Genomic DNA, 49,294 nt, shown 5'->3' on the forward strand with positions numbered 1-49,294 from the left:
ATCGACATGATCGAGTCGCCGCCCAGCTCGAAGAAGCTGTCCTCGACCCCGACCCGCTCCAGACCGAGCACGTCGGCGAACAGCCCGCACAGCGTCTCCTCTGCCCCGGACCGGGCCACCCGGTCCGACACCCGCCCCGCGAAGTCCGGCGCGGGCAGCGCCGCCCGGTCCACCTTGCCGTTCCGCGTCACCGGCAACCCGTCCAACACCAGGACGGCCGACGGCACCATGTACTCGGGCAGCACCCCCGCCACGTACGCGCGCACCGACGGGCCCGTCACCGGATGCCCGTCGGGAACCACATAGCCGATGAGCCGCCGCTCCCCCGATCCCGTCTCCGGCGCGGTGACGACCGCCTGAGTGACCCCCGGATGCCGTGCGAGCGCGCTCTCCACCTCGCCCAGTTCCACCCGGAACCCCCGGATCTTCACCTGCGCGTCCACACGACCGACAAAGACCAGCTCACCCTCGTCCGTCCACCGCACCAGGTCCCCGGTCCGATACATCCGCTCACCGGACACGAACGGGCAGGCCACGAACCGTTCCGCCGTCACACCCGGCTGCCCCCAGTACCCCCGCGCAAGCCCGGCACCCGCCAGATACAGCTCACCGCTCACACCGGGCGGCACCGGCTGGAGGTAGGCGTCCAGGACGTACGTCTGCCGTCCGGGCAGCGGGCGTCCCATGAGCAACGCCGAGTCCGGCACCGGCTCACCGGGCTCCCACGTACGCCAGGTCGCGCACAGCGTGGCCTCCGTCGGCCCGTACATGTGCCGTACGACCACGTCCGGGCAGGCCTCCCGCACCCGCGCCACCGACGCGGCGGGCACCACGTCGCCCCCGGTCAGCAGCTCACGCAACCCGGCGAAACACTCCGGCGACTCCCCCGCGAGCACCCGCAACGAACCCGCCGTCACATGCACCGCCGACACCCCACCGGCGACAAACTCCCGCACGCGCCCGGCATCCACGACTCCCGGCCCGGCAACCACCACCCGGGCACCCGACACCAACGGCACCCACACCTCGTACAGCGAAGCGTCAAAAGCATGCGGGGCATGCATCAGCACCGCGTCGCCCGCGCCCACCCGCCACGCACGCTCACCGACAAGGGCCGCCACACTCCCGTGCGGCACCGCCACCCCCTTCGGCACACCCGTCGAACCGGAGGTGTACATCACGTACGCCACATCACCCGAACCCACCCGCACCAGCGGCTCGGTCCCGTACGCGCCCAACTCCCCCACAACACCCGGCTCATCAAGCACCACGACACGACCGGACCCGTCCGGCACGGCAGCCCGCGTCGACTCCGTGCACAGCACCACTGCCGGGGCGCAGTCCCTGAGCACCGTTCCGACCCGCTCCTGCGGGGCGCTCGTCTCCACGGGTACGTAGGCGGCCCCCGCACGCCACACCGCGAGCAGCGCCACCACGACGTCCGCCGACCGCTCCATGACCACCGCTACACGGTCCCCACGACTCACACCCTGGTCCGAGAGATACGCCGCCAAGCGGCCCGAGTCCCGCCACAACTCGCCGTACGTCAGGGACCGTTCGTCGTCCGTCACCGCCACCGCGTCCGGGGCCGCCGCGACCCGTGCCGCGATCAGCTCCGGCACCGGTCCGGTGAGCGGCTCGCCCGCCGTGGCGCCCCAGCCGGTCAGGAGCGCCCGCCGCTCCGACGTGTCCAGGATGGCCACCCGCCCCACCGGCGCCGACGGGTCGGCGGCGAGCTGTTCCAGGACGTGGAACAGCCAGGTGAACACCGACTCGGCGGTGGGGCGGTCGAACAGGTCCGGGCGGTAGTCGAGCTTGCAGCGCATCCGGTCGCCGGGGGACACGACGAGCGTGAACGGGTAGTGCGCGGTCTCCTCGCCTGCGGCGACGCGGAGGGAGAAGGTGTCCGGGTCCTGCGGGTCGGCAGGGGTGCGCGGGTAGTTCTCGTAGACCAGGAGGGTGTCGAAGGAGGCGGCGGGGCCGGTGAGTTCCTTGATCTCCGGGAGGCTGAGGTGCTGGTGGGGCATCAGGGCCGTCCGGTGTTCCTGGAGTTCGGTGAGCAGGTGCGTCAGCGGCTTGTCCGCGTCCAGGCGTACGCGCACGGGGACGGTGTTGATGAACAGGCCGACCATCGACTCCACACCCGGCAGGTCGGCGGGGCGGCCCGCGACCGTCGCGCCGAACACCACGTCCGTGCGCCCGGCGAGGCGGGCCAGGACCAGGGCCCAGGCGCCCTGCACCACGGTGTTGACCGTGAGTGCGTGCCGACGGGCGAACTCGGTGACGGCTCGGGCCAGTTGTGGGGGTACGTCCCTGGTCAGGATCTCCGGGGCGGCGGGGGTCCTGCCCGGATCGGCCGGGGCGACCAGGGTCGGCTCGTCCGCTCCCGCCAGTTCGGCGCGCCACGCGGTCCGCGCGGACTCCTTGTCCTGGCGGCCGAGCCACACCAGGTAGTCGCGGTACGAGACCGGTGCGGGCAGGGCGCCCGGGTCGCCGTGGGCCGCGTACAGGGCCTTCAGCTCGCGCAGCAGCACCGGCAGGGACCAGCCGTCCATGAGGACGTGGTGGCTGGTGAGGACGAGGCGGTGCCGGGTCTCGCCGAGCCGGACGAGGAGCAGCCGCAGGAGGGGCGGGACCGCCGGGTCGAAGCGTTCCGACCGCTCGGCGTCGGCCAGCTTCGCCAGGGCGGCGGCCGCCTCGCCCTCCGGGAGGCCGGACAGATCGGCCTCGCGCCACGGCAGGGTGACGTCGCGCGCGACGACCTGCATCGCCTCGCCCGACCTGCGGCGCCGGAAGCCCGCCCGCAGTGCCGGGTGCCGGGCGAGCAGCGCCTGCCAGGACGCGCGCAGGCGGGGCGCGTCGACGGGCCCGGTCAGGTCGAGCAGCCGCTGCCCCTGGTAGAGGTCGGGTCCCCGGTCGTCGAAGGCGGCGTGGAACAGCAGGCCCTCCTGCAGCGGCGACAGCGGCCACACGTCCTCGACTAGGGATCGGGTCATCGCTTCTGTCTCCTCACGCCTCGCAGAGGGCGGGTCACGCTTCACGGAGGGTCGGGTGGGGCGGGTCAGGTGGTGCCGTCGGCGAAGTCGGCTTCCAGTTCGTCGACCTCGTCCTGTGCGAGGTCGACGAGCGGGAAGTCGGAGGTGGTGTGGCCCCCGGCGGCGGGGTCGGTGGTGGTGTGGGCGGCGAGGGCGGCGAGCAGGTCGAGCCAGGCCCGCCCGAGGTCGTGGGCCGTCCGCTCGTCCATGAGGTCGGCGGGCCAGGTCAGGGTGAGCCTCAGCTCGGGTTCCCCTGCGCGGTCCTGGACCATGGCGCCCGCTTCCAGGGTGTGCAGGGCGGGCGTGTCGGGGGCGGCCGAACCGCCGAGTTCGCCCGTCATCCGCCAGGCGGAGGGCTGGTTCCGGTGGGCGCTCGCGGTGAAGCGGCCGAGGTAGTTGAACCCGATCTGGGGGCGTGGGAGGGCCGCGAGGACGGGGGCCGTCTCGGGGTTGAGGTGGCGCAGGAGGCCATAGCCGAGGCCGTCGCCGCCCGGGACCGCGCGGGCCTGCTCCTTGACCGCCTTGACCAGCGCGCCGGCCGCCGGGCCGCCGGACAGGGCCTCGTCCAGGTCCACGCCCGTCAGGTCCAGGCGCACCGGGTGCGTGCTGGTGAACCACCCCACCGTGCGGGACAGTTCGACGCCCTCGACCGGCTCGCGGCCATGGCTCTCGACGTCGACCAGGACGCCCGGCACGGCCCCCTGCCGCCCGTGCGCCACCGCACCGGCGAGGCCCGCGAGCAGCACCTCGTGGACGCCGCAGTGGAAGACCGTCGGCGCCGTGCCCACGAGCGCCCGCGCCTGCTCCGGCGGCACCGTCCACGCCTGGTGGACCAGGCTCGCCACGGTGTCACGCCCCGGGTCGAACGCGCGCTTGCCCAGCGGTGGTTCCGGCGCCGCGAGCAGGTCCCGCCACGCGTCGAGCTCGGCCACGCGCCGCTCCGTGGCGGCCTGGTCGGACAGCAGCTCGGCCCAGCGCCGGAACGACATGCCCACCGGCTCCGTCTCGGGGCTGCGCACGGCCGCGACAGCTTCGCAGGCGGCTTGCAGGTCGGGGAGCAGGATGCGCCAGGACACGCCGTCCACCACCAAGTGGTGCGCTACGAGGACCAGTCGGCCCACGCGATCGGGGCCCGCGTCCACCCAGACGGCCTGGAACAGCACGCCCCCGGCGGGGTCGAGGCGCCGCACCGCATCCCGCGCGGCCCGGCCCGCGATCGCGTCCAGGTCGTCGTCCGATGTGGCGTCGACCCGCGTCACCAGCGCCCCCGCGTCCACCGCCCCGGCCCCGGCGACGACGAGCCTGAACCCCTCAGCGACCCGCGCCCGCAGCACGTCATGCGCGTCGAGCACCACCCCCACGCCCGCCGCGAGCACATCGCGCCCGAGCCCCGGCGGGGCGCCGGCCACCACCCACTGCGCGAACGCGGGATCCGCGGCCCACTGCCCGAGCGCCCGCATCACCGGTGTCCACGGCACCTCGCCGACGCCGTCGTCCGCCGAGGCGTCGGCGGGCGCGCCCGCCTCGGCGGCGAGGGCCGCGAGGCCGGCCGGGTTCTCGTGCTCGAAGACGTCCTGGGCCGTGAAGTCCAGGTCGAGACGGCGGGCCCGCGCGGCGAGCTGCATCGCCGTGATCGAGTCGCCGCCGAGCTCGAAGAAGCTGTCCTCGACCCCGACCCGCTCCAGACCCAGCACGTCGGCGAACAGCCCGCACAGCGTCTCCTCCGCCCCGGACCGGGCCACCCGGTCCGACGCCCGCCCCGCGAAGTCCGGCGCGGGCAACGCCACCCGGTCCACCTTGCCGTTCCGCGTCACCGGCAACTTGTCCAACACCAGGACGGCCGACGGCACCATGTACTCGGGCAGGGCTTCGGCCACGTACGCGCGGACCGCCTCCCCGTCCAGGCCCGGCTCACCGGGGACCGCGTAGCCGATGAGGCGGCGCTCTCCCGGGCCCGTCTCCGGTGCGGTGACGACCGCCTGGGCCACGCCCGGGTGCGCGGCGAGCGCGGCTTCGACCTCGCCCAGCTCCACGCGGAACCCCCGGATCTTCACCTGCGCGTCGGCGCGGCCCACGAACACCAGGGCGCCGTCGCCGGTCCACCGCACCAGGTCGCCCGTGCGGTACATGCGGCCGCCCGGAACGAACGGGCACGCCACGAACCGCTCCGCCGTCAGGCCCGGCCGCGCCCAGTAGCCCTGCGCGAGGCCCTCGCCCGCCACGTACAGCTCGCCCGTGACACCCGACGGCACCGGCAGCAGGAACGCGTCGAGGACGTACGCCTGCCGGCAGGGCAGGGGGCGGCCGATCGGGAGGACCGAGCTCACCGGCTCGCCCGGCCGCCAGGTCTGCCAGGTCGCGCACAGCGTCGTCTCCGTCGGCCCGTACAGATGGCGCACCGCCACGTCCGGGCAGGCCGTGCGCACCCGCGCCACCGAGTCGGCGGGCACCACGTCACCGCCGGTCAGCACCTCACGCAACCCGGCGAAGCACTCCGGCGACTCCCCCGCGAGCACCCGGAACGCCCCGGCCGTCAGATGCGCCGCCGTCACCCCTCGGGCCACGGACTCCCGCACCCGCCGGGCATCCACCGCGCCCGGCCCGGCGACGACCACCCGGCCGCCCGACACCAGCGGCACCCACACCTCGTACAAGGACACGTCGAAGGCGTGCGGCGCGTGCATCAGCACGGCGTCGTCCGGGGCCAGGTGCCATTCGCGCTCGCCGACCAGGGCCGCCACGCTGCCGTGCGGCACCGCCACCCCCTTCGGCACACCCGTCGAACCGGAGGTGTACATCACGTACGCCACATCGCCCGGACCCACACGCGCCGGCGACGCCCCGTCCCCGTGCGCGGCCGACCCGCGTGCCCCGTCCGGGTCGTCCAGGACCACGAGGCGCCAGGACCCGTCGGGCACCGTCGCCCGCGTCGCCGCCGTGCACAGGACCGCCGCCGGAGCGCAGTCCCGCAGCACGAACTCCATCCGCTCGGCGGGGGAGTTCGCGTCCACGGGCACGTACGCGGCCCCGGCGCGCCACACCGCGAGCAGTGTCACCACCACGTCGGCCGACCGCTCCATGGCCACGGCCACACGGTCCCCACGGCTCACACCCTGGTCCGAGAGATACGCGGCCAGGCGGCCCGACTCCTGCCACAACTCGCCGTACGTCAGCGTCCGTTCGTCGTCCGTGACCGCCACCGCGCCCGGGGCCGCCGCGACCCGTGCCGCGATCAGCTCCGGCACCGGTCCGGTCGGCGGCTCGCCCGCCGTGGCGCCCCAGCCCTCCAGGACCAGACCGCGCTCCGGGCCCGTGAGCACGCCGACGCGGCCCACCGGGGCCGACGGGTCGGCCGCCATCCGGTCGAGCACGCGGGCGACGATGCCGCCCAGGGCCTCGCCGATCTCCTCGTCGACCAGATCGGGGCGGTAGGTCACGTCGACGCGCAGGCGGTCGCCGGGGGCGATGCCGAGGGACAGCGGGTAGTGCGTCGCCTGGCGGGCTTCCACGGGAGTGAAGGTGAGGGCGTCGGGGGTGGGCGGGCGGCCGTGGGCGCGAGGGTAGTTCTCGTACACGAGGAGGGTGTCGAAGGACGCGCCCGGGCCCGCCGCCGCCTGGATGTCCGTGAGGCCGAGGTGCTGATGGGCCATCAGGGCCGTGTGGTGTTCCTGGAGTTCGGTGAGCAGGTGCGTCAGCGGCTTGTCCGCGTCCAGGCGTACGCGCACGGGGACGGTGTTGATGAACAGGCCGATCGCGGAGTCGGCGCCCGGCAGCTCAGGCGGGCGGCCCGCGACCGTCGCGCCGAACACCACGTCCGTGCGCCCGGCGAGGCGGGACAGGACCAGGGCCCAGGCGCCCTGTACGACCGTGCTCAGGGTGAGGCCGTGGGTGCGGGCGAGTCCGGCCAGGGCGGTGGAGGTCTCCGGAGAGAGGGACACGGACCTTCTGGTGGGGGTGGGGACGCCGCGCGAAGGAGCGCTGGGCGACGAGGCCGAAGAGGCGGATGAGGCTCCCGATGCCGCTCCCGCGACGAACGTGGGCTCCTCGGTTCCGGCGAGCTCCGCGCGCCACGCGGCCCGCGCGGCCTCCTTGTCCTGGCGGGCCAGCCACGACAGGTACGCGCGGTACGAGGTCGGGGGCGGCAGACACGACGCGTCGCCGCCCGCCGCGTACACGGTGGCGAGTTCGTCGAGCAGGACCGGCAGCGACCAGCCGTCGAGCAGGATGTGGTGGCTCGTCAGGACGAGCTGGTGGTGGCGGTCGCCGACGCGCACGAGGAGCAGGCGCAGGAGCGGTGCCACCGCCGGGTCGATACGGCGTGACCGCTCGTGCTCCGCGAGCCGGTCGAGCTCCGCCCGGGCGGCGGCCTCCGTGCGGTCCGAGAGGTCGGCCTCGGTCCACGGCAGCGCGACCTCGCGCAGGACGAGCTGCACCGCCGCGCCCGACGCGCGCCGGTGGAAGCCGGCCCGCAGCACCGCGTGCCGGGCGATCAGGGCCTGCCACGAGGTCCGCAGGCGGGCCGCGTCGAGGGGGCCCGCGACGGACAGGACGGACTGCACGGTGTACACGTCGGGGCCCTGGCCGTCGAAGTCGGCGTGGAACAGCAGGCCTTCCTGCAGCGGCGAGAGCGGCCAGACCTCGGCGAGGGCGGAGCCCGCGGCCGCGTGGGCCGCGGTTCCGTGTGGCGAGGTTCCGTGTGGCGAGGTTCCGTGTGGCGAGGTTTCGTGTGGCGGGGTTTCGTCCGGTGCGGTTCCGTGCGGTGCGGTTCCGTGCGGTGCGGTGCGGTGGGCCGCGGAACCGTGGGCCACGGGGCCCTTGGCGTCCGGTCCCTGGCCGGTGGTGGAAGCCTTCACAGCGACCGTCCCCCTTTGCGTCCTTCGCATCCTTCGAGTCCTTCAAGTCCGGCACACCGTCCCCGCCCGTCAAGCCCCTCGGACGGCTCGGCTGGTTCCGGCGGTCCGGAAAGACGGGCCGCGATGGCCTCGAACTCGTCGACCTCGTCCTGCGCGAGGTCGATCAGCGGGAAGTCCGACGGGGTGTGGCCGCCCGCGGCGGGGTCCGTCGTGTGGGTGGCCAGGGCGGCGAGCAGGCCGAGCCAGGTCCGGCCGACGCGTTCCGCCGCGGCTTCGTCAAGGACCTTCGAGGCCCGGCTCAGCATGAGGGTGAGCTCGGGCCCTTCGGGGGTGTCGCGGACGGCGGCCGCGGCCTCCACGACGTGGGCGACGGGCATCGACGGGGCGGCCGAGCCGCCGATCGCGGTCTCACCGGCCAGCTGCCAGGGCTCGACGGATCCGGCGGGGCGGCCGGTGGAGCCGTCGGCAGAAGTGCCGGTGGAGCCGTCGACGGAGCCGTCGGTGGCGAAGCGGCCCAGGTAGTTGAAGCCGATCTGGGGGCGCGGCAGGGCGGCGAGTATCGGCCCCGTCTCCTGGCCCAGGTGGCGCAGGAGCCCGTAGCCGAGGCCGTCGCCGGGCACCGCACGCGCCTGTTCCTTGACGGTCTTCAGGAGCGCGCCGACGGCCGGTCCGCCCGCGACGGCCTCGTCGATGTCGACGCGCGCGAGGTCGAGGCGGACCGGGTGCACGCTGGTGAACCAGCCCACGGTGCGCAGCAGATCGGCCCCGCCGAGCGGCCTGCGGCCATGGCCCTCGACGTCCACGAGGACGAGGCCGCCCGTGCGGCCCCCGCCGTTCTTGTCGGCGGCGTCGGCGTGCCGCCGCCCGTGCTCGACCGCGCCCGCGAGCGTCGACAGGAGCACCTCGTGCACCCCGCAGTGGAACAGCGCCGGGACGTTGCCCACCAGCGCCCGGGCGTGCCGCGCGGGCACCGTCCACGTGGTGCGGCGGACGGTCGCCGCGGTGTCGCGCTCCGGGTTCAACTCGCCGTTGCCCAGGGGTGGTTCGGCGTGGGCGACCACGGCCGCCCAGCTCTCCAGCTCGGCGGTGCGCTCCGGCGCGCTCGCCTGCCCGGCGAGCAGGCTGGCCCACCGCCGGAACGATGTCCCCACCGGCTCCAGGGCCGGTGTGCGGCCCGCGGCGGCGGCCTCGCAGGCGGCGCGCAGGTCGGGGAGGAGGATCCGCCAGGAGACGCCGTCGACCGCCAAGTGGTGTACGGCGAGGGCGAGTCGGCCGGTCCTGCGGGGTCCGGCGTCGAGCCACACCGCCTGGACGAGGACCCCTGCCGACGGGTCGAGCCGGTGCACCGCGGCACGCGCGGCCCGGGTCGCGGCGTCGTCCAGGCCCGCCTCGGTCACGTCGGCCGCATCGAGCCGGGTGACCAGGTCCGCGGCGGTCACCGAGGCCTGGTCGCGCACCACGAGGCGCGACTCGGGCCCGGATCCGACGGCCTGCGCGCGGAGCATGTCGTGGGTGGCGAGCAGCGCGCGTACGCCCGCCGTCAGGGTGTCGACGCCGAGGCCCGCGGGCGCGCCGACGATCACCCACTGCGCGAACTCGCCGCTGGTGACGCGCTCGCCGAGGGCCCGCATCACCGGCGTCCAGGGCACCTCGCCCACGCCGACGTCCCACGCGGGCTCCGCTCCCGTGCCGAGCCGCGCCACGGACGCGAGTCCGGCCGCGGTCGCGTGCTCGAAGACGTCCTGCGACGTGACGGAAACGCCTGCCCCGCGGGCGCGGCTGACCAGCCGCATCGACAGGATGGAGTCGCCGCCGAGCCGGAAGAAGTTGTCGTCGGCGCCGACCCGTTCGAGGCCGAGGACCTCCGCGAACAGTCGGCACAGGACGTCCTCCGCCGCGCTCTCCGGGGCCCGCCCGACGGCGCGCTCGGCGAAGTCGGGGGCGGGCAGGGCCGCCAGGTCGACCTTGCCGTTCGGGGTGGCGGGCAGCGCGTCGAGGACCACGACGGCGGCGGGCACCATGTACGCGGGCAGGAGGTCGGCGGCGTGCTCGCGGACCGACTCGCCGTCCAGGGCGGGCCGTTCGGCGGGGGCAGGGCCATCGGGGGCGGGTCGCGCGGAGCCATCGACGGCACCCCCCGCACGGGGTCCGGAGGCGTCCGGGGCGCCGCGCGTCACGTATCCGATCAGGCGCCGCTCCCCTCCGGTCGGGCGCCGCTCCCCCGCCCCCCGCTCACCGTGCTCCCGGAGCGTCACCACGGCCCGGCCCACCCCGGGGTGTGCGGCGAGCGCGGCCTCGATCTCGCCGAGCTCCACCCGGAACCCGCGGACCTTCACCTGCGCGTCGGCCCGCCCGGCGTGGACGAGGTCGCCCGCCCGGGTCCTGCGGACCAGGTCGCCGATGCGGTACATCCGCGCCCCCGGCGTGAACGGGCAGGCCACGAACCGCTCGGCCGTGAGCCGGGCCCGGCCCGGATAGCCGCGGGCGAGCCCGGCGCCCGCGAGGTACAGCTCCCCGACGGTGTCGGGCCCCACGGGCTGCAGGAACGCGTCCAGGACGTAGGTGGCGGTGCCCGCGATCGGGCGGCCCGTCGTCGGGGCGTCCTCGGCGCGCAGGGGGCGGCTGGCCGTCGAGGTGACCGCCGCTTCGGTGACGCCGTACTCGCTGTGGATGTCACGGCCGTCGGCCGTCCAGCGGCGGCGCAGGTCGTCCGGCGCGGTCTCGCCGCCGATGATCAGGACCCGCAGGTCGGGCAGGCGCGCCGGCGGGAGTTGCGCGAGCTGGGTCGGGGTCATCGCGACGTGCGTCACCCGGCTCGCGCGCAGCACGCGCACCAGGTCGTCGCCGGTGGCGTGCTGCCCCACGGGCGGGGCGAGGACCAGGCGGCCGCCCGCGCACAGGACGGGCCAGATGTCCGCCATCGACACGTCGAAGCTCGGGGAGACGAGTTGCAGGACCCGGCTCGCCGCGTCCAGGGCGTACCGCCGGGTGTGGTCGGCCACGAGGGCGCGCAGCGCGCCGTGCGGGACGGTCACGCCCTTGGGCGTGCCGGTCGAGCCGGACGTGTGGATGGTGTACGCCGCGTGCGCCGCCCGCAACGGCAGCGGCCGCTCCCGGTCGGCCACGGGTCCCGCGTGCCGCAGGGCGATGTCGCGCGCGGTGTGCGGCGCGTCCAGGGTCACGACGCGGACCGCGTGGCCGCGCGGCACGGCGTCGCGCGTCGCCCGCGTGCACACCAGGACCGGCGCGGCGACGTCGTCCAGGACGCGGCGGACGCGCGCGGGCGGGTGGCCGGGGTCGACCGGTGCGTAGACGCCGCCCGCGAGGGACACGGCCACGAGCGCCACGATCAGCTCGACGGAGCGGTCGGCGAGCACGGCGACCGGGGTCTCGGGGCCCACGCCCGCGCTCATGAGGTGCCGGGCCAGGCGTGCGGCGTCGGCGGCGAGTCGGCCGTACGTGAGAGTGCGCGGCCCGGCTTCGACGGCCACGGCGGCGGGGGCCTCGGCCGCGCGGCGCGTGAAGGCCTCGGGCACCAGCGGGGTGTGCCGCGGGGCGGCGGGGCCGGTCGCGAGGGTGTGTTCCAGGGCGCGGGCCCGCTCGGCCGGGCCGAGGACGCCGATGCGTCCCAGGGGCCGCGCGGGGTCCGCCGTCAGCTGTTCCAGGACCCGCGTGAAGGAGTGGACGAGGTCCTCGACGCGGGCGCGTGCCACCGCGTCCGGGCGGCCGACGAGGTGTCCGCGCAGCCGCTCGTCGGGCACGACGATCAGGGCGAGGGGGTAGTGGCCCCGGTCCTGCGGCTCGCCGACGGGACGGATGCGCAGGGACGTTGCGGAGCTGCCCGGCAGCGCGGGGAGGTTCTCGAAGACCACGAGGGTGTCGAAGACGGCACCGGCGCCCACGGTCCGGCGGAGCTCCTGGAGTCCCGTGTGCTGGTGCGGCATGAGGGCGACGTGCCGCTCCCGCAGGCCCGCGAGCAGGGCGGCGACCGGCTGCTCCGGGTCGACGCGCACGCGGACGGGCAGGGTGTTGATGAACGGGCCGACGACCGACTCGGCGCCCGGCAGGTCCGCGGGCCGGCCCGCGACCGTCGTGCCGAACACCACGTCCGTGCGCCCCACGAGCCGGGCGAGGACGAGCGCCCAGGCGCCCTGCACGACGGTGTTCACGGTCACGCCGTGGGCGCGCGCGAGGGCGGTGACGGCGTGCGTGAGGCGGTCGTCGAGCTCGAAGGTCACGGGGCGCGGCACGACGGGCGTGCGCACCGTGTCCTCGGGCACCACGAGGGTGGGTTCCGTGACGTCCGCGAGCTCCGCGCGCCAGGCCTCCCGGGCGGCGTCCTCGTCCTGCCGTGCCAGCCACGCCAGGTAGGTGCCGTACGAGGTCGCGGGCGGCAGGGACGACGCGTCGCCGCCCGCCGCGTACACCTCGGCGAGCTCCTTGAGGACGACCGCCATGGACCAGCCGTCGAGGAGGGTGTGGTGGCTGGTGACGATCTGGCGGTGGTGGTCGGGGCCGAGGCGGACGAGCAGCAGGCGCAGGAGCGGGGCCGTCGTGAGGTCGAAGCGCTCCGCCTTCTCGGCCCCGGCGAGCCGTGCCGCCTCGCCCTGCGCCATGTCCGGTGGGAGCGCGGACAGATCGGTCTCGCGCCAGGGCAGCGGCACGTCGTCCGCGACGACCTGCACGGGTTCGCCGGTGGACCGGGGGTGGAAGGTGGCGCGCAGCACGGCGTGCCGGTCGACGAGCGCCCGCCACGAGGCGCGCAGGCGGGCCGCGTCGAGGGGGCCTTCGAGGTCGAGGACGCGCTGGCTCGCGTACACGTCGGGGCTGTCGTCGGCGTACGTGGTGTGGAAGAGCATGCCCGCCTGGAGCGGTGACAGGGGCCAGACGTCGGTGAGGCCGGGGGCCGCGGCGCGCAGCCGGGCCAGCTCGTCGGGGGTGAGGTCCGTGAGGATCGATCCGGCGCTCGCCGTCCCGGCCCCGGCCCCGGTGTCGTCGCGTGCGGTGTCGGGTGCGGCCCCGGTGAAGCGGGCCACCGCCGCGAGCGCCGCCGGAGTGTCGTGCTCGAACACGTCCTGCGCGGTGCAGAGCACGCCGGACCGCCGTGCCTGGGCGGCCAGTTGCATCGACAGGATGGAGTCGCCGCCCAGCTCGAAGAAGCCGTCGTCCGCGCCGACCCGGTCCAGCTTCAGGACGGCGGCGAACAGCTCGCACAGGACGGCCTCGGCCGGGGTGCGCGGGGCCCGCCCGGTGACCTTGCGGGCGAAGTCGGGGGCGGGCAGCGCCGCGCGGTCGACCTTGCCGTTGCGGGTGACGGGCAGCGCGTCCAGGGCGAGGACGGCCGCGGGGACCATATGGTCGGGCAGCAGGGCCGCGACGTGGGCGCGGACGGCGTCGGGGGGCACGGCGCCGGGGCCGCGCGGGACGACGTAGCCGATGAGGCGGCGCTCGCCCGGGGCGTCCTCGCGGGCGAGCGCCACGGCCTGGGCCACCGCCGGGTGCCCGGCGAGCGCCGATTCGACCTCGCCCAGCTCCACGCGGAAGCCGCGGATCTTGACCTGGCCGTCGGCGCGCCCCACGAAGAGCAGGTCGCCCGCGGCGGTCTCGCGCACCAGGTCGCCCGTGCGGTACATCCGCTCGCCGGGCGCGAACGGGCAGGCCACGAAGCGCTCGGCCGTCATCCCCGGCCGCTGCCAGTACCCGTGGGCGAGCCCGGCCCCCGCGAGGTACAGCTCGCCGACCAGGCCCGGTTCGAGGGGCCGCAGGTTCGCGTCGAGCACGAAGGCGCGGCGGCCCGCCAGGGGTCGGCCGATCGGCAGGACGTCGTCCACTGCATCGCCCGGCCGCATCAGGTGCCAGGTCGCGCAGAGGGTCGCCTCGGTCGGCCCGTACATGTGCCGCACCACCACGTCCGGGCAGGCATCGCGTACCCGCGCCACCGCCGCGGCGGGCACCACGTCACCGCCGGTCAGCACCTCGCGCAGGCCCGCGAAGCACTCCGGTGCCTGCCCCGCGACGACCCGGAACGACCCGGCCGTCAGATGCGCCCGCGTGACCCCCCGGTCCGCGAACTCCCGTACGCGCTGGGCGTCGAAGGACCCCGGCCCGGCGACGACGACCCGGCCGCCCGCCGCGAGCGGCACCCACACCTCGTACAGGGAGGCGTCGAAGGCGTGCGGGGCGTGCATCGGCACCGCGTCGTCGGGGCCGACGTGCCAGGCGCGCTCGCCCACCAGGGCGGCCACGCCCGCGTGCGGCACGGCCACGCCCTTGGGCGTGCCCGTCGAGCCGGAGGTGTACATCACGTACGCCGTGTCGCGGCCGTCGGTGCGGACGTGCGGCCCGTCGTCGTACGCGGGCGGCTCCCCCGCCGTCACCAGGTCGTCGAGGAGCAGCGCCCGCGCGCCGCCGTCGGGCACGGCGGCGCGGGTCGCCGTGGTGCACACCACCGCCGACGCGGCGCAGTCGGCGAGCACGAACGCCACCCGCTCGGCGGGGTGAGCGGCGTCGACGGGCACGTACGCGGCTCCGGCGCGCCACACCCCGAGGAGCGCCACGACCAGGTCCGTCGAGCGGTCGGCGACGACGGCGACCCGGTCGCCGCGGCTCACGCCCGCGCCCGCCAGACGCCGGGCCGCGCGTCCGGCCCGTGCCCACAGCTCGCCGTACGTCAGGGCGTGCCGGCCGTCGTCGAGCGCCACCGCGCCGGGCCTGCGGGCCGCCTGACGGGCGATCAGCTCCGGTACGGGCGGCTGCTGTCGCGGGGGCGGCGCGGGCCGGGGCGCGGGTGTGGTCGCGGCGTCGATCCGGCCGACGGGTGCGGCCGGGTCCGCCGCGAGGCGCTCCAGGAAGCGCAGCAGGGACCGGTGGCCGGCGCGGGTCAGGTCCTGGTCGTAGCGGGCGGGGTCGGCCTCCAGGGAGATCGCCGTGCCCGCCTCCTCCGACCAGCCGCCGACGACCACGCTGAGGTCCTCGACGCGGCGGCTCGACAGGTCGCGGACGATGCCGCGGCAGGGCCCGAAGCGCAGGTTCTCGCCGAGCGGCAGGAAGTTGACGAAGGGTCCGAAGTGCCAGCGGCCGCCGCCCGGCCAGCCCAGTTCGCGGCGCAGCCGCTCGCCGCGGAACCGCTGGTGCGCGAGCAGCCCGTCGGCCTCGCGCGCCGCCGCGCGGGCCAGCTGGTCGAGGCTCGTGTCCGGGGCCACGGGCAGCCGGAACGGCAGGACGTTCGCCAGCGTGCACGGGGTGCGCCGGGCCTGTGCGGTGGGGCGTCCGGCGACAGGGAGGCTGAGGACGGCCTCGTCGGCGCCCGTGAGCCGGCAGGTGAACGCGCCGACCGCGGCCACGACGAGCCGCGGCCAGCTCACTTGGGCGCGCGCCGCCGCCGCGTGCAGGGCCTTGACGGCGGGCGGCGGCAGATGGCCCGTCGCGCGCGGGGCGCCGCCGGGTGCGGCCGGGCGGTGGCCGGGGACGGCTATGGGCTCCGGCCGGTCGGCGAAGCGGTCGTGCCAGTACCGGCGGTCCTGCTCGTGGCCTTCGGACGCGCGGTACGCGGCCTCCTGCCGCAGGAGTTCACGCAGCGGCGCGTGACCCGGCGGCCGAACCGTTTCGCCGTGGAGCCGCGCCGTGTAGTGGGCGGCGACCCGGCGGGCGACGAGCGAGCAGGCGAAGCCGTCCATCAGGAGGTGGTTGTAGCGCTGGTACCAGAGGTGCCGGTCCGGGGCGAGGGTCAGCAGCGCGTACGTGAACAGGCCGCCCTCAGTGGGCCCGTGCACCTGGTCGAGGTCCGCGCGCATCCAGGCCTCGGCCGCGCGCCACGGGTCGTCGTGCGCCCGCAGGTCGACCGCCGTCAGGGTCCACTCGGGCTCCGGTACGAAGAGCTGACAGACCCCGCCGCCGGGTGCCGCGACGAACCGCGCGCGCAGGATCTCGGTCTCCTCGACCGTCCGGCGCAGCGCGTGCGCGAAGGCGCCGGTGTCCAGCGGTCCGACGATCTCGACGTGCTGGCCGATGGTGTAGAGGCGGCGTGAGCTCTCGATGCCCTGCGCCAGCCAGATCCCCTCCTGGCTCTCGGACAGAGGCAGGCTCTCAGACAGGGGCAGGCTCTCGGACACGGGCAGGCTGTCGGACACGGGCAGGCTCTCGGGCACGGGCTGGGCGGAATCCGTCCGGCTGCTCATCGGGCTCCCTTCACCGCGGCCTGGTGCGCGGGCTTGGCTGTGGGGCTCTGTTCGTTCCGGGTCGGGTGGCGCGGCTAGGGCCCTAGGGCCCGTCCGGCTCGCCGCGGCGGCGTACGGCGTACTCGCCGCCGCCCGGTGGCATGCCGCCGCCCAGGACGAGTCCGTCGGCGCCGCCGGGCATCGGGCCCTCGCCGATGACGAGGCCGTCGCCGCTGCCGGGCATCGGGCCCCGGCCGAGCACGGGGCCGCCGCCGAGCACCGGGCCCTCCCCGGGAGCGAGCCGACGCGCGCCCGGGGCCGGGGGGCCGACGGGGCCCGCGCCGTTCGCGCCGGGGCCCCGGCGGTCGAACTGCGTGCGGTGGAGCTCGGCGTACAGGCCGCCCGCCGCGAGGAGTTCCTCGTGCGTGCCGCGCTCGCGCACCCGGCCGTCGTCGACGACGAGGATCTGGTCGGCCTCGCGGACCGTGGACAGGCGGTGCGCGATCACCAGGGACGTCCGGTCGCGCAGCGCCGTGGTCAGGGCCCGCTGGACGGCCGCCTCGGACTCGGAGTCCAGGTGGGCGGTCGCCTCGTCGAGCACCACCACGGACGGTGCCTTGAGGAGCAGCCGGGCGAGGGCGAGCCGCTGCTTCTCGCCGCCCGAGAGCCGGTAGCCGCGGTCGCCGACGACCGTGTCGAGGCCGCTGGGCAGCGAGCGGATCAACTCCCCTATCCGGGCAGCGTCGCAGGCCTCGAACAGCTCGTCCTCGGTGGCGTCGGGGCGGGCGTAGGCGAGGTTCGCGCGGATCGTGTCGTGGTAGAAGTGCGCGTCCTGGGTGACCACTCCGACCGTGTCGCGCAGCGAGTCGAGGGTGACGTCGCGCAGGTCCTTGCCGTCGAGGCGGACGCTGCCCGACGTCGGGTCGTAGAGGCGGGACACCAGGTGCGTGGTGGTCGTCTTGCCGCCGCCCGACGGGCCGACCAGCGCCGTCAGCTTTCCGGGCGGCAGCTCGAAGGTCAGGTCGTGCAGCACTTCGGGGGTGTTCTGGGCGCGCTCCTTCGCGGACAGGGCGCCCGACTCCAGGGACGCCAGGGACACGTCGCTGGCGCGCGGGTAGCGGAACGACACCCCGTCGAACACGATCCGCGGGGCGGGTACCGCGCCCGGCGCGGGCAGCGCGACGGCGTCGGGCTTCTCCTCGATGAGCGGCTTCAGGTCGAGCACCTCGAAGAGCCGGTCGAAGCTGACCAGGGCGGTGAGGACGTTCGCCTGGAGGCTGGACAGCTGCGTGATGGGGCCGTAGAGGCGGCCGAGGAGCACGGCGAGGGCCACCAGGGTGCCGAGCTGGAACACGCCGTTCAGGACGAGGGTGCCGCCGACGCCGTACACCAGGGCCGTGGCGAGGGCGGCGAGCAGCGCCATGGAGATGAACGAGAGGCGGCTGAACACCGAGAGGACCACGCCGACGTCGCGGACCCGGCCCGCCCGCTCCTCGAAGTGGGCGGCCTCCGTGCGCGGGCGGCCGTACAGCTTGGCGAGCATCGCGCCGCTCACGTTGAACCGCTCCTGGACGATCCCGGCGAGCTCGGCGTTGGACTGCATCTGCTCCCGGGAGTAGCGCTTCAGACGCCGTCCGACGTAGACGCCGGGCACGACGAACAGCGGCAGCATCGCCACCGCGATCAGGCTGATGAGCCAGGACAGGTAGAACATCTCGCCGAGGACCAGAAGCACCGTCAGGACGCTGGTCGCCGAGGCGAGGATCAGGCCGAGGGACTGCTGGGCCAGCAGGACGTCCGCGTTGAGCCTGCTGGTGAGCAGTCCGGTCTGGGTGCGCGTGAAGAACGCCATCGGCTGCCGCTGGACGTGTGTGAACGTCCGCACGCGCAGGTCGTGGCTGATGCCCTGCCCGATGCGCCCGGAGAAGTAGCTCTGCCCGAGCTGGGTCACCGCGTCGACGACGGCGAGCGCGGCCACGATCAGGGCGAGGGCGGTGACGAGGCCCTTGTCGTCCTTGAGGATGCCGTCGTCGACGATGTCCTTCAGGAGCAGCGGTGTCGCCACGATGACGAGCGAGTCGACCACGGTGGTCAGGAGCAGGAACAGCAGGGAACGGGTGTGCGGCCGCAGACAGGCGAGCGCACGGCGCGCTGTTCCCGGCCGCAGTTTCTGTTTCTCGGGACCGGACGAGTTCGGGTCTCCGACGGTAATTCCGCCAGGGCCTTGGGTGATTAACACGCGACGGAAACCTCCTGTGGATCGCGTTGTTCCACCGGCTTCGCTCGTAGCCAGGAAACTACCGTTCTTATTTCCGCGCCAACCTCTGTCCGACCGGGCGGAGCGGTCAGTTGGACAGCGCGGCCGCTATGCCGTCTCTGCGACTTTCCGCTGGACCCGGAGTGCGAACTCCGCCCACATCTCCGCGCATTCGTTGGCCAGGTCGGCGACGATGCCGCCGCAGTGCGGCGGGACCTTCTCGATGAGTTCGTCCCAGTCCTCCGTGCTGATGGTGTGCAGGTTGAGCAGCCGCAGCAGGGTGCGGCCCGTGTCGCTGAAGCGCAGCGCCGGGTCGGCCTTCAGGCGCTCCACGACCGCGGCTCGGTCCAGGGCGGTCGCCCGGTGGTCGGGGACGCCGACGGGGCCGAATCCGGCACGGGCGGCCGCGCCCGGCACGGCCACGCCGGTCACTCCGGTCGTGCCGGTCACTCCGGTCGTGCCGGTCACGTGGGCCGCGTCGGTCGCGGGAGCTCCGGGGCGTCCCTGCCGTCCGCGCCGCGGCTGCGGGTCCTCGCCGCGCATCATGCGGTTGCGTACGTCGCGTACCGTCTCGGGCGAGATGCAGGCGGCGCGGGCGACCTGGCGCAGCGAGAGGCCCGGGTTCTCGGCGATGATCTCGCTGGCCAGCCTGCGGCCCTCGGCGCCGTTGACCGGGCGGACCCGGCCGTCCTGGCCGAGCCGGCTGGCCGCGCCGGTCCCGCCGCCCGGCTGGCGCCGGCGGACCTCGGCGACCGTGCCGGGCGCGATGCCCGCGACCGAGGCGATCATGCGGTCCGACCACTGCGGGTGCGAGCCGATGATGCGCCGCGCGGCGCGCTTCCTGTCGGCGGTGCTCAGCGGCAGGCCGTGCGCGATGTTGGACTCGACGGCCAGGACGAACGCGTCGGCCTCGGTGCCCTCGAAGAACCTGGCGGCGATCTTGCTGTGGCCGCGTAGCTCGGCCGCCCGTACGCGGTGCAGCCCGTCGATGACCCGCATCGTGGCGCGGTGCACGGTGATGGGCGGCAGCGGTGTCCGCACCGCCGCGAGGGCTTCCACGTGATCCGGATCGGCTCCGGAGAGCCGTGGCGAGCCGGCCGTCGACAGCGAGCCGATCTCGACTTCGACGACCATGACGCGGTCGATGCGCGGGTGCCCAGGTATGGTCAACTCAACTCCCCCTAGTGATCTGTTCGCACCGGCGCGCGTGCGCGGACACGCGCACCGGACCACACCCTGACCCGGGCGCGACCGGACCGCTCCCGTGGACCCTGCCGGGCCCGCCTGCGGCCACCCCTCAGGTCAGGTGCGCGCCGCATCCGGAAGTGACGTACGCGGAAACACCGAATGCCGGAACACTGAATGCCGCAACGCCGAATGCCGGAACATCACATGCGGGAACGTCGAATGCGAAAACCCTGCCGGTGCTCACCACCACTGTGTCTCCCCCGGTTTGGACTGCCGATCGGTTGGGACTGCCGATTCCGGGACCGCCCGCTCGCGGTGCGCACGGAATGCCGATCGTCCGGCCGGAGAACGCCTTCGGTCCGGAGCATGCCGCTGCCTTTTCCGGGGTGCCGAGCCCGCGGCTGAATTCTGGCCGCGGCGGAGGATTCTCCTGATAGCCGAACACGCTCACCTTAACAACGCGCTTTCCGGCCTGGTACCCCTCATTAACAGGCCCCCCGGGCGGCCTGACACCCCTATTCACCCCTATCCGGGAGTCAGGGGGCGGCGGCAGGGGCGTGCTCCGGCGTGGCCCGCGCGAGGCCGCGTCCCGTCGGCGGGAAGGCGACCTCCACCGCGAGGCCGCCGCCCGGCCGGGCGTGCGCGGTGAGGCGGGCGTCGTGGGCGGTCGCGATGGTGCGGACGATGGACAGGCCGAGCCCGTGGTGGCCCTCGTCGGCGGTGCGGCCGAGCCGCTGGAAGGGCTCGAAGAGGCGCTCCACCTGTTCCGGCGGCACCTCGGGCCCGGTGTTGGTGACGGTCACGACGGCGTGTCCGTCGCGGGTGCCGGTGGTGATCTCCACGTGTCCGCCGGGGACGTTGTAGCCCACGGCGTTGTCGACGAGGTTGGCCACCAGGCGCTGGACGAGCGCGGAGTCGCCGGTGGTGGCCGCGGGCGCGGTGCTTGCCTCGACGCGCAGGCCCCGGCGGCCGACGTCGGGGCGCGGCATGCGGACGACCTGCTCGGCGAGGGCCGCGAGGTCGACCGGTTCGTGGCGGTCGAGGCCGCGCTCGCTGCTGGACAGGGTGAGCAGCGACTCCAGGAGACGGGCCTGCTGTTCGCTGATCGCGAGCAGCCGTTCCAGGTTCGAGCGGTACGACTCCACGGTGGCCTCGCGGTCCATGAGCGACTCCTCGACGAGGGCGTGCTCCAGGGTGAGCGGGGTGCGCAGTTCGTGGGCGGCGTTGGCGACGAACCGCTTGTGGGAGTCGAGCGCGGACTCCAGGCGGCCGAGGAGCCCGTCGACGGTGTCGGCGAGGTCCTTCAGCTCGTCGGCGGGGCCCGCGACGGCGAGGCGCTCGTGCAGGTTGCGCGCGGAGATGCTGCGGATGGTGCCGGTCATGGTGCGCAGCGGGCGCAGCACGCGCCCGGCGACCAGCCAGCCGAGCGCGATGGAGAGCACCGCCATGATCCCGAGGGCGATCCCCGACTGCACCAGCAGATGCCGGAGTTCCTCCTGGTGCTGGCTGTAGGCCTGGTCGCGCAGTGTCTGGGTGAAGGCGTCGAGGCTCTTCGGCGCCCCTCCGCCCGGCAGGGAGTCGACGCGGCTCAGGGCCTCGCCGCCGGTCACCAGCGTGGGCTTGCCGTTGTGGCTGCCGACGAGGGTGAGGTTCTCCGACGCGTGCGTGACGAGCAGGTACGTGATCGCGAGCAGCACCGCCCCGGAGACGACGAACAGCACGCCGTACAGCAGCGTCAGGCGCACGCGGACGCGCCGTCCCGTCAGGCGGCCCGCGGCCACGGCGAGCAGGCGGGTGATCCCCGCGAACGGGGCGGGCGGGTGCGCGGGCAGTCGCATGGCGTCTCGCATCCGGTGGTGTCTCAACTGCGGGGTCCCATGGGCGGTTGTCTCAGCTGTCTCAGCTGTCTCAGCTGTGGTCTGTCAAATGCGGTAGCCGCCGCGCGGCACCGTCTCGACGACGGGCGGGTCCCCGAGCTTGGGCCGCAGCCGGTTGATGGTGGCCTTGACGGTGGTCGTGAAGGGGTCGGCGGCCTCGTCCCAGACCCGTTCCAGGAGTTCCTCCGCCGAGACCACCCGGCCCTGGGCGGCGAGCAGGTACTCCAGGACCGCGAACTCCTTGGGGGTGAGCGTGAGCCGGTGCCCGGCGCGGGTCGCGAGCCGCTGCGCCGGGTCGAGCCGCAGGTCGCCGTGGACCAGGACGGGCGGAAGGGCGGGCTGCGGGCGCCGGGCGAGCGCACGGATGCGGACGACCAGCTCGGCGTACGCGAAGGGCTTGGGCAGATAGTCGTCGGCGCCGAGGTTGAAGCCGTCGACGCGGTCGGCGATGGTGCTCGACGCGGTCAGCATCAGGACCCGGGCGTGCACCGGCTCGGCGGCGAGCTTGCTGCACACCTCGTCGCCGTGCACGCCGGGCAGGTCCCGGTCGAGCACGACGACGTCGTACTCGACGACGGCCGTGCGCTCCAGGGCGGCGCCGCCGTCGTGGACGACGTCGACGGCCATGCCCTCGCGGCGCAGCACGCGCGCCACCGACTGCGCGAGCTCCACGTGGTCCTCGACCACCAGGACTCTCATCGTCCACCCCCCGCGCGGCTCCGCGTGACCGGCGGGGCCGGGCCGCTCCGGCTGATCATGCCGCCCGAGCCTGCCCGACGCCCCGTCACGCCCCGGTCACAGCGCGGCGGTCACCGGCCGCGCCGACACCGCTTCGCAGCGTACCGGCGCCGCCCGCCGCTGTGACCGGCGCGGGAGGTGCGGACCGCGGTGTGACCGCCCGCCTCGTACAACGGATACGGACTCGTACAACGGATGCGGAGCGCAGCGCACCGCGTCCCCGGACGCGACGAGGAGACGTGACACCGGAGATGACCGCCGCACTGCTCCTCCCACCGGCGCTTACGGCCCTGACGGGCCTCGCTCTCGGCGTACTCGTGGCGCCGCTAGCGCGAGCCGGTGCCCGCGGCCGGTCTGATCTTCGCCGTCAGGTCCGCGCGACGCTGGACGTCCAGCTTGCGGTACGCGCGGGTCAGATGCTGCTCGACGGTGCTGACCGTGATGAACAGCTTGTCGGCGATCTCCCTGTTGGTGTGGCCGCGGGCGGCGAGCGTGGCGACGCGCAGCTCGGCGTCGCTGAGCTCGACGCGCTGCCGCCGGGCCTGGGGCGGCGGGACGCCGTTCCCTGCCGGGGAGGCCGCGGTGTCGGCGGACGGGTCCTCGGGGTCGGGGACCCCGCACTCGCGGGCGAGCTGCTGCGCCCTGCGGGCCAGGGCCCGGGCCTGGCCCGCGCCGCCGAGCTCGCGGTGGGCGCGGGCCAACTCGCCGGTGGCGTGGACGAGTTCGAGCCGGTGGCCGGTCGCCCGCAGGATCTCGACGGCCTCGTCGAGGAGCGGCGGGCGCCGCGCCGGGTCGAGGGCGCGGGCGAGCACCCGCAGCGAGACGCCGCGCGTCCAGCAGCCCGCGGTGCCGACCAGGGCCAGCTGTTCCTCGGCGAGGCTCTGGGCGCGGCTGAGGTCGCCGAGCGCCAGGTGGGCCTGCGCGGCGTCGGTGCGCCAGGGCACGAGGGCGGGCAGGTCGAGGTCCCAGCCCGTCATGATGTCGCCGCAGGTGCGGAAGTCGTCGAGCGCGGCGTAGGGCCGCGCGGCGGCGAGGTAGTAGTGGCCGCGCGCCCACAGGTAGAGCAGCCCGTCGGGGGTGTGGAACGCCACCTCCGGGACGGGCAGGGCCAGTTGGGCGGCCGCCTCGTCGAGGCGGCCGCGCGCGGTCTTGGCGTACACGGCGACGGCGACGAGCGACGCGAGGGCAACGCCCCAGCCCTCGGCGGGCACCAGCGTGATCGCCGTGTGCGCGGACCGCTCGGCCGCGGCGAGCCCGCCGAGGCGCACCTCGATGCGCGCCTTGACCGACGCGAGCTGGGCCTGCCACATGGGGGCGCCGCGCTCGGCGGCCTCCTTGAAGAGCGTCTCGCACCAGTGCGCCGCCTTGTCGAGGCGGTCGGCGAGGATCAGCGAGTCCAGGGCGACGACGAGCGCCGGGACCGTGCGGTCGTCGAGGCGGGTGCCCTGCAGGACCTGTTCCGCGCGCACCACGACGTCGTCCCCGGCGCCGTCGAGCACCGCCTTCACCAGGGTGACCGCTCGTTCGTGGATGCTGCGCGCGGGGGTCGCGGCCTGCGGGACGCCCTCGGTACGGGCCCGGGCGGGGCGCGGCAGGCCCGGATACTCGTACGCCATCCACAGTCGGACGTCGTCGAGCCGGTGCGGGGCGCCGGTGCCGGGGTGGGCCGTGGCCCGGGCCTTCTCGGCGGCGCGGAGCACGGCGAGCGCCTGGTCGACGCGGCCGAACCACAGGAGGTCCGCGACCAGTTCGGCCGCCTGCCGGTCGCCGAGCCGGCCCGCGAGCGCGGCGGCGGTGAGCTCGGGCAGGTGCGGGGCGGCGGTGGCCGGGTTGACCCGCCAGGCGGCCCGGGTGAGGGCGGCCCTGATCTCCAGGGCCGTGTGCTCGTCGGTACAGGTGTCGCGGGCGACGCGCAGACAGGCGAGCGCGAGGCCCACCTCGTCGTCCGCCAGGGCCCGTTCGGCCGCTTCGAGGAGCGTCGGCAGCGCCCACGGGGCGTCGATCGGCTCCGCCAGGATCAGGTGCTGCACGACCGCGGTCACCGCCCTCCCGTGTTCGTGCAGCACCGTCGCCACCCGGGCTTCGAGCCGCGCGCGGTGCTCGGGCTCCATGGCGCGCAGGACCGCGGCGCGGCCCGCCTCGTGCCGGAACCATCCGGAGCCGAGCAGTCCGGCGGCGTCCAGGGCGGCGAGGCCGCGGTGCGCCGACTCCGGGCTCACGCCGATGACTTCGGCGAGCTCGGCGGGCGGGGCGCCCGGGCCGAGGACCGCGAGGGCCCACGCGGTGTGCCGCACCTCGGGGTCGCTGCGGTACAGGCACATCGTGACGGCCCGCTCGTAGGCCTCGCCCGGCACCGGCTCGGCGGGCCTGCTCTCGACCGGGCCGCACGCGGCACCGAAGTCCTCGATGAGGGCCCTGGTCAGCAGGGGGTTGCCGCCGCCGGTCCGGTGCAGGGCCGCGACGAGCGAGCGCGGCCGCCACCGCTCGGGGCCCAGGGCGCCGGCGGGACCGAGCGCGGTGACCATGCCGGCCACTCCCGCCCGAGTGAGCGGGCCGAGCCGGATAGTGCGACAGCCCGGCAGACGCAGCAGGTCGACCTGGAATCGCGTATTCCCAGGCAGCTCACCGCCGCTTTCCCCGAGCACCAGGAGAATGCGGCGCGCGACCAGTCTGCGCGCCAGATAGAGTAAACATTCGAGTGAATACGGATCGGCGTGGTGCACATCGTCGACGACGACCACCACCGTCCTTTCCTCTGCCTTTTCCAGGACAATCCCGCAGAGCTCCGTGATCGCATTCACCACCGCGGCGGGCAGCGTCACCCGCGCCCGCCGCGCCGGCACGGTCGCCGCCACGAGATCGAGCAGCCGTGCCGCCCGCGCGACCCCTTCCGGCGGCAGCCGTGCGCCGAGCAGCAGCTGCCCCATCACCCCCAGCGGCAGATCGCGCTCCGCGTCCGACGCCGTGGCCTGCAAAAACAGCGCCCCGGACGCATGCGCTTCGGCCCCGAAGGCGCGCAGAAGCGCGGTCTTCCCGCTCGCGACCGCACCGCTCACCGACAGCACTCCGCCATGCCCCGCCATGGCGGCGGTGAGCATGCCGTCCATGATCGAGAATTCCTCTTCCCGTTCCACCAAGTTCATGAGCCGACTTCTCCCCCGCACCTGACGGCTGGTTCTTCCGCGGTACGGCAGGACGCCTGCACCCAGCCTTTCGGACGCGGCCGTCCAACCGTTTGAATATTCTTCCACATCGGAAAATCGACTACCAGCGGAATTCAACGCAATGACGCCCGGCCACCACCGAAATCGCGCCAACGGCACCACAAATGGACTTCTCAACTCCGCAACGGTTGATGTTTCTTGCAGCATTTCCAGATGCCGAAAAGCAATGGCTGTTTCGAAGAAGCAGCCGAACGACCCGCCCTGACCTGCCACGACGGGCGGAAGAAAGGGCTTGCAGCTGAACATGTGCGCACGTCATGCCCGCGTCACCCCTGTTGGCCTGGACCTTTACCGCGAAAACGCTTTCGGGGGACTTTCAAGGGACGTCGGGAATGCCGTCACGATGGCCGAGTACCGTCGCCCGCGCCCGCCCGTCGCGCCAGGAGCCGAAGCCGCTACCCTACTTGCATGGATGCGCAAGGACAGTCGTGGGACGCGGCGGCCGCGGACCGTGCGGTGGCGGTGCTGAAGGCGGTGGCCGACCCCTCCCGGTACCGGCTCCTGTGGGCGCTCACCCGGCAGGAGCTGCCGGTCAGCGCGCTCGCCGAGCTGCTCGGCGCGCACGTCGCCGCGACCTCCCAGCACCTGGCGAAGCTCCGGGCGGCGGGCCTTGTCGTCTCGCGCCGCGAGGGCACCCGTATCTACTACCGGGCCGCCGACGTACGCGGCCTCCTGGAGGAGGCGACCCTGGTGGCCGACACCGCCGCGCGCGCGGGCGAGGCGGCCCCGGCATCGCCGGGCGCGGCACCGGCGGCGCAGGAACAGACCGCCGTCGCCCCGCAGCCGACGCCCCGGGCGGCACCGGCGGCCCGGCGACGCCCGGCCACCGGACACTGAGCCCCGCGCACGCTCAGCCCGCCGCGCCCGCGCCCCCGTCGTCGAGCCGGTACTCCTCCGGGTCCGCGTCGTAGGCGTACAGCTCGGCGTACCGCCCCCAGTCGGTCGCCGTCTCCAGCTGTCGCTCCACCTGTTCGCTGGTGAAGTGGTGCGCGAGCAGGTCGCGGAAGAACCCGGCGCGGACGGCGCCGTCCGGCTGTCGGCGCAGGCTGTTGGTGATCAGCTTGACCAGCGGGACGTCCGTCGCGGCACCGGCGAAGATGGTCTTGGACGTCTGCACGTCGGCCCCGGCGAACGCGGCGCCGCGCTCCGTGAGGACCAGGTCGTCGCCGCTGACCCCGGCGAAGCCGAGCAGGTCGAGGGCGTCGACCTGCGGCAGCAGGTCGTCGACGTCGAGGCCGAGGTCCTCGGCGAGGTCGGCGAGGTCGCACCGGCCGCCGCGGTGGGCGACCATCTCGGCGAGGCCCGACAGGCCGTCGACGCTGGCGGTGGGCAGCGGGGTGTTGGCCACGGTCCGCTTCTCCAGGTCCGTGGCCCCGCTCCCCAGACCCACGGCCCCGTCGCGGCCGGGGAGCCGCGTCTCCTTGGGGCGGCCGGTCATGACGCGGTACACGCGGTCGATCAGCTCGTCGAACGCGGGCGCGTTCCGGTCGCGCGGGCGGTCCAGGCCGACCTCGATGGTCTCGCGGATGGTGCCGTAGGGCCGCGAGCCGAGGACGACGACGCGGTCGGCCATCAGGACGGCCTCCTCGATGTTGTGGGTCACCAGCACCACGGCCCGGGTGGGGAACTGGCCGGACTCCCACAGCTCCATCAGCTCGCCGCGCAGGTTCTCGGCGGTCAGGACGTCGAGCGCGGAGAACGGCTCGTCCATCATCAGCACGTCCGGCTCGACGACCAGGGCCCGGGCGAAGCCGACGCGCTGGCGCATGCCGCCGGACAGCTCCTTCGGGTACGCCGACTCGAAGCCGTCGAGGCCGATCAGGTCGATGGCCTGGCGGGCGGCCTCGGCCCGTGCGTCGGGGCCGACCCCGCGCGCCTCCAGGCCCAGTTCGACGTTCTGCTGCACCGTCAGCCACGGAAGCAGCGCAAAGGTCTGGAACACCATGGCCGTGCCGGGGTTGGCGCCGGTCAGCGGCCGCCCGCGGTAGGTGACGGTCCCTGAGCTCGCCGGGATGAGCCCGGCGAGGCAGCGGAGCAGCGTGGACTTGCCGGACCCCGACCTGCCGAGCAGGGCGACGATCTCGCCCGCGCGCACCTTCAGGTCGATGCCCGCGAGGACGGGCAGTTCGCCGTCGGCGCCCGCGTAGGACTTGGTCAGGCCCGCGGTTTCGAGCAGGACGTCGCCGTCGGCGGCGCGCGGCGGGCAGGCGACAGCGGGTGCGGTGGCCTTCTTGCGGAAGAGGGAGGTCAGCGCCATGGCGGCTCTCCAAGTACGTAGATCTGTCAGGGAAGTTCAGAGGGCGTAGCGGTTTTCGGCGAGGCGGTAGAGGCGGCGCCACAGGAGCCGGTTGAGGCCGACGACGTACAGGCTCATCACGGCGACCCCGGCGAGCAGGTGCGGGTGGTCGCCGTCGGAGGTGGCCTGGGCGATGTACGCGCCGAGCCCGGTGGCGGTGAGCGTGGTGCCGCCGAAGGTGACGACCTCGGCGACGATCGACGCGTTCCAGGCGCCGCCGGACGCGGTGATGCCGCCGGTGACGTACGAGGGGAAGACGCCGGGCAGGATCAGCCGCCGCCAGCGCTGGACGCCGCGGACGCCCAGGTCGTCCATGGCCTCGCGCAGGTCCGTCGGGATCGCCATGGCACCGGCGATGGTGTTGAAGAGGATGTACCACTGGGCGCCGAGCGCCATCAGCAGGATGCCGCCGACGTCGATCGAGAGCCCGGTCCTCAGGAAGAACCAGACGGCGACGGGGAAGAGGAAGTTCGCGGGGAAGCTCGCGAGGACCTGCACGACGGGCTGCGCGATCCGGGTCAGGCGCGGCGAGAAGCCGATCCGTACGCCGATGGGCACCCAGACGACGGTGGCCACGGCGACGAGCACGACGACGCGCGCGAAGGTGACGAGGCCGAGCAGCAGCGGCTCCCCGAACACGCCGAGGCCGGTGCGGTCGTCGAGATAGCGGCCGAGGTCGACCAGGCCCCAGACGATCAGGCCGCCCGCGACGAGCCCGAAGGCGAGGTCGCCGGTGCGCTGGCGCGCCGGGGAGAGCGTGAGCGGCCGGTCGTCGGTGCCGAGGACCCGCGCGGCCCGGCCGAGGGCGCGCCCCACGGGGCGCAGGAGCGAGCCGAGCAGCCGCGGCCAGTGGGAGCGGCGCAGGAAGTCGAGGACGACCGAGCGCTGGACCTCGCCGGCCTCGGCCTGCTCGTTCTTGAACTTCTCCGCCCAGGCCGTCAGGGGCCGCCAGAACAGGAAGTTCACGCCGACGACCATGACGGCCATGGTGAGGACGGCCCACCCGACCTTGCCGAGGTCGCCGTCGGTGACGGCGGCGCCCGCGTAGGAGCCGACGCCGGGCAGCGCGTAGTCCTTGTTGTTGACGCTGATGGCCTCCGACGCGACGAGGAAGAACCAGCCGCCGCCGAAGCTCATCATGCCGTTCCAGACCAGGCCGATCGTCCCGGCGGGCAGCTCGACCTTCCAGAACCGCATCCACTTGGTGAAGCGGAACGACCGGGAAAGCTCGTCGAGTTCACGGGGCAGCGAGGTGAGGGAGTGGTAGAAGGCGAACGTCATGTTCCACGCCTGGGACGTGAAGATCGCGAAGATCGACGCGCATTCGAGGCCGAGCGTCGAGCCGGGGAACAGGGCGATGAACCCGGTCACCGCGACCGTCAGGAACCCGAGCACGGGCACGGACTGGAGGATGTCGAGCGCCGGGATCAGGATGCGTTCGAGACGGCGGCTCTTGGCCGCGGCGTAGGCGTACACGAAGGTGAAGAGGGTCGACGCGGCGAGCGCGACGAACATCCGAAGCAGCGAGCGCGCCGCGTCGTACGGCAGCTGCGACGGATCGGTGTCGACCTTGACGGACTGTTCGGTGGAGAAGCGGACGGTGGTGCCCTGGCCGACGCGCAGGACGAGATAGAGCAGGACGAGGACGGCCGCGGCGACCACCACGTCCACCCAGGTCATACGGGACAGGCGCCCCGCGACACGGGAGGCGAACGGCGGGCGCGCGGCGCCCGTGCCGGTCCGGAACGACATCACAAGAACCTCCGACCACACTGTGGGCACAGCGGACCCCGGGCCGCGACCGCGCGCACGGCGGGCCGGAAGGGGGCGGCGGTGCGCCTGGTGTGCGCACGTGAACTGGCAAAGAGAGGACGCGGGAATCGGGGCGCGTCAGAGGGCGCCCGGGGCCCGCGTCACGCCGGTCCCGTGCGGGTCGGCCCACGGCCGGAGGGCCGGGCGGCGACGGTGCGGGAGCGACGGATCAGGCGCTGCCGGGGAGGCAGCGGCTACGGGAACTGCGACTACTGGGAGGTTCCGCGCCCATGGCTGCCTCCTTCTGTGGTGCCGGGCGGTCGGGGCCGCCGCGCGAGCAGGGGAAGGGCAGGCCCCGTGCGCCGGTCGTGGGCCGGGGTGCCACCGGAAGTCTGCTCCTCTTTGCGTCGATACGCAAATACGGTGCCGCGAGCCGCGGCGCCCGCGTCACGCCTGGTCCGCGCCCAGCCTCCGCACGACCTCGCCGAGCCCCTCCCGCAGCACCGCGAGCTGCTCCGCGGTGAGGACGTCGACGAGGTGCGCGCGGACCACGCCGACATGGCCGGGCGCGGCCCGCTCCAGGCGCGCGCGGCCCTCGTCCGTGAGGACCGCGTAGACGCCGCGCACATCGCGGTCGCACGAGCGGCGGCGCACCAGGCCCGCCTTCTCCATCTGCGTGATCTGATACGTGAGCCCGCTCTTGGTGGTGATGACGGCGTCCGCGAGCTCGCTCATGCGCAGCTCGCCGCCCTCGACGGCGGAGAGCCTGACGAGGACCTCGTACTGGAGGTGCGACAGGCCCGCCTCCTCCTTCAGCTGCTGCTCGATGCGCCGGTCGAGCAGCGCGCCCGCGGTCAGGAAGGCCTGCCAGGCGGCCATCTCGTCGTCGTCGAGCCAGTTCGTTTCGGGCATGACGGCAGCGTACGCCCGTTGTTCAAATTCAAACAATCAGCTACGGTCGAGGTACGTGGTTCAAATTTGAACCGCGACCTGTCGTACGCACACCGCGCCCGTCACCGCCGCACCGCAAGGAGCCGACCATGACCACCGCAGCACCGGAGCGCATGCCGTCCCTCTTCATGAGCCACGGCGGCCCGACCCTCGCCGAGGACGCCCTCTGGCCGGGGGAACTGGCCCGGTGGGGCGAGGAGTTGCCGCGGCCGAAGGCGATCCTGATGGTCTCCGCCCACTGGGAGGAGGCCCCGCTCGCCATCGGCGCGACCACCGCCGTACCGCTGATCTACGACTTCTGGGGCTTCCCCGAGCACTACTACCGCATCCAGTACGCCGCGCCCGGCGCCCCCGAGCTCGCCGAGCAGGTCCGGGGGCTGCTGCGCGGCCCCGGCATGCCGGTGCACGACCTGCCGGACCGCGGCCTGGACCACGGCGCGTACGTCCCGCTGCGCGAGATGTACCCGGACGCCGACGTACCGGTCCTCCAGATCTCCATGCCGACCCTGGACCCGAAGAAGCTCATGGACATCGGGCGCCGCCTCGCGCCGCTGCGCGACGAGGGCGTGCTGATCGTCGGCAGCGGCTCGTTCACGCACAACCTGCGGGCCATCAACCCCGAGAACAAGGTGCCGTCCGTGATGGCCGAGTTCGACGACTGGGGCAGGCGTGCCCTGGCGGCCGGGGACGTGGACGCGCTGCTCGACTTCGAGCGCAAGGCACCGGCCGCCCGGTACGCCCACCCCCGCGAGGAGCACTTCGTGCCGCTCGCGGTCACCCTCGGCACCGCCGAGGACGAGCTGCGCACACAGCGCAGCGTCATCGAGGGCACCTGGCTCGGGCTCTCCAAGCGGTCGGTGCAGTTCGGCTGAGCGGTACGGCCGCACTCGGCCTCGGGAGCCGCCGGGGCTCAGTCCATCGGCTGTGGGGTCTCCCCTGCTCGAGCGCAGCCGAGAGCTCGGAGATGCGTCCAGCCCCGGTCCGTACGCACCAACTCCCGGAAGCCGAGCGCCGTCAGGCCCGCGATCGCCTGCGCGTCCCCGGCCGACTCGTACGCGAGCAGCCGGTCGGCGCCCGCGAGCCGCAGCCACGCGGCGGCCTCCCCGAGCAGCCAGGCCGCGAGGCCGTCCACGCCGTGGTCCGGCACCAGGTGGAAGTTGCCGACGTCGGCCAACGCGCCGTTGCGGGCCTGGCGTTCGGCGCGGCCGAGCGCCGTGTCGACCTCGATGAAGCCGAGGTCGCGGCCGTCGGACCCGTCGGGGCCTTCGGGTCCCGCGAGGTGCGCCGTCAGACGCGTGCCGCACTCGCCGAGCGAGCGCCGCACCGTGAGGCCCGGCAGCGGCGGCGCGGGCGTCGGCAGGTCGGACACGGCGGCGATGAGGACGGCCTCCGTGTCCCCGGTGTGCCGGAACCCGGCGCGCTCGAACGCGGCCCGGACGTGCGGCCAGACCCGGGGCAGGCCGTAGACGCCGGGCGCGGGCAGCGCGCCGTCGGCCTCCCGCACGCGCACGCCCCAGCGCGACAGCTGCGCGAGGCAGGCGCCCATCAACAGGTCGGCGGCCTCGTCCGCGTCGGGCCAGAACGACGCGGTCGGGTGGCACACGAACCAGTCGACGACGCCCGCGTCCCGGAAGTCCGGGCCCACCTCGTCGTCGCCGCGGTAGCGCAGCAGGTGGGCGGCGGCCACGACGAACGACCGCTGTTCGGCGACGAGCGTCACGCGCTCGGCCACCCAGGGGTCGGTGATGAACTCGTCGGGCTGCCGGGTCAGTTGGCCGACGACCGTGTTCACGGACACGGAGACACCGGGGACGACGGCGGCGACGTGGGCGTTCACGAGCTCGGTGAGCTGGTCGCGGTCGTCGCGGTGGAAGGGGCGTACCTTGAGGGCGGACATGCGCGGTCCTCGCAGGTCAGGGCCGGTCAGGCCATGCTGTCAGGGAGGCCGCCATGCGATGCGGTACGCCGACGATCATACGACGGGCTCCCCTTCAGGGGCCACCGCGCGGGGCGCCGCCGTCACGGCGAGGTTGTGGTGGACGGTCAGATGCGGGCGCAGCTCGATGTCGCCGTCGTCGGTGGCGCCGTGGGCGCTCGGGAAGGCGTCGGTGCGGCGCCGGTCCACGATGTCGCCGCGCAGCCGCGCGACGGGCATGCCGTCGCCCTTCTCGTCGTACGGGTCGAGGCGCAGGTCCCACACGGCCTCGCCGCCCGGATGCCGCCCGGCCAGGTCCGCCAGCGGGAGCTCGACGGCGAAGCCGCCCGCCCCGTCGACCTTGCAGCGGGTCCGGACCTCGGCGTCGGAGCCGCGCAGGTGTGCCGTGAGCCGGTAGTGGTGGCCGCGCGCCGCCTCGCCGTGGACCGTGCCGGTCAGCGCGAGCGCGCCGTCGGCCACGGCCAGGGACTCCAGCTCGGCGTGGGCCGCCCGGCTCCAGGTGCGCAGGGAGAGGTGGCCGTCCTTGGTGCGGTACGGGACGGCGGTCGCGAAGCCCGCGCCGGACGGGTGCGGCGGCACCGCGGCGAGCAGGCGGCCGGTCTCCACGAGTCCCGCCCGCACCCGGCGTACGCGGCCCGCGCGCCCCTGCTGGAGGTGGACGTTCCAGTACCCCTCGGCCATCGGGCGGCCGCTGCGGTGCAGCATGAGCCTGACGTACGCGCCGTCGTCGGCGGTGACCTTGAACGGGAGCAGCACCTCATCGTCGTCCGTGCCCGCGCGCGGCTTGAGCACCAACTGCCAGGCCCCGTACGGCAGTTCGTGCACCGGAACGTGGAAGTACAGCGAGCCGTCCGCGGCCACGCGGCAGCCGACGGCGACGGGCGGCAGCGCCTTGCCGAGCCAGGCGGCCACGCCGAGCCGCTCGGCGAGCGCGCCGAGGCGCTGGCGGGGTGTGCGGGCGGGCGCCGTGCGCCGGGTGCGGGCGCCGCCGCGGGTGCGGGTCCGGCGGGTCGGCGTGGTGCCCGGCCTGAGGTCGGCGATCAGCGCCTCGAACTGGGCGGCCGTGTGGTCCGGCAGGAAGCGGCGCGCGGAGGCGATCGCCGCCTGGGCCATGCGGAAGCGCTCCGTGTCGTTCTCGATCAGGCGGCACAGCGCGTCGGCGAGCCCCTTCTCCACGTCCGTGTCCGAGCCGTCCGCCGGGACGAGCAGGCCGTCCTCGCCGTGCGTGATGATCTCGCGCGGCCCGTAGTCGCAGTCCGTGCTCACCACCGGCACGCCCAGGCGCATGGCCTCCACGATCGTCATGCCGAACGACTCCGTGGCGCTCGACACGGCGGCGATGGCGCCCTTGGCCCACTCCGTGTCGATCGGGCTGTGCGCGTCCATCAGGAGCACGTGGTCGTGCAGACCGAGTTCGCGGATGCGGCGGCGCAGCCTGTCCTTCTCACGGCCGCGCCCGTAGATGCGCAGGGTCCAGTCCGGGTGCTGCCTGGCGACCTCCGCGAACGCCCCGATCAGCCGGTCGTAGCGCTTCACCGGGACGAGCCGGCCCGCCGCGACGACCGTCTTCGTGTCGCCCGACGAGGCCTCGGCCTCGGGGGCGGGGATGCAGTTCGGGATGTGCGTGAGGCGGGTGCCGACATCGGGGAGCGCCGTGCGGTAGGCCCGCTCGTCGCCGTGCGAGACGGTCACGAACGCGTCGAGCCGGGCGATGGCGGCGTCCTGGTCGCGGCGCAGGCCCGCGCCGTGGAAGTCGTGCGTGACGTGTTCCTGGCCGATGCGCAGCTGGTCGGGGCGGCCGTGCTCGGCGAGGAAGCAGACCAGGTAGGGGCGGGTCGCGACGACGACGTCCGCGTCGGTGCGGCGCAGGAAGTCGGCGAGCCGCTCCTCGCCGAGTCTGCTGGGCGGCGTCCTGCCCTTGTACATCAGGTCGTGCGGGCACACTTCGCCGGGCGCGGCCTGGTCGGGGCGGTCGCCGTCGTGGTGCCGGGAGCCGGGGCGCAGGTCGACGAGGGGGCGCAGGGTGACGCCGGGGCCGAAGGGGAGGCTCGGGTGCTCGGCGGTGCGGTAGTAGGAGACGATCTCGACCTCGTGGCGCTCGGCGAGGGCGGTGGCGAGGTTCGCCGTCGCGCGGATCGTGCCGCCGATGCCGTACGCGTTGTAGAGCAGGAAGGTGATCTTCATGGGGGCTGTGCCGTGGCCCTTCGTCCCGAGTCGTCCGTGGTGCTGTGCAGTGATCCGCACGGTCTTCACCCTCACGAAGGCGGGCGCCCCGCCACATCCGGCTGAAGGCTGTGCCGGACCCGTCGTCCGGTGGGAGCGACCCCCGCCGGGTGGCGGGGGCCTCAGGTCGCACAGGGGGGTACTCAGGTACCGCCCGGGCCCGGCGGGCCGGCTCAGCGGACGCGCTCGGCGACCTTGGTCGCCCGCTGGAGCAGCGCTTCGAGCGGGCCGCGCCGGAAGAAGCGGGACCAGAGCGCCGCGAAGACGGTGACGCCCGCGACGAAGCCGAGCAGGACGTACCCCGGCGACGACGATCCGGGCAGCTCCTCCATGCCCAGCAGCCGGATGGCCACGATGTGCAGGACGTACGCGGTCAGGGACATGCTGCCGACGGCGATCACCGGCCGGGCGAGCCGCCGGAAGCGCGGCAGGACGTCGACGGCGGCCAGGCAGGCGACCAGGACCACGATCGCGACGCCCGTGTTCGCCACGACGGACAGCGTCGTCTCGCTGTGCGGCGCGGCCACGAACAGCCACGCCGGGGTGGACTGCTCGGGCCAGCCCGCGACGTCGGACCACCACGCGGTGCCCGCCCCGTTCGCCTGCCACCCGGCCGCGCCGAGGGCGCGGGCGACGCCGGGCACGTGGTGCAGGGCCAGCCACGAGCCGCCGTACCCGAGCACGGCGAGGCCCGCGCCGGTGACGGCGAGGCGGACGCGGACGGCGGCGGACGCCAGGTCGAGCCGGGCCACCGCCATGCCCGCGACGACGAAGGGCAGCCAGGAGAGGGCGGGGTAGCTGCCGGTGAACAGCAGCGACACCAGGCCGTCGGCCGTACGCGGCCACGCCCCGGGACCCGTCGAGCCGCCGCCGAGCGCGCCGCCGTACACCGCCTCCGCGACGACGTACAGGACCTGCGGAAGCACCAGGGCCGACACCACGGCGATCTCCGCGAGCGTCCGGGCCGAGAGCCGGTACAGCGGCAGGACGAGCAGGAAGTACAGGCCGTAGAAGGCGAGGATCACCTCGACCGGGGTCTCGCTCATGGTGAGCGCGGTGCCGAGCGCGAGCAGGACGACCGCCCGGATCACGACCTTCACGACGGCCTGGCGGCCCGCGCGGCCGGTCTTCGGCGCCCGGCGGCCCGTCATCAGGACCACCGAGAAGCCGGCGAGGAACGCGAAGAGGGCCGACGCGCGGCCGTGCGTCAGCTCCATGAGGAACCCGGTGGCGCCGCCGGTGGTGGCCGGGTCGGGGCCCACGTGGGCGGCGTACATGCCGAAGACGGCGAGCCCGCGGGCGAGGTCGACGCCGATGAGGCGGCCGGGCCCCGGCTGTTCCCGAGTGCCCCCGTGCGGCGCGACCGGCCGCTCCTGAGCACCCCTGCGCGGCGCGACCGGCTGTTCCCGGCCGCTCCCGTGCGGCGCGGTCCCCGGCACCGAGGAGCGGGGCGGCGGCGTCCCGACGGCGTTCTGAGTCATGCCGTCAAGCCTTGGCGGCGCCGGACGCGGCCCGTATCCGGCGATCGTCCGGCGCGACCCCGCCGCCCGGCCCACGCACTCCCCCCGAACGGCTGGAACCGCCACGCCGGGTGGCTGGCGCCGCGGGGGCGCCCGACCGGGCGGCGGGCCCCGCCGCCTAGAGTCGGACAGAAGAGCGATCAACGGCAGGACGGGACGCGCGTGATCCAGGTAGTGGTGGTGGACGACGAAGCGCTGGTCCGGTCCGGCTTCGAGCTGATCCTCAACGCGGCCGACGACCTGCGGGTCGTGGCGACCGCGGCGGGGGCCGACGCGGTGGACACCGTACGCCGGGAGCAGCCGGACGTCGTCCTGCTCGACATCCGCATGCCGGACGTCGACGGCCTCACGGTCCTGCGGGAGCTCCGGTCGCTGCCGCAGGCGCCGGTCGTGGCGATGCTGACGACCTTCGACACCGACGAGTACATCGTGACCGCGCTGCGCTCCGGCGCCGCGGGCTTCCTCCTGAAGGACACCGAGCCCGACCAACTCGCCCAGCTCGTCCGGACGCTGGCGGCGGGCGGCGTCGTGATGTCCCCCAAGGCGTCCCGCTCCATGCTCCGCAGCCACCCCGGGGCGGGCGGCGCGGCGGCCGACGCCGAGACCGCGCGCGTGGACCGGCTCACCGGCCGGGAGCGCGACGTCCTCGTCCTGATCGCCGAGGGCCTCACCAACGCCGACATCGGCGTCCGCCTCCACCTCAGCGCGGGCACCGTCAAGGACCACGTGAGCGCGATCCTCACCAAGCTCCGGGTGACCAGCCGCGTCCAGGCGGCGCTGCTCGCCCAGCGGGCGGGCCTGCTCGACGCCGCGCCCGGGCTCGAGGAGACGCGGTGAGCCCGCAGGAACCGGTCACGGGAGCCCGCTCCGCCACCGTCCCGGACGGCCCGCCGCGCCCGCGCTGGCTGCGCCGCCCACCCCCGGTGGTCATCGACCTGGTCATCGTCGTCTGCGCGGTGATCGACGTCGGCCTGAGCATCGAGGACGAGACCCCGGCGGTCCTGGCCTTCGCGGCGCTCTCGTGCGCCGCGCTCGTCTTCCGGCGCCGCTTCCCGCTGCCGGTGTTCCTGCTCACCCTGCCGGCCTCGCTGACCCTCGACATCATGGTGCCGCCGCTCGCGGCCCTGTTCACGCTCGCCGACCGCACCCGCGACCGCAGGCTGCTCGCCGTGTGCATGGTCCTCTCCGCCGCCGCCACCAGCACCCCCTGGCCGCTGACCAGCTTCGCGTCCGACGACCACACCTGGACCGCGATCTTCTTCGTCTACACGCTGGCGACGGTGACCGCGCCCGTCCTGCTCGGCCAGCTCACCCAGGCCCGCCGCGACCTGTCGCGCCGCCTCACCGAGATCGAGGAGGCCCGTGAGCAGGAGCGGGTCCTGCACGCACAGGCCGTCCTCGCCCAGGAGCGCACCCAGCTGGCCCGCGAGATGCACGACGTGGTCTCGCACCAGGTGTCGCTCATCGCGGTGCGCGCCGGGGCCTGGCAGGTGTCGGCGCGGGACGCGGACTCGCGGGAGGCCGCCCGCACGATCCGCTCCCTGAGCGTCGACACCCTCGACGAACTGCGGCACATGGTCACGCTGTTGCGCGCGTCGGGCGGCCGGGCCACTGAGCTCACCCCGCAGCCCACGCTCGCGGACCTGCGGGGCCTGGTCGCCTCCAGCGGCATCGACGCGGAGCTGTCCGGCGAGCTGCCGCTCGACATCCCCACGCCCGCGCAGCGCACCCTCTACCGCACGGTCCAGGAGGCCCTCACCAACGTGCGCAAGCACGCGCCGGGCGCCCGCGCCCGCGTGGACCTGTGGGACGACGGCGACGAGTTCGGCGTCACCGTCACCAACACTCCGCCCACCCGCCCGTCCCTCCCCCTCCCCGGCTCCCGCCAGGGTCTGATCGGTCTGCGCGAGCGGGCGGAGCTCCTCGACGCCACCTTCCAGGCGGGCCCGACGGAGGACGGCGGCTTCCGGGTGACGCTCAGGGTCCCGTCCACGGACGGCTGACGCCGCATACCTGTCACCGGTTTCCGTCCGCCTCCCACGGCCCGTACAGGGCGCACTCCGCGCCCGTCGCCAGCGCCCAGTACCGGTCGCCGTACGACCAGTGCCACCATTCCGTGGGGTAGTTGACCAGGCCCACGGCCGTGAGCGCCGCGCCGAGGGTCCGCCGGTTGGCGCGGGCGTCGGCGCTGATGCCGTCCGCGTGCGTGTAGCAGGCGCCCGCGCTCTCCTCCGGGCTCGCGTTCAGCGCCGTGCCCATGTCCAGCTGCTTCCCGTCGGGTCCTGCCAGGGTCAGGTCGACGGCCGCGCCCGCGCTGTGCGGGGCTATGTCCGGCGGGGACACATAGCGGCTCGCGGCGGCGTGGATCTCCGCGGGCGGCCGGGCGGGGTCGGCGGCGCGGAGTTCGGCCGCGTACTCCTCGAAGTACCGGCGCTGCAGCGACAGCGGCCGATAGCCCTCGACGAAGAGCAGCCGCAGGCCGTCCGGCAGCAGCCCGTCCGCCTTCACCAGGCGTTGGAGCACCCCTTCGCGCAGCAGCGCGTACGACCCCGCCGGGTCCGCCACCAGGGAGTCGACGAGGAGGCCGCCCTCGCGGCGGACGTCCACGAGGGGCTCGGCGATGTCCCGGACGGGGACGGCGGCGACCTTCGGGTCCGACATCAACGTGATCTCAGTCATGGGGAGATCATCACGTGCGCTGCCGCGCGGTGTATACGGGAGTTCGTCATGCGCACCGGCGCGCGGTGTATACCTGGAGCAGCCCGCGGCGCCCCCGCCCGACGACGTGAGGAACCCGGTCCGCATGCCCGTCCCGCCCCGCCCCCGCTCCCGGCCGCGTGCCGCGCTCGCCATGTCGGCCGACGCGGCGGCGGCCGTCATCGACGACGAGGTGGTCGCCGCCCTCTCCGAGGTGTGCGACCTGCACCATCCGCCGCTGCTCGACGACTTCACCACCGAGTCGGCGCGGGCCGTGCTCGGCCGGGCCGAGGTGCTCGTGACCGGGTGGGGCTGCCCGCCCCTGGACGCGGCCGCCCTCGCGGCGGCGCCGGAGCTGCGGGCCGTGGTGCACACCGCGGGGTCCGTACGCGGCCACGTCACGCGCGCGTGCTGGGAGCGCGGGATCGAGGTGTCGTCGGCGGCCGCCGCCAACGCGCTGCCCGTCGCCGAGTACACGGTCGCGATGATCCTGCTCGCGGGCAAGCGGGTCCTGGAGCGGGCCCGCTCCTACCGGGCGGCGCGCGACCGCGACGACCCGTTCGGCACGCCCCGCGCGATCGGCAACCACGGCCGCACCGTGGGCATCCTGTCCGCCTCGCACGTCGGGCGCCGCGTCGTCGAGCTGCTGCGGCCGTACGACATGGAGGTGCTGCTCCACGACCCGTACGTGACGGAGCGCGATGCCGCGGCGCTCGGCGTGCGGAGCGTCGGACTGCGGGAACTCTTCGCGGACAGCGACGTCGTGAGCGTCCACACGCCGCTGCTTCCCGCCACGCACGGGCTCGTCAGCGCGGAACTTCTCGCCGCCATGCGGCAGGACGCGGTGCTCATCAACACCGCGCGCGGCGCCGTCGTCGACCAGGAGGCCCTGACGGACGCCGTGACGCGCGGGCGGATCCGGGCGGTGCTCGACGTCACGGACCCCGAAGTCCTGCCGCCCGCCCACCCGTTGTGGGACTGCGAGCACGCGCTCCTCACCCCGCACCTCGCCGGGTCCCAGGGCAACGAGTGGCGCCGCCTGACCGACCTCGCGGTCAGCGAGGTCGGACGGTGGGCGGCGGGCGACGGCTTCGCCCACGCCGTACCGGCGGAGCGGGCCCCGTTCCTGGCGTGACGTCCGCCCGAGGGGTCAGGCGCCGGTGGTGGAGCCCGGCCTGACGATCATCAGGATCGTGACGGTCGCCCAGAGGAGGTTGAAGACGCCGGTGAACATGGCCAGTTGAGCGCTCGTGCGCCGGTCGACGACCACGGCCGCGGCACCGCCGTCGCCCTCGGGCTCCGTCCCGCTCACCGCGTCGAGAGCCGACTCCTGCCGCGGCAGGACGAGCACGATCAGCACCACCGCCGCGACGAACGTGAGCGCGATGGAGGTGACGAGCCAGGCGCTGCCGAGGACGTCCATGCTGCTCGCCGTGGCGAAGCCGAAGCCCACGACGGCGACGCCGACGCCCGCGTAGACACGGCAGATGCGGTGCAGGGTGCGCAGCGTCGTGACGGGCGCGGCGCCGCCCGGCTCGGCGAGGGCGTCGCGCAGGACCTTCGGGAACATGCTGGCGGCGACGGTGACGGGGCCGACGGCCACGATCGCGGCGAGCACGTGCAGAACGAGGAAGAGCTTCGTCATCGCGGTACCGGCCGATCAGACCGCGACGGCTTCGGCACCGGTTTCGCGCCATACGACGCCGCGGCGCTCGTACGCGAAGAGCCGCTCGACCGTGTGCGCGACGCGCGGGCCGAACTCCCGCTCCAGCAGGTGCAGACCGAGGTCGAGCCCCGACGTGACCCCGGCACCGGACACGAGGTCGCCGTCGTCGACGACCCGCGCCCCGACCGCGCGGACGCCGAGGTCCGCCATGCCCGGCAGGGTCTGGTGGTGCCCGGCGGCGGGGCGGCCCTCGACGAGGCCCGCCATGGCCAGGAGCAGCGAGCCGCCGCAGACGGTCGCCACGGTGACGCCCTCGCGGGCCAGGGCGGCGCCGAGCAGTCCGGGCAGCTCCGTGCCGAGTGCGCGCCGGAGCCGCGAGGGGATGCTGTCGTCGCCGGGATCCCCTTGCTCGGTGGCCCCGGCCGCGCCCGGCACCACGATCAGGTCGGCGCGCTCCGGGTCGAGCCGGGCCGTGGCCTTGAGGGAGATCATCTCCAGGGCGCTGGGCACGTCGCGCGCGCCCTCCGCCGAGACCAGCTCCACGGTGATGGCGCCACCGGTGGCGACACCTCCCGCGTACAGGATTTCCAGGGGCCCGATGAGGTCCAGCGGATCGAAGCCGTCGAAGAGGACTGCCTGCACGTGCATGCGGAGGTTCCGTTTCGTGGGTGGTGGGTGAAGGGGTACCGGCGGGACCCAGGAGAGGCGACGCTCCGCTCGGGCCCTCGGCCGAGGCTAGCCAGCGCCGTTCCCGCCTCGACAGTGGCACTAATGACAGCTTCCAACGGGATATCGCCAAGAGCGTCTGGGGACATCAAGAGGGTCGAATCCGCTGGTGTGCGGCTATGTGACGCCGCCGTCCCGGCTTGGCGGAACCTCGGCGGTGACGTACGTTGCCGCCATGCATACGGTCGCGGTCCTCGCCCTGGACAACGTCATCCCCTCCGACCTGGCGATGCCCATCGACGCCTTCGCCCGCACGCAGCTGCCCGGCGGGCGGGACGGCTACCGGGTGCGGGTGTGCGCCGCGGAGCCGGAGGTCGACGCGGGCACCTTCACGCTGCGCGCGCACCACGACCTGAGCGGGCTCGCGGACGCGGACACGGTGATGGTGCCGGGCGTCCACGACCCGATGGCGCCGGTGCGGGAGGACGTCCTCGACGCGCTGCGCGCGGCCGCCGACGCGGGCACGCGGATCGCCTCGATCTGCGTCGGCACGTTCGTGCTCGCGCAGTCGGGGCTGCTCAAGGGGCTCAGGGCCACCACGCACTGGTACGCGACGGACCAGCTGGCCGCCGCGTACCCGGACGTGGCCGTCGACCCGGACGTCCTGTACGTGGACAACGGCCAGGTCCTCACGTCCGCGGGCGCCGCCGCCGGGCTCGACCTGTGCCTGCACATGATCCGCAGGGACTACGGCTCCGCGGTCGCCGCCGAGGCCGCGCGCGCGTCCGTCATGCCCCTGGAACGCGAGGGCGGTCAGGCCCAGTTCATCGTCAACCTGCCCCCGGCGAGCCCGCGCGGCGCCGCGCTCGAACCCCTGTTGACCTGGCTGGACGAGAACGCGGCCCGGGACCTCACGCTCGACGACATCGCCGGGCACGCGGGCCTGAGCAGCCGCACGCTGCTGCGCCGCTTCCGCGAGCAGACCGGCACGACGCCGCTGCAGTGGCTGCACCGGGCCCGCGTCCGCCGGGCCCAGCACCTCCTCGAGACCACCGAGCACCCGGTGGAGCGCATCGCCGCGCAGGTCGGCTTCGGCTCACCGACGGCGTTCCGCGACCGCTTCAAGCGGGTCGCCGGAGTCAGCCCGCAGGCGTACCGGCGGGCGTTCAGCAGCACGCAGGCGTGACGCCAGGCCTTGGTGCCACCGGTCAGGGCCCTGCTGCCACCAGTCAGGCCTTGCGCGCCAGCACGAGCCGCCAGCTCGGGCTGCCGTCGGCGCGACGGCCGAACTCCGCGAGCGGAAGCAGCTCCACCGCGAACCCGGCGCGCTCCAGGTCGGCCACCACTCCGGCCAGCGGAAACGTGCGGTAGTACATGACGAAGTGCGGCCGCCACAGCGCGTTGCGCACCCTCATCGCCCCGTCGAAGCCGAGCATGGCCCAGTACCATGGTGACGTGAGTGGCTGCGGTGCGCCGATGGGAAAGGCGAACAGGCCACCGGGGCACAGCGCCCGGTGCACCTGGGCGAAGAGCCCGGGCCGCTCCGACGGCAGGAAGTGTCCGAACGCCCCGAAGCTGACGGCCACGTCGAAGGCGCCGGTGAACGGCAGCGCGCGGGCGTCGGCCCGCACCCAGTCCACCGCGGGCCCCGCCGCCTCCGGGACGACCCCGGCCCGCGCCGCGGCCAGCATCCCGGCGCTGAAGTCGACGCCCGTCACGCGCTCCCGGCACAGCGGCAGCAGGACCTCGACGCCCGCCCCGGTGCCGCAGCACACGTCGAGCCCCGTCCCGAACGGGCCGAGCGGGCGCAGTGCCTCGACGGTCGCGTCGAGGAACCGGTCGGGCGTGCGGAACGGCGTGCGGTCGAACTTGGGAGCCAGCAGATCGTAGCCGCGCTCGGTGGAGGACAGCGCCTGAACGGCCAGTTCGCGAAGCGATGGGCCCTGGGAGGTGAACACCGGCACAGCCTAATGAGTCGGGGCACCGGGCAGGGCTCCCCCGCCGCAGACCGCGCTCACCCTCACGGAGGTACCTCCATGCGCGCACCCAGGACACCCGGCGACGGCGACCCCGCCATGGGCGCGGGCGGCGGCCCCGCCATGAGCGAGATGGCGGGCAAGACGCGGTTCGACGACATCTACGACCAGCCGGACCCGCGCGCGTACTTCGGCCGCCTCGCACCCTTCGCGTACGAGATCCCGCACCACGCCCAGGGCGTCTTCCGCCGGGCGCTCGCCGCGCGGGAACAGGCCGGCCCCGGGGGCCCGGACGGCCGCCGGATCACGGTCCTCGACCTGTGCTGTTCGTACGGCATCAACGCGGCGCTGCTCAACCACGACCTCACGCTGGACGAACTGTACGCGCACTACACCGGCGCGGAGGCGGCGGGGCTCACGCCGAGCGAACTGATCGACCGCGACAAGGAGTTCTTCGCCGCGCGCCGCCGCGCCGACGCGGTCCGGATCATCGGCGTGGACACCGCCCCCAACGCCACCGCGTACGCCCTGGCCGTCGGGCTGCTCGACGAGGCCTACGCGGAGAACCTGGAGCGCGTGCCGCCGAGCCCGCCCCTGGCCCGGGCCCTGGCCGGCGTCGGCCTGATCACCGTCACCGGAGGCATCGGCTACGTCTCGTACCGCACCTTCGACGCCCTCCTCGACTGCGTGCGGCTCCCCCTGTGGGTCAGCGCGTTCGTCCTGCGCACCGTCCCCTACGACCGGATCTCCCGGAGCCTCGCCGAGCACGGCTTGACCACCACGACCGACCCCGGCCGGCTCTACCCGCAGCGCCGGTTCACCGGCCCCGAGGAGCAGCGCGACGCCGTCGAGCGGGTGCGGGCCGCGGGCGACGACCCGACCGGCCTCGAAGCGGCGGGCCGCTACTACACGCGCCTGTACGAGTCGCGGCCCCGGCGGCCCTGACCCGTCTCCGTGGAGGCTCGCCCGCCGCCGACATCCGGGCGTATCGTTAAATATCGGACGACTCGGCGGCGACAGGGGGTCGTCATGGTGGTGGAGCTGCTCGCGGCGGGCGCGGCGACCCTGTCCGCGGGTCTGGTGTACGTGATGTCGGCCGCCCGCGTCGTCAAGCAGTACGAACGGGGCGTGGTCTTCCGGCTCGGGCGGCTGCACGGCAACGCCCGTGAGCCCGGGTTCACCATGGTCGTGCCGGGCGTCGACCGGATGCGCAAGGTCAACATGCAGATCGTGACGCTGCCGGTGCCCGCGCAGGAGGGCATCACGCGCGACAACGTCACCGTGCGGGTGGACGCGGTCGTCTACTTCAAGGTCGTCGACGCGGCCAACGCGATCGTGCAGGTGGAGGACTACCGCTTCGCGGTCTCGCAGATGGCGCAGACCTCGCTGCGGTCCATCATCGGCAAGAGCGACCTGGACGACCTGCTCTCGAATCGCGAGAAGCTCAACCAGGGCCTGGAGCTGATGATCGACAGCCCCGCCATCGGCTGGGGCGTGCAGATCGACCGCGTCGAGATCAAGGACGTATCGCTGCCGGAGACGATGAAGCGCTCCATGGCCCGGCAGGCCGAGGCCGACCGCGAGCGCCGCGCCCGGGTCATCAACGCCGACGCCGAACTCCAGGCCTCCAAGAAGCTCTCCGAGGCGGCCAAGGAGATGTCCGAACAGCCCGCCGCCCTCCAACTGCGCCTGCTGCAGACCGTCGTGGCCGTCGCCGCCGAGAAGAACTCCACCCTCGTCCTGCCCTTCCCCGTCGAACTCCTCCGCTTCCTGGAGCGCGCCGCCAAGGACAAGGAGCAGCTCCCTCCCGCGCCTTGAGCGACTCCTCCCCCGCGCCGTAAGCAACTCCCCAGCTCTTGAGGGAGCCCGCGGTCCCTGCTAGAAAACGCTTACTACTTGCGACGCCCCACCCCTCACGGCACGTGCACCGCTCCGCACCCACCCCACGGAGTCCCGCATGCCCACACCCTGGCCCCGCCGCGCCTTCCTCCTCACCTCCGGCACCTGCGCCCTCACGCTCACCGCCGGGCCCGTATCGGCGGACACGGCGGACGCGTACGCCGCACTGCGCGCCAAGTGGCGCGCCCTCGTCCTCGGCGAGGGCTTCAGCCCGACCGCCGAGCCCTTCAAGACCCGGCTCGCCGAACTCGGCGCCGCAGCGAGGCAGTTGCGGTCCACCATGGCCCCCGCGCCCGGATCCCTGTGGCCCGGTCTGTCGTACGCCGACCCCGAACCGGACACCGACCAGGAGTCGTTCGGCTACTCCGCGAACGTCGTCGCCAGCTACACGCGGCTCGCGACGATGGCGCAGGCGCACGCGCAGCCCGGCACGGGCGTGACCGGTGACGCGGGCCTGCGGGACGCCGTCCTCACCGGGCTCGACCACCTGTACGCGCAGGTCTACAACGAACGGCAGGAGCGGTTCGGCAACTGGTGGAGCTGGCAGATCGGCGCCCCGCAGGCGCTGCTCGACACCTGTGTGCTGCTGCACGACGCGCTCTCCGCCGACCAGCGGGCCCGCTACTGCGCGACCGTCGACCACTTCGTGCCGGACTCGGCGGTCGCCCGCTACAGCGGCACCAGCACGGGCGCCAACCGCGTGGACCTGTGCCGGGTCCTCGCCCTGCGCGGCGTCGTCGGCGCGAGCCCCGCGAAGATCGCCCTGGCCAGGGACGCGCTCTCGCCCGTGCTCCCCTATGTGACCAGCGGCGACGGCCTGTACCGCGACGGCTCGTTCATCCAGCACACGTACGTGCCGTACACCGGCTCGTACGGGGCGGTGTTCCTCGGCGGGCTCGGGCTGCTCTTCGCGCTGCTCGCCGGTTCGGCGTGGGAGGTGACCGACCCGAACCGGCAGATCGTCTTCGACGCCGTCGAGCGGGCCTGGGCGCCGTTCCTCTACAACGGCCTGGTGATGGACTGCGTCGCGGGCCGCGCCCTCAGCCGGGGCGTCGCCGCGTCCGACGCCCGGCGGATCCAGGCCGACGACCACCTGCGCGGCCACCCGGTCCTCGCGTCCATCGCGCTGCTCGGCCAGGGCGCGTCCGCGGCCGAGAACGCCCGCTGGCGGGGCCTGGTGAAGGGCTGGCTGCGCCGTGACTACTACAGCCCGCCGCTGAGCGACCCCCAGCTCGGCCTGCCGGGCCTCGCCCGCCTGAAGGACATCGACGACGACCCGTCGGTCACGCCGGTCCCGGAGCCGACCGGCCACCGCCTGTTCCCGAACATGGCGCGCGCCACGCACCGCCGCCCCGGCTGGGCCGCGTCGATCAGCATGGCGGACTCCCGCATCGCGTACTACGAGACGGGCAACGGCGAGAACCTGCGCGGCTGGCACACCGGCTCGGGGCTGCTCGCGTGGTGGGGCGACACCTATGCCAACGGCCAGTACAGCGACGCCTTCTGGCCCACGGCCGACCCCTACCGGCTGCCCGGCACGACCGCCTCGCGCAAGGTGCTCGCGGACGCGGCGGGCGGCGACTGGGGCGCGTCCCGCCCGGCCGTGAGCTGGGTCGGCGGCGCCACGGACGGCCACAGGGCCACGGTCGGGCAGCACCTCAGGGGGCTGCAGAGCACGCTGTCAGCGCGGAAGTCGTGGTTCTGCCTGGACGACACGATCGTGTGCCTGGGCGCGGGCATCACCTGCGCGGACGGCACGGCGGTGGAGACCACGGTCGAGAGCCGCAACCTCGGCGCGGCGGGCCGCGCGCCCTTCACGGCGGACGGCGTCACCCAACCCACCACCACGCCCTGGTCGCAGACGCTCACCGGCGCCGCGTGGGCGCACATCGGCGGCCACGGCGGCTATGTCTTCCCGGGCACGGCCACCGTGCAGGCACTGCGGGAACAGCGCACCGGCCGGTGGAGCGACGTGAACCGGGGCGGCTCCACGGCGCCCCTGACGCGTACGTATCTGACGCTGTACGTCGACCACGGCACCGACCCCACCGACGCCACGTACGCCTATCTGCTGCTCCCCGGCGCGAGCGCGGACCGCACCGCGGAGCGTGCCGCGGCCACCGGCTGGCTGACGGTGCTCGCCAACTCCGGTGCGCGGCAGGGCGTCAGCGTGCCGTCGCTCGGCGTGACCGCGGTGAACTTCTGGGCGGGGTCCACCGCCGGGCCGCTCACCGCGAGCGCGCCCTGCGCCGTGCTGATCGGCGAGCGGTCCGACGGGACGGCGACGGTGTGCGTCAGCGATCCGACGCGCGCCACGGGGGCGGGCCTGACGGTGACGTGGCACCGGCCGGTGACCGCGGTCACCGGCCGACCCGCCACGGTCACGTCGGCGACGACCGGCGCGTCCCTGACGCTCGTGTTCGCCGACCTCGCCGCCACGAAGGGCGCGACGCAGCAGGTCACCGTGCGCCTCGGCTGACGCGTCCGCGGCTAGGGCGTGTCTTTCGGATCAGGCCGGGCCCGCGACGCCTGGCACGGCACCTCGCCGCGTTGTCGCACCGCCCAAGTACGCCCAGTACGAGGACGATGCTCCGCCTTGCGATGCACCGCACCAGACGCCGCGGGCTGATCCGGCCTGATCCAAAAGACACGCCCTAGGAGGTGACCGCCGCGGGCAGGTCCGGCTTGGTCTGCGGGCGTCCGGGGACCATGCGCAGCGCGAGGACCATGGTGAGGCCGCCGCCGGGGGTGTCCTCCGCGGAGAGCGTGCCGCCCATGGACTCCGTGAAGCCGCGGGCGACCGCGAGGCCGAGGCCCACTCCGGCGCCGCGCGGGGCGTCGCCGTAGCGCTGGAACGGCTCGAAGATGCGGTCCTTGGCGTCGTCGGGGACGCCGGGTCCGCGGTCCACGACGCGCAGCTGGACCTGGTCGGCCATCGTGCTCGCGGCGACGAGGACCCGCTCGCCCGCGGGGCTGTACTTCAGGGCGTTCTCGATGACGTTGGCGACGGCGCGCTCCAGGAGGCCCTTGTCGGCGGCCACCATCGGCAGCTCCTCGGGGATGTCGAGGACGACGTGCTCGGCGGGCGTCGCCATGCCCTCCAGGGCGAGCGGCACCACTTCGTCGAGGTCGATCTCGCGGACCATCGGCTGGACGGTGTCGGTCTGGAGCCGGGACATGTCGAGGAGGTTGCCGACGAGGTGGTCGAGCCGGTCGGCGCCCGCCTCGATGGCTTCGAGGAGCTCTGCCTGGTCCTCGTCCGACCACTCGATGTCGTCGGAGCGCAGGCTGGACACGGACGCCTTGATGCCGGCGAGGGGGGTGCGCAGGTCGTGGCTGACGGCGGCGAGCAGGGCGGTGCGGATGCGGTTGCCCTCGGCGAGGGTGCGGGCCTCGGCCGCCTGGGACTGGAGGCGCTGGCGGTCGAGGACGACGGCGGCCTGCGCGGCGAACGCGGCGAGCACCCGGCGGTCCTCGGCGGGCAGGACCCGGCCCGACAGGGCGAGGGACATGTAGTCGCCGACCGGCATGTCGACGTCGGCGTCCTCGGGGCGGCCGGCGTGCGGCCGGGCTCCGACGCCGGCCGTGCAGGTCCACGGGGAGATGTCGCTCTCGCGCTCCAGGAGGGCCACGGACTCCATGGCGAACGTCTCGCGGACGGTCTCCAGGAGGGACTCCAGGCTGTTCTCGCCGCGCAGGACGCTGCCCGCCAGGTGGGACAGTATTTCCGACTCGGCGCGCAGGCGGGCCGCCTGGTGGGTGCGGCGGGCCGCCAGGTCGACCACCGACGCCACCGACACCGCGACGGCGATGAAGATCACCAGGGCGACGATGTTCTTGGGGTTGGCGATCAGTATGTGGTGGACGGGTGGTGTGAAGAAGTAGTTGAGCAGGAGCGAGCCGAACGCCGCGGACGCGAGTGCCGGGAGCATGCCGCCGAGCAGGGCCGCCGCCACGGTCAGCGTCAGGAAGAGCAGCATGTCGTTGGCGAGCCCGAGGCTGGGCGCGGCCCCGCGCAGCAGCAGCGTGAGCAGGACCGGGCCGACCATGCCGACGAGCCAGCCCCACACGATCCGGTTGCGGTCGATCCGCGTGGCGCGGGGCGCGCTGGACAGGCCGCGGCCCTTGCCCACCTCGTCGTGGGTGACCAGGTGGACGTCCAGGTCGGGGCCGGACTCGCTGGCCACGGTGGCGCTGACGCCGGGCCCGAAGACGTACTGCCAGCCCTTGCGGCGCGAGACGCCGAGGACGATCTGGGTGGCGTTGACCCCGCGCGCGAACTCCAGGAGGGCGGCGGTGATGTCCTCGCCTATGACGTGGTGGAAGCTGCCGCCCAGGTCCTCGACCAGCGTGCGCTGGACGGCGAGCTCCTTCGGCGAGGCCG

At 74.4% G+C, this 49,294-nt stretch carries 28 protein-coding genes (1 of these 28 running past the window's edge); 9 read left to right on the forward strand and 19 right to left on the reverse strand.

All coding sequences use genetic code 11. From position 1 onward, the window contains the following. From ACFWZ5_RS06490 to ACFWZ5_RS06525, 8 genes are all read right to left on the reverse strand, one after another. A protein-coding gene (locus ACFWZ5_RS06490; RefSeq protein ID WP_384795046.1) for an amino acid adenylation domain-containing protein crosses the window boundary here: on the reverse strand, positions 1-2,996 show its 5' end (the start). Its footprint begins 10,936 nt before the window's first position; only the first 2,996 of its 13,932 coding nucleotides appear in the window; its start codon is at positions 2,994-2,996; the stop codon falls past the left edge of the window. Between the two features lie 65 nt (positions 2,997-3,061). Next, on the reverse strand, positions 3,062-7,888 hold the full coding sequence (locus ACFWZ5_RS06495) for an amino acid adenylation domain-containing protein (RefSeq protein WP_384795044.1): 4,827 nt from the start codon (positions 7,886-7,888) through the stop codon (positions 3,062-3,064). Then, positions 7,885-16,065, reverse strand: coding sequence for an amino acid adenylation domain-containing protein (locus ACFWZ5_RS06500; protein WP_384890483.1), 8,181 nt, complete (start codon positions 16,063-16,065; stop codon positions 7,885-7,887). Before ACFWZ5_RS06500 ends, ACFWZ5_RS06495 begins: the two co-directional genes overlap by 4 nt. Positions 16,066-16,147: 82 nt before the next feature. Next, positions 16,148-18,283, reverse strand: coding sequence for an ABC transporter ATP-binding protein (locus ACFWZ5_RS06505; RefSeq protein WP_384795041.1), 2,136 nt, complete (start codon positions 18,281-18,283; stop codon positions 16,148-16,150). A 126-nt stretch (positions 18,284-18,409) separates the two neighbouring features. Continuing rightward, positions 18,410-19,471 (reverse strand): ParB/RepB/Spo0J family partition protein, encoded by a 1,062-nt coding sequence (locus tag ACFWZ5_RS06510; RefSeq protein ID WP_384795039.1) that lies wholly within the window; start codon positions 19,469-19,471, stop codon positions 18,410-18,412. Between the two features lie 554 nt (positions 19,472-20,025). Then, entirely contained in the window at positions 20,026-21,339 is a 1,314-nt protein-coding gene (locus tag ACFWZ5_RS06515; RefSeq protein WP_384795037.1) for a sensor histidine kinase, read from the reverse strand. A gap of 72 nt (positions 21,340-21,411) precedes the next feature. Then, complete coding sequence (locus tag ACFWZ5_RS06520) at positions 21,412-22,065, reverse strand: response regulator transcription factor (RefSeq protein WP_384795035.1); 654 nt, start codon at positions 22,063-22,065, stop codon at positions 21,412-21,414. 365 nt (positions 22,066-22,430) lie between these two features. Further along, positions 22,431-25,247, reverse strand: a complete 2,817-nt coding sequence (locus ACFWZ5_RS06525) for an AAA family ATPase (protein ID WP_384890485.1) — start codon at positions 25,245-25,247, stop codon at positions 22,431-22,433. Between the two features lie 489 nt (positions 25,248-25,736). On the opposite strand from ACFWZ5_RS06525, the gene ACFWZ5_RS06530 reads away from it, so the two are divergent. Beyond that, a complete protein-coding gene (locus tag ACFWZ5_RS06530; protein ID WP_384799162.1) occupies positions 25,737-26,165 on the forward strand; it encodes an ArsR/SmtB family transcription factor in 429 nt (142 codons plus the stop codon). Between the two features lie 13 nt (positions 26,166-26,178). On the opposite strand, the gene ACFWZ5_RS06535 is transcribed toward ACFWZ5_RS06530, so the two are convergent. From ACFWZ5_RS06535 to ACFWZ5_RS06545, 3 genes are all read right to left on the reverse strand, one after another. Next, positions 26,179-27,585 (reverse strand): nitrate/sulfonate/bicarbonate ABC transporter ATP-binding protein, encoded by a 1,407-nt coding sequence (locus ACFWZ5_RS06535; protein ID WP_384799159.1) that lies wholly within the window; start codon positions 27,583-27,585, stop codon positions 26,179-26,181. Between the two features lie 36 nt (positions 27,586-27,621). After that, positions 27,622-29,376 carry an ABC transporter permease gene (locus ACFWZ5_RS06540; protein ID WP_384799156.1) on the reverse strand — a complete coding sequence of 585 codons (1,755 nt, stop codon included), beginning with the start codon at positions 29,374-29,376 and terminating at the stop codon, positions 27,622-27,624. A gap of 447 nt (positions 29,377-29,823) precedes the next feature. Next, the gene (locus tag ACFWZ5_RS06545) at positions 29,824-30,288 is read right to left on the reverse strand and encodes a MarR family winged helix-turn-helix transcriptional regulator (protein ID WP_384799153.1); all 465 of its coding nucleotides are present in this window, start codon (positions 30,286-30,288) and stop codon (positions 29,824-29,826) included. Positions 30,289-30,416: 128 nt separating this feature from the next. Here ACFWZ5_RS06545 and ACFWZ5_RS06550 point away from each other — a divergent pair, with 128 nt between their 5' ends. Beyond that, positions 30,417-31,199, forward strand: coding sequence for a dioxygenase (locus ACFWZ5_RS06550; RefSeq protein WP_384799150.1), 783 nt, complete (start codon positions 30,417-30,419; stop codon positions 31,197-31,199). A gap of 38 nt (positions 31,200-31,237) precedes the next feature. Here the strand turns inward: ACFWZ5_RS06550 and ACFWZ5_RS06555 are convergent, their stop codons facing one another. From ACFWZ5_RS06555 to ACFWZ5_RS06565, 3 genes are all read right to left on the reverse strand, one after another. Beyond that, the gene (locus ACFWZ5_RS06555) at positions 31,238-32,224 is read right to left on the reverse strand and encodes an N-acetyltransferase (protein ID WP_384799147.1); all 987 of its coding nucleotides are present in this window, start codon (positions 32,222-32,224) and stop codon (positions 31,238-31,240) included. Between the two features lie 75 nt (positions 32,225-32,299). Next, positions 32,300-34,507 carry a glycosyltransferase gene (locus ACFWZ5_RS06560; protein ID WP_384799144.1) on the reverse strand — a complete coding sequence of 736 codons (2,208 nt, stop codon included), beginning with the start codon at positions 34,505-34,507 and terminating at the stop codon, positions 32,300-32,302. A 152-nt stretch (positions 34,508-34,659) separates the two neighbouring features. Then, positions 34,660-35,967: a DUF418 domain-containing protein gene (locus tag ACFWZ5_RS06565; RefSeq protein ID WP_384799141.1), complete on the reverse strand. Its 1,308-nt coding sequence runs from the start codon at positions 35,965-35,967 to the stop codon at positions 34,660-34,662. Between the two features lie 201 nt (positions 35,968-36,168). Here ACFWZ5_RS06565 and ACFWZ5_RS06570 point away from each other — a divergent pair, with 201 nt between their 5' ends. After that, positions 36,169-36,843, forward strand: a complete 675-nt coding sequence (locus tag ACFWZ5_RS06570) for a response regulator (protein ID WP_384799138.1) — start codon at positions 36,169-36,171, stop codon at positions 36,841-36,843. A gap of 119 nt (positions 36,844-36,962) precedes the next feature. Beyond that, a complete protein-coding gene (locus ACFWZ5_RS06575; RefSeq protein WP_384799168.1) occupies positions 36,963-38,009 on the forward strand; it encodes a sensor histidine kinase in 1,047 nt (348 codons plus the stop codon). Positions 38,010-38,022: 13 nt separating this feature from the next. On the opposite strand, the gene ACFWZ5_RS06580 is transcribed toward ACFWZ5_RS06575, so the two are convergent. Then, entirely contained in the window at positions 38,023-38,685 is a 663-nt protein-coding gene (locus tag ACFWZ5_RS06580) for a M15 family metallopeptidase (RefSeq protein WP_384799135.1), read from the reverse strand. A 124-nt stretch (positions 38,686-38,809) separates the two neighbouring features. Here ACFWZ5_RS06580 and ACFWZ5_RS06585 point away from each other — a divergent pair, with 124 nt between their 5' ends. Continuing rightward, entirely contained in the window at positions 38,810-39,838 is a 1,029-nt protein-coding gene (locus tag ACFWZ5_RS06585; protein WP_384799132.1) for a hydroxyacid dehydrogenase, read from the forward strand. A 15-nt stretch (positions 39,839-39,853) separates the two neighbouring features. Here the strand turns inward: ACFWZ5_RS06585 and ACFWZ5_RS06590 are convergent, their stop codons facing one another. Together ACFWZ5_RS06590 and ACFWZ5_RS06595 are read right to left on the reverse strand one after the other, a co-directional pair. After that, positions 39,854-40,348: a hypothetical protein gene (locus ACFWZ5_RS06590; RefSeq protein ID WP_384799129.1), complete on the reverse strand. Its 495-nt coding sequence runs from the start codon at positions 40,346-40,348 to the stop codon at positions 39,854-39,856. Positions 40,349-40,363: 15 nt separating this feature from the next. Further along, entirely contained in the window at positions 40,364-41,017 is a 654-nt protein-coding gene (locus ACFWZ5_RS06595; RefSeq protein WP_384799126.1) for a DJ-1/PfpI family protein, read from the reverse strand. 253 nt (positions 41,018-41,270) lie between these two features. On the opposite strand from ACFWZ5_RS06595, the gene ACFWZ5_RS06600 reads away from it, so the two are divergent. Then, on the forward strand, positions 41,271-42,221 hold the full coding sequence (locus ACFWZ5_RS06600; RefSeq protein WP_384799123.1) for a GlxA family transcriptional regulator: 951 nt from the start codon (positions 41,271-41,273) through the stop codon (positions 42,219-42,221). A gap of 43 nt (positions 42,222-42,264) precedes the next feature. Here ACFWZ5_RS06600 and ACFWZ5_RS06605 read toward each other — a convergent pair whose 3' ends face one another. Further along, positions 42,265-42,993: a class I SAM-dependent methyltransferase gene (locus ACFWZ5_RS06605; protein ID WP_384799120.1), complete on the reverse strand. Its 729-nt coding sequence runs from the start codon at positions 42,991-42,993 to the stop codon at positions 42,265-42,267. 78 nt (positions 42,994-43,071) lie between these two features. Between ACFWZ5_RS06605 and ACFWZ5_RS06610 the strand changes: the two genes are divergently transcribed. The 3 genes from ACFWZ5_RS06610 to ACFWZ5_RS06620 all read left to right on the forward strand — a co-directional run bounded on the left by ACFWZ5_RS06610 (position 43,072) and on the right by ACFWZ5_RS06620 (position 47,389). Next, the gene (locus ACFWZ5_RS06610; RefSeq protein ID WP_384799117.1) at positions 43,072-43,956 is read left to right on the forward strand and encodes a hypothetical protein; all 885 of its coding nucleotides are present in this window, start codon (positions 43,072-43,074) and stop codon (positions 43,954-43,956) included. An 84-nt stretch (positions 43,957-44,040) separates the two neighbouring features. Next, positions 44,041-44,829 (forward strand): slipin family protein, encoded by a 789-nt coding sequence (locus tag ACFWZ5_RS06615; protein WP_384890487.1) that lies wholly within the window; start codon positions 44,041-44,043, stop codon positions 44,827-44,829. A gap of 139 nt (positions 44,830-44,968) precedes the next feature. Continuing rightward, the gene (locus ACFWZ5_RS06620; RefSeq protein WP_384806690.1) at positions 44,969-47,389 is read left to right on the forward strand and encodes a polysaccharide lyase 8 family protein; all 2,421 of its coding nucleotides are present in this window, start codon (positions 44,969-44,971) and stop codon (positions 47,387-47,389) included. 175 nt (positions 47,390-47,564) lie between these two features. On the opposite strand, the gene ACFWZ5_RS06625 is transcribed toward ACFWZ5_RS06620, so the two are convergent. Next, on the reverse strand, positions 47,565-49,294 hold a 1,730-nt coding region (locus ACFWZ5_RS06625), incomplete at its 5' end, for an ATP-binding protein (protein ID WP_384890489.1).

Source organism: Streptomyces sp. NPDC059003, assembly GCF_042740445.1.
GTDB lineage: Bacteria > Actinomycetota > Actinomycetes > Streptomycetales > Streptomycetaceae > Streptomyces.

What these genes read in the sequence shown, in the direction of transcription:
- ACFWZ5_RS06555 (WP_384799147.1), bottom strand. Translation starts at nt 32,224, where the DNA reads ATGTCCGCCCTCAAGGTACGCCCCTTCCACCGCGACGACCGCGACCAG.
- ACFWZ5_RS06550 (WP_384799150.1), top strand. Translation starts at nt 30,417, where the DNA reads ATGACCACCGCAGCACCGGAGCGCATGCCGTCCCTCTTCATGAGCCAC.
- ACFWZ5_RS06600 (WP_384799123.1), top strand. Translation starts at nt 41,271, where the DNA reads ATGCATACGGTCGCGGTCCTCGCCCTGGACAACGTCATCCCCTCCGAC.
- ACFWZ5_RS06615 (WP_384890487.1), top strand. Translation starts at nt 44,041, where the DNA reads ATGGTGGTGGAGCTGCTCGCGGCGGGCGCGGCGACCCTGTCCGCGGGT.
- ACFWZ5_RS06530 (WP_384799162.1), top strand. Translation starts at nt 25,737, where the DNA reads ATGGATGCGCAAGGACAGTCGTGGGACGCGGCGGCCGCGGACCGTGCG.
- ACFWZ5_RS06520 (WP_384795035.1), bottom strand. Translation starts at nt 22,065, where the DNA reads ATGAGAGTCCTGGTGGTCGAGGACCACGTGGAGCTCGCGCAGTCGGTG.
- ACFWZ5_RS06540 (WP_384799156.1), bottom strand. Translation starts at nt 29,376, where the DNA reads ATGTCGTTCCGGACCGGCACGGGCGCCGCGCGCCCGCCGTTCGCCTCC.
- ACFWZ5_RS06525 (WP_384890485.1), bottom strand. Translation starts at nt 25,247, where the DNA reads ATGAACTTGGTGGAACGGGAAGAGGAATTCTCGATCATGGACGGCATG.
- ACFWZ5_RS06590 (WP_384799129.1), bottom strand. Translation starts at nt 40,348, where the DNA reads ATGACGAAGCTCTTCCTCGTTCTGCACGTGCTCGCCGCGATCGTGGCC.
- ACFWZ5_RS06535 (WP_384799159.1), bottom strand. Translation starts at nt 27,585, where the DNA reads ATGGCGCTGACCTCCCTCTTCCGCAAGAAGGCCACCGCACCCGCTGTC.
- ACFWZ5_RS06620 (WP_384806690.1), top strand. Translation starts at nt 44,969, where the DNA reads ATGCCCACACCCTGGCCCCGCCGCGCCTTCCTCCTCACCTCCGGCACC.
- ACFWZ5_RS06585 (WP_384799132.1), top strand. Translation starts at nt 38,810, where the DNA reads ATGCCCGTCCCGCCCCGCCCCCGCTCCCGGCCGCGTGCCGCGCTCGCC.
- ACFWZ5_RS06565 (WP_384799141.1), bottom strand. Translation starts at nt 35,967, where the DNA reads ATGACTCAGAACGCCGTCGGGACGCCGCCGCCCCGCTCCTCGGTGCCG.
- ACFWZ5_RS06580 (WP_384799135.1), bottom strand. Translation starts at nt 38,685, where the DNA reads ATGACTGAGATCACGTTGATGTCGGACCCGAAGGTCGCCGCCGTCCCC.
- ACFWZ5_RS06595 (WP_384799126.1), bottom strand. Translation starts at nt 41,017, where the DNA reads ATGCACGTGCAGGCAGTCCTCTTCGACGGCTTCGATCCGCTGGACCTC.
- ACFWZ5_RS06610 (WP_384799117.1), top strand. Translation starts at nt 43,072, where the DNA reads ATGCGCGCACCCAGGACACCCGGCGACGGCGACCCCGCCATGGGCGCG.
- ACFWZ5_RS06515 (WP_384795037.1), bottom strand. Translation starts at nt 21,339, where the DNA reads ATGCGAGACGCCATGCGACTGCCCGCGCACCCGCCCGCCCCGTTCGCG.
- ACFWZ5_RS06500 (WP_384890483.1), bottom strand. Translation starts at nt 16,065, where the DNA reads ATGAGCAGCCGGACGGATTCCGCCCAGCCCGTGCCCGAGAGCCTGCCC.
- ACFWZ5_RS06545 (WP_384799153.1), bottom strand. Translation starts at nt 30,288, where the DNA reads ATGCCCGAAACGAACTGGCTCGACGACGACGAGATGGCCGCCTGGCAG.